This window comes from Kitasatospora sp. NPDC101447 (assembly GCF_044767225.1).
GTDB lineage: Bacteria > Actinomycetota > Actinomycetes > Streptomycetales > Streptomycetaceae > Kitasatospora.
On sequence record NZ_JBIWNL010000019.1, the window covers coordinates 2,275 to 57,703 of the forward strand.

Here is a 55,429-nt window from a genome sequence, read left to right on the forward strand (position 1 = left end):
GTAAGCCGATGACGGTGGCGGCGGCGCCGGTGAGCAGGGCTCGCCTGGACAGGGGTGGGCGGTTCATGGGTGTGGGTGTCTCCTGACGGGTTGTGTGGGTCGGTTCCGGGCGGGGTGTGCTCTGTTGTGGCCGGTGGTGGTGCGTGCCCGGTGGTGTGGTGGTGGTCAAAGGGTGGTGCTGCCCGGGCGGGGCCTGCGGTTCCCGGCTGGTGTTGAAGTCCGGGTTGGTGCGGGCCGTTGTCACCGGTGCCATGTGGTGCGGTGGTGGTCAATAGGGGTGCTGTCCGGGGAGGGCTGCGGCGTCCGGTCTGGTGTTGAAGTGCCGGGCTGGTGTGGGCTGTTGTAAGCGGTGCCTTGTGGTGGTCAAGGGGTGATGCTTTGTGGGTGCTGCCTGCGGTGCTGGTGGGCTGGGTTGTCCTCGGCTGTCGGTGCTGGTGCCGGCGGTCGGTGGTGGTGTGTGCCCGGTGGTGTGGTGGTGGTCAATAGGGGTGGTGCTCGGGTAGGGCGTGCGGTTCCCGGCTGGTGTTGAAGTCCGGGTTGGTGCGGGCCGTTGTCACCGGTGCCTGGTGGTGTGGTGGCTGCTGGTGGTCAATAGGGGGTGCTGCCCCGGGTGGGGCTCGCGGTTTCCCGGTCCCGGTGTTGAAATGCAGCTCCGGTGTGGGCCGTTGTGGCCGGTGCCTGGTGGTGTGGTGGCTGCTGGTGGTCAATAGGGGGTGCTGCCCCGGGTGGGGCCCGCGGTTTCCCGGCCTGGTGTTGAAGTGTGGCTCTGGTGCGGGCTGTTGCGGCCAGTGGTGAGTGGTGGTGCCCCGGTGGCCGTTGTAGCCGGTGCCTGGTGGTGTGGTGGTGGTCAAAGGGTGGTGCTGCCCGGGTGGGGCCTGGGGCTCCCGGTCTGGTGTTGACGTTCCGGGTTGGTGCGGGCGTTGTAGCGGGTGAAGGATGGTGCTGTGTGGGTGTTGCCTGCGGTGCTGGTGGGTTGGGTTGTCCTCGGCTGTCGGTGCTGGTGCCGGCGGTCGGTGGTGGTGTGTGCCCGGTGGTGTGGTGGTGGTCAATAGGGGTGGTGCTCGGGTAGGGCGTGCGGTTCCCGGCTGGTGTTGAAGTGCCGGGTTGGTGCGGGCCGTTGTCACCGGTGCCTGGTGGTGCGGTGGCTGCTGGTGGTCAATAGGGGGTGCTGCCCCGGGTGGGGCTCGCGGTTTCCCGGTCCCGGTGTCGAAATGCCGCTCCGGTGCGGGCCGTTGTGGCCGGTGCCTGGTGGTGCGGTGGTGGTCAAAGGGTGGTGCTGCCCCGGGTGGGGCCTGGGGCTCCCGGTCTGGTGTTGACGTTCCGGGTTGGTGCGGGCGTTGTAGCGGGTGAAGGATGGTGCTGTGTGGGTGTTGCCTGCGGTGCTGGTGGGCTGGGTTGTCCTCGGCTGTCGGTGCTGGTGCCGGCGGCCGGTGGTGGTGTGTGCCCGGTGGTGTGGTGGTGGTCAATAGGGGTGCTGCCCGGGTGGGGCTTGAGGCCTTCCGTATGGGTGCTGAAGTGCCGGTCTGGTGTGGGCTGCTGTGGTCGGCGCCTGGTGCTGGGGTGGGTGGTGCCCCGGTGGGGTGCTGGGTGGTGCGGTGTTGGTCAGTAGGGGGCTGTCCGGGTGGGGCCTGGGGCTCTCGGTTTGGTGTTGAGGTTCCGGGTTGGTGCGGGCGTTGTAGCGGGTGCCTGGTGCTGTGGCGGTCAAGAGGGGTGTTGCTCGGGGATGGCCTGCGGCCTTCCGCCTGGGCGTTGAAGTGCCGCTCTGGTGTGGGCTGTTGTGGTCGGCGCCTGGTGGTGGTCGTGGGTGGTGTCCCGGGTCGTGCTGGGGTGGGTGGTGTTGGTGGGTTGTGTGTGGTTGTGCGGGGGTGTGGGGGTGGCCCGCGGTCCCCGGTGTGGTGGGGGCGGGCGTGGTTGGGGGTGTTCGGCCGGGGTGGTGGCGGGTGGTGGGTCCGGCCGGCGGGTGAACGGGTGTGAAGTTGTGTGGTCTGGTCTGTGGTTGGTGTTCGGGTGGTGCGGTGGGTCGGGTTGACCGGTGGTGGTGTGGGGTGTCCGGTCTTCGGTTGTCCGGGCGGGGGCTGGGCTGGGTAGATGTGCCGGGGTGCCGGGGTGCCGGGGTGCCGGGGTGCCGGGGTGGTGCGGTGGCCGGGTGTCTGGCGGGTTCGTGGTCCTGGCCGGGTTGGTCGTCTGGCGTGGTGCTGGCTGGTGGCCTGGTGGCCGGGTTGTGCGGGTGGTTGTGGTGCTTGGTGTGCGTTGTCCGGCGGGTGGCCGGGGCTTTGTGGTCCCGGTCAGGTTCTGTTGCTGGGTGCCGGTGCCGGTGCCGGTGCCGGTGCCCGGTGGGTGGTGCCCGGTGGGTGGTGCCTGGCTTTGTTCCCGTGTCCGGCAGTGGGTCTGTGGTCCTGGGGGTGTTCGGCTGGGCTGAGGTGGTGCTGGATGCCGGGCATGTAGGCCTGGTGGTGCGGGGCTGTTGGTCGGGTGCGTGGGCCTGGTGGTGCGGGGCTGTCGGTCGTTTGTGGTGCTTGGTGTTCTGTGGGTGGTCGCGCGGGGCTGGGCTGTGGTGCGGGGTGCTCTGGTGCGCGGTGCGGGGGGTGCCCGGTGTGTGGTGCCTGGCTCTTGTTCCCGTGTCCGGCCGTGGGTTTGTGGTCCCGGGGGTGGGTTGTTCGGCGGGGCCGTGGTGGTGCCGGGGTGCCGGGGTGCCGGGGTGGGTGGTGTGGTGGCCGGTGTGTGGTTGCCCGTTCGGGTTGTCGTGCGGGGTGGCCCAGGGGCGGTGTTTCGCCTGTTCTGGCTTTGGCGGGTGCTGGTTTGGTGGGGTGGCCGGCCTGCCGCCCGGGTGGGTCGGGCGGCGGGCCGTGGTGGTGCCTGTTGTGGTGCGTGGTGGTGTTTGCCTCTTTTGTTGCTTGGTGTGGCTGTCCCCTGTACCCCGGTGGCTGCCCCCTGTACCCCGGTGGCTGCGGGTGTGCCCTTGTGGTGCCCCGTGTCCTGGCACTTTGTGTTCCGTGTCCTGTGCCCGGTGTTCTGGCGTTGGGTGGTGTGTGGTGTCCCGGTGTGCTGATGTCCCCGGGTGTGGGTGCGGTGTGCCCCTGTGGTGCCCGCCAGTGTTCTGATGCCCGGTGATGTCCCGGGTCTTGGTACGGGGTGGTGCCCTGTATCCCGTGCCTTGGCGCCTGGTGTCCCGTGCGGCCCGTGTCTTGGGGCCGCGTGTGCCGTGCGGCGCCGGGTGTTGGTGGCGGGTGGTGCCTTGTGTCCCGTGTCCCGTGTCTTGGCATCTCGTGTGCCGTGCGGCGCCGGGTGGTGCTTTGTGTCCCGTGTTCTGGTGCCCGGTGTTCTGTTGTCCGGTGCTGTCCGCGGGTGTTGGTGCCGGCTGTCCGGTGCCTGGTGTGGCGTGGCCGGGCGGTCTGGCCGGGGCTGGCCGGGCGGGGCTGGGGTGTCCGGGGCGGGGTGTGGCCGGGCGGGCGTGGCCGGGTGGTCTGGCCTGGCCTGGTTGGGGCTGGGGTGTCCGGGGCGGGGTGTGGCCGGGCTGGCCTGGCTGGCTGGCGGGGCGGGCCGGCGGGCGGGGGGCTGGGGCCCTGGGGTTAGGGGTTGGTGTGGTTGGTGTGGGTGGTGGTCTGGTAGTTGCTGATGTCGAGGTGGCGGGTCTGTTTCCGGAATCGCCAGGTGTAGGTCGGCCAGATCGAGGGGTTGTTCCCGCGGGTGTCGGTGTACCAGCTGGTGCAGCCGCCGTTGTTCCAGACGGTGTTCTTCAGGCGTGTCTGGACGTTGTGGTTGTACGCGTTCTGGGCGTCTTCGTGGACGTCGATGCTGGTGATGTGGTGGGTGTCGAGGGTTTTCAGGGCGTCGAGGATGTAGGTGATCTGGGCTTCGATCATGACGGTCTGGGAGGAGTGGCCGAGGGTGGTGTTGGGTCCCAGGATCATGAAGAGGTTGGGGAAGCCGTGGATGGTGGTGCCGCGGTGGGCGGTCATGCCGTGGGTGTTCCACGTGTCGGCGAGGGTGGTGTTGTCGCGGCCGTGGATGCGGTGGGCGATGGGGCGGTTGGTGGCGGTGAAGCCGGTGGCGAGGATGATGGTGTCGATGTCGCGTCGGGTGCCGTCGGCGGTGGTGATGTGGGTGGGGCCGATACGGGTGATGGTGTCGGAGACGATGTCGACGTTGGGTTGCTGGATGGCGGGGTACCAGGTGTTGGAGAACAGGAGGCGTTTGCAGCCGACGGTGTAGTCGGGGGTCAGGCGCTGGCGCAGGGCGGGGTCTTTGACGCTCTTCTTGAGGTGGCCGGCGGCCATGTTCTTCATGCCGGTGGTGCGGGAGGGGCTGGACATGAAGAACGCGACGATTTCACGGCCGTGTTGGTTGAAGGCGCGGCGGAAGCGCTGGTAGCCGGGCAGGTGGCGCAGCATCCAGGTGTGGCGGGTGGTGTTGGGCTTGTCGGGTTTGGCGGCGACCCAGGGGGGTGTGCGCTGGTAGAGGTCGAGGCGGGCGACCTGGGGCTGGATCTTGGGGACGAACTGGATGGCGGAGGCGCCGGTGCCGATGACGGCGATGTTGCGGCCGGTGAGGTCGTGGTCGTGGTTCCACTGGGAGGAGTGGAAGACGGTGCCGGTGAAGGTGTCGAGGCCGGGCAGGTCGGGGGTGGCGGGGTTGGAGAGGTAGCCGGTGCCGGTGACGAGGATGCGGGCGGTGTAGCGGCCGTGGGTGGTGCGCAGGTTCCAGTGCTGGTGGGTGTCGTCCCAGCGGGCGTCGAGGAGTTCGTGGCCGTAGCGCAGGTGGGGGTCGACGCCGTAGCGGGTGGCGCAGGCTGTGAGGTAGGCGTGGACTTCGGCCTGGGTGGCGAAGGTGGATTTCCACTCGGGGTTGCGGGCGAAGGAGAAGGAGTAGAGGTGGGCCTGGACGTCGCAGGCGCAGCCGGGGTAGGTGTTGTCGCGCCAGGTGCCGCCGAGGTCGTCGGCGCGTTCGAAGACGAGGAAGTCGTCTTCTCCGCGGCGTAGGAGGCCGATGGCGGTGCCGAGGCCGGAGATGCCGGCGCCGATGACGGCGACTTTGAGGTGGCGCACGGCGAGGTCGCCGCTGTCCGCGGCGGCGGGCGCGGCGGCGGGTGTGGTGTCCGCGGTGGCGCCGGCGGTGGTGCCGGCGGCCGGGCCCTGGGCGGTGGTGGTGGTGGGGGTGGCCCCCGCCGCCGGGGCGGGGGCTGCGGCGGTGGTGCCGGTGGCCGCGGGGGTGGTGGTGCGGTCGGGGGCGGGGGTGGTGGTCATGGCGTCGGTGTCCCTTTGTCGCGGTTGGCTTGAGGGTGCCGTTCGGTGGCCCGGCAGAGGGGCGGGGTCAGGCGCGGCGGGTGAGGGTGACGCGGAAGTTGTTGAAGATGTGGTCTTCGAGGGTGTAGGCGAAGATGTCGAGGTAGCGCTCGAAGCGGGCGACGGTGGTCTCGTCGGTCATGGCGACGGCTTCGTCGCGGCGGGCGGCGAGGAGCTTGAGCCAGGCGCGGCAGGCGCGGGCGAAGGACTCGGGCTCGTTGCGGATCTCGGTGACCTCGAAGAGGCCGTCGAGGCCGGAGGCGAGTTCGGGCAGGCGCGGGATGTGGCAGCCCTCGAACTCCTCGCGCTGGAGGAACTTGAGGTCGTCCAGGAGCTGGCGGCGCAGCGGGGGGTTCTCGACGGTCATGGTGTGCAGGACGAAACGGGCGCCGGGCTTGAGGAGGGAGTGGATCTGCTTGAAGAAGACGCGGTAGCGCTGGGTGCGCTCCTTGGGGGTGAGGGAGGAGAGCACGAAGTGTTCGAGGGCGTTGATGCAGAACGCGGCGTCGTAGGCCTGCTCGCCGTCGGCGAGGCGGTGCTCCTCCCAGCTCTCGACGCGGGCTTCGATGGCGGGGTTGCCCAGGGCGTGGACGAAGTCGGCCTGGGTGCGGGAGAGGGTGACGCCGACGGCGCGCTGGACGCCGTGGACGGTGGTGAGGCGGTTGAGCATGGTGCCCCAGCCGCAGCCGACGTCCAGGACCTTGGCGCTGCCGGCGGCGCGGGCGAGGTCGGTGAAGGCGTCGAGCTTGCGTTCCTGGGCCTCGTCCAGGACGGCGACGAGGTCCTCGCCGTCCTCCCAGTAGCCGCCGGAGTACATCATGGTCGGGCCCAGGATGAGGCGGTACAGCTCGTTGGGGACCTCGTAGTGGTGGCGGATGGCCTCGACGTCGGGGTTGATGGAGCGGGCTTCGACGGTGGTCATGGGATGGGGCCCCTCGAATGTGGTTGGCGGGTTGGGGGGAACGGGGTGCGGGCGCCGGCACACGCGGGGTGTGCGGCGCGGGCACGGGGTGCGGGTGCGGGCGGCCGGCGCCGGGGCCGGCACCTGCGCGCTCCCGGACACCGGGCACGTACGGGACGGTGCGAGGTCGTACAGGGTGGTGCTGTGCCGTAACGGCTTTGCGGGCCGGCCCTGTTGGCGTGTGATGCCGGGGGCCGTGGACCGTGCGGGCCGTGCGGGCCGTGCGGGCCGTGCGGGTGGTGCGGGGTGGTGTGGGGTGGTGCTGTGCCGTAACGGCTTTGCGGGTCGGGCCTGTCGGCGTGTGACGCCGGAGGCCGTGGACCGTGCGGGCCGTACGGGCTGTGCGGGTCGTGCGGGGTGGTGCTGTGCCGTAACGGCTTTGCGGGTCGGGCCTGTCGGCGTGTGACGCCGCGGCCGTGGACCGTGCGGGCCGTGCGGGTGGTGCGGGGTGGTGCGGGGTGGTGCTGTGCCGTAACGGCTTTGCGGGTCGGGCCTGTCGGCGTGTGATGCCGGGGGCCGTGGACCGTGCGGGCTGTGCGGGGTGGTGCGGGGTGGTGCGGTGTCCGACTGGCCCTGTGGGTGCGGCCGGTCGGCGGGTGGCGCTGTGATGCCGTGACGCGGGTGGGCTGTGGTGCCGTGGGCCGTGTGGAACCGGCTTGTGGGCCTGGCCTGTGGTGCGGCCGGGGCCGGTTGCCGTTCCGGTGGCCGGTCTTGAGACCCGGTCAGGTCGGGTCCGGCCTGGCCTTGAGGGCCCGGCCCGGCCCGGTCTTGAGGCCCGGCCTGGTCTGGCCCGGTCGTGCGGCCCGGTCGGGTTCGGCCTGGTCTTGCGACCTGGCCCCGGTCTTGAGGCCCGGCCTGGTCCGGCCGGTTCGGCTTGGTTGGTCGGGGTGTGCCGGTGGGCGTGCGGGTGCGGTGTGTTGTGGGTCAGGTAAGCGTGTGTCTCGCAAGCGGTGCGCAAGGGCGGCGGGGTGTGGGGGGTTGCGGGGCGTTTGCGCGGGCGCGGGTTTCATGCGGTTTCGACAAGACACGCGGCCCCCACGGCCGGGTCGCTTTCCTTCTGCCTGTTCCTTGCGGGCCGGGGAGGGTGCTTGTCCGGGCCTTGTGCCGGCTCCCCGTGTGTTCGTCCCGCTTCCGGGCGGGGCGGGGCGGGGGGCCGGTGTGCCGGTCCCGTCCTGTGGGTGTTCCGTCTTCCTGGTTCCTGCCCCTTGTTCTCGTGGTTGCCGGTTTCCGGTTCGTCGTTGTCCGTCGTCGTCCTGTTCTCGTGGTGCCTGTGCCGGGCTCGCGGGTGTGCGGACGGGACGGTCGGACAACGGCCGGACAGCGGCCGGCGGCCGCGGGCGAAGGGGCCGGCGGGGGGGCGGGGCGCCGGCGGGGCGGGGTAGCCGGCCCGCAGGGTGCGGGCGGGTACCGCACCCCCCGGGCCTCCCGCACACAACGAGGGGCGGGCCGCGGGGTTGCGGTCCTCGGGTGTTGTCCCGGCCGGCGGTGCCTTCGGGTACCGGCGGGCCGGTCTGTGCGCTCCGTTCCCGACAAGGGGGCCGGTCGCGTGCACTTCGTTCCCCACATTCGACGCGTTGACAGCCGTCTGCCCTCCCCCCTGGTGTGCCGTGATACGGCCCCCGGGGGGGCGGGGCCGGCGAGGAGAGGAAACGATCACCAATGTCGCAGATCCCCACCATCGAGGACCTGGCCCAGCAGCTGCAGGCGGTGTCCGGTGCGCACGAGATCGACGCCGACGCGGCGTTGCAGCACATCGCGGACGTCGACTCGCTGGACCTGATGGAGTGGCTGTACGGCTTCCAGAACCAGTACCCGCACATCCCGGCGGACGAGTCGCTGTTCGCGGACATCGACGACACCACGACGCTGCGGGTGGTCCACGAGCGGATCCTGGCGCTCGTCCCGGCCGAGAGCAACTGAGGCCCCGGAGCGGGGAGAGAGGGGTCGGGTGATGAGCGGTTTCGACGTCACCGGCTGGGGGATGTTCGTGCCCGAGCGGGTGGTGACCAGTGCGGAGCTCGCGCAGCGTTTCGGTGTGGACGAGCACTGGATCGTCTCGCGGTGCGGGATCCGGGAGCGCCGTGCGGTGGGGCCCGGGCAGACCACGGCGTCGATGGCCGTGGAGGCCGGGCGCCGGGCGCTTGAGCGGGCGGGGCTGACGGGTGCGGACATCGCGCACCTGATCGTGGCGACGGCCACCCCGGAGCAGCCCTCGCCGGCGACGTCGGCGTTCGTCCACGACGAGCTGGGGATCGCGGGCAGCGCACACGACGTGAACTCCGAGTGCGCGGGGTTCGTGTACGCGCTGGTGACGGCGGCGGGCCTGATGCGCATGGACCCGCGCCCGATCCTGGTGATCGGCTCGGACACCCACACCCAGACCGCGAACCCGGCCGACCGGGACCTGTCGATCCTGGTCGGTGACGGGGCCGGCGCGGTGGTGCTGACCCCCGGGCCGGTGGACCGCATCCGGGCGTGGAACCTGGGCGCGGACGGCTCCTGCAAGAACAGCCTGAAGGTCCTGGCCGGCGGCTCGCGGATGCCCACCACCGCCGAGACGGTCGCCCAGGGCCTGCACTACGCGCAGATCAACGGCAACGAGATCTACCTCAACGCCGTGCGCTACACGGTGCGCACGATCCGCGAGACGCTGGAACAGGCGAAGATCACCGCGGCCGAGGTGGACCACGTCGTGCCGCACCAGGCGAACATCCGCATCATCAACTCGGTGCTGTCCCACACCGGGATCCCCACCGACAAGCTGGTGACGAACCTGGAACGCTACGGCAACACCGCCTCCGGGTCGATCCCGATCGCGCTGGCGGAGGCCCTGGACGCCGGGCGCATCGCGGACGGCGACACCGTCCTTTTGGCCGGGTTCGGCGCGGGCATGACGTGGGGTTCGGTCCTGATGACGTGGGGAGGCGTGCGATGAGCGGCAAGGACGCCTTCGGCGCGCGGCCCGTGTCGCCGGTGGCGCTGGTCACCGGCGCCTCGGGCGGCCTGGGCAGCGAGCTGGCGCTGGCCCTGGACGCGGCGGGCTGCCGCGTCGCGGTCCACTACAACTCCTCGCGCGACGGCGCCGAGAAGACCGCGGCGCAGCTGACCAACGCGCACGTCCTGGTCACCGGCGACGTGGCCGACTACGGCGCGGTCACCGCGATGTACGAGGAGATCTCGGCGGCGCTGGGCCCGGTGGACGTGCTCGTCAACAACGGCGCGATCCGCAAGGACTCGCTGATGGCGATGCAGGACCCGGCGCAGTGGCGCCAGGTCATCGACACCAACCTGGTCGGCTCCTTCCACACCGCCCGGGTGTGCGTGCCGGCGATGCTGCGCGCCCGGTGGGGGCGGATCGTCAACATCGTCTCCCCGTCGGCGCTGATCGCCACGGCCGGGCAGACCGCCTACTCCGCGTCCAAGGCGGGGCTGATCGGCCTGACCCGGACGCTGGCGGCGGAGTGCGGGCGCCGGGGGGTGACGGTCAACGCCCTGTCACCCGGCTTCATGATCACCGGGATGACGGACACCCTGCCCGAGCACGTCATCGCCGGCATGCGCGACAAGGTCCCGGTGCCGCGGTTCGTCACCCCGCGGGAGGTCGCCCGCTCGATCACCCTGTTCCTGGACCAGGACTGCATGACCGGGCAGGTCATCAGCATCGACTCCGGCGCCTCCATCACCTGATCACCTGAGCGGCACACCCGCCCCGCCCCGCCCGTGCGGTGCGGTCGTCGCCCCGTACGGCGCGGCGCCCGCACCACCGCACGGCGGGGCGCCGGGGCGGGCCGGTCCTCACCGCCCGGCCGTCCCCGCACCGCCCGCACCGCCCGCACTGCCCGCACCGTCCGATGTCCGTCCTCACCACCGTTTGCGGTCCCTGACCGTCTACCGCGGCCCGGCCGGGTCCCCCCGGTCACCGCGGCCGGCCGCAACCGCGGCCGGTACGGCAGCCGGTACGGTGCCACCCGCACCGCCCAGCCCCTGTCCCACCCCGCCCCTCCCGGTCCCCTCCGGCCCGGCCCCCCGGCCGGACGGGACCACCCCGGCGCCCCCGTTCCCCGGTTCCCACCCGGGCAACGGGGGCGCACCCGTTGCCCGCGGGACGCACCGCCGCCTGCGCGCCTGCCGACCCCGGGCCCCGCCCCTGCACAACCCCGGCGCCCCGGCGCCCGTTGCTCCGCCGCCCCGTTGCTCCGGTATCCAGGGCGGCGGGTGCACGGACGGCCGGCGGGAGCCCACCTGCCCGCCCCCGGCTCCCCGGCATCCCGGCGCCGGACGGCCGGCAGACGGCGCGTCGAGGGCTCCGGGACCCCGGCGCCCGGACACCCGGCCCCGGCACCACTGCGCCCCGAACCCCGTTGGCCCGACGCCCCGTTGCTCCGCTGTTCCGGCCGCCCGCCACCATGGGCACCGGGGTCTCCCCGGCGCCGGACGGTCGGCGGGCGGCCGCTCCTTCGCGTTGCTGGTTCCGGGGTTCCTGCTCCCTGGATGCCCAAGCCGGCCCCGGCGCCGCTTCGCCGTGAATCCCGGTGCCCCGGCGCCCCGTTGCCCCGGTGCCCCGTTGGTCCGGTACCCGCCCGGTAGCCCGGCGTCTCGACGTTGCTGCGCCCCGAATCCCGTTGGCCCGGAGTCCCGTTGCTCCGCTGTTCCGGCTGCCCGGCACTGTGGGTTCCGGGGTGTCCTGGCGCCGGGCGGTTGGTGCGCGACCGCCTCTTCGTCTCCCGGGCGTCCCGTCGTTCCCGGCGCCGGTCGGCCGGCGCTCGGCGGGGGCTGCTTCTTCGCCTTCCCGGCTTCGGGCTTCGGGCTCCGGGCCTGTGGTGCCGGTTGCGGGGCGGCCGGCACCCTGGTGCGCCCCGGCCCGGGTGTCTCTCGGCTGGTGCGGCGTTCCGGCCCCGGCCCGTTGTCCGGGTGCCCTGTTGTCCCGCGTTGACGAGGGTGGTCGGAAGTGGCCGGGGCTGCTGGTCGCTCCGGTTCATTCGATGCCCGGCGGAGCGGGGATGGCGGGGGCGGCATGCTGAGTGGTCATGGGTGTCCGGGCGACTGGACCGGGGACGGTCGGCTCGTCGGTTCGGCCTCGCCGCCCCGGGCGTGGAAGGACTCGACGCCGCGCCACGGCGACGGACCGCCGAGAGCGCGTACAAGGCGTTCCTGGGAGCCGTCGAGTGAGCGTCGGGCCGCGTTGACGAATCTCAAGTGTCCCTCGTGCAGGGCGGTGTGGAATGGACGGAGCTCTTCGAGATCCGTCGGCTGGCGACCGTGGAAGAGGATGGTGAAGTCCTCGATGACCTCGCAGAGCCGCTCGGCCTCCGCGGCGGCCTCGCGGCCGGCCACCAGGCTCAGCGACTGGATCGCCGCATTGAACGGCGCCCACTGGGCCGCAGGCCGGCGCTGTTCGAGGAACGCCTCACGGTGCTCCGTCTCGATGGCGCCGAACGCTTGCAGGAATCGCTCGTAGGCAGCGGTCCGACTCTCCTGGAGCCACTTCCGGTTCTGGCTGCGCCTTCCGACGACACCGCCCGCGACGACGCCCACGATGGTGGCGGTGACGCCGCCCGCGGTGGATATCAAGAGGTCCCATGGGACAGGCACGTCATGTCTCCCTCACGGTGGGCTGCCCCGGGCCGGGCGGCTTCGAACGGATGCCTGGGATTGTCCACCGATCCCGGTCCGGTCGTGCAGTGACTTTCGTGATGGGGGTGTCAGGCCGGGTTCGCCCGGTCGTCGCCTTGCTGTCGGACCCGCTCGACAGGGCTCTGTCCTGCTCGGCGGGTGACAGGTGTTCACACACGTGCCGCCATGCCATGCCACGCCATGCCATGGCGGCGGCCCGGCAGCCTGCAGGCCGCCGGGCCGGGGTGATGGGTGAGGTCGGCTGGAGTCGGTGGCGTCGGTGCGCGGGACCGGATCGGTCGCGGGGTTCTGCGCGGCGGGACGGTGTCGGCGAGGCGTCGGCGGCAGTGGTCCGGGAACGGCGCGAACGCCTGCGGGGCCCGGCGGTGCCGGTGCGGGGCGCGCTCGCCGCTCGGGGGGCGCGGATCGTCTTGCGGTCGTGCCCGGGATGCCGGGTGATCGCCGAGATCGGCCGGCCCTGGCGGCGCAGCGCGTGCACGTCGGGGTCTTCCTCCACGGTGAGGACCCGTGCCTGCGGCGGGGCCCGGCCGTTGCTCACGCGGGCTTGCCGCAGCCCACCCCGGCCGTCCGGACGCGCCGGACGGGTTCTTCCGGAGGGTGGGGGCCGGGTCCCGCGTGTGTGGCCCGAACTCCGGTGGCACCCGGGGGATTCGGGTAGCGCCGTCAGGGTGTCCCGGTGCTCCGGTGTCCCGGTGCTCCGGTGTTCCGGGCTTCGCGGTCGCGGCGGCGGTCGCGGTCGCGGGCGCGAGTGCGGTTGCGGCGGGTGCGGGACGGGTCAGGGGGTGGTGGTGTGGGGGAGGGTGGTGTCGAGCCAGTCGAAGACGCTCTGGTGGAGGCGGGCCATGGCGCCCATGTGGCAGTGTTCGCCGGCGCCTTCGGCTTCGGTGAGGGTCAGGAGGGTGTGGGGGCAGGTGAGGGCGGCCCGGACCTGCTGGGGCTGGCCTTGGAAGAACTGGTCGTTCTCGGCGTCCAGGACGAGGGTGGGGCAGGTGATGAGGGGGGCGTGGCCCTCCAGGGTGTAGGGGGCGGTGCGGCGCAGGTAGTCCGCGGGGCCGGTGGCGCCGAACGTCCACACGCCGTTGCGCAGGGCCCAGCGCAGCTGGGTGCTGTGTTCCATGAGCAGGCCCAGGACGGCGTCGGCGAGGTCGTCGTGGCCGCCGTGGACCAGGTCGCGCAGGAACGGCGGAAGGAAGCGGTCGTGGGCCTGGCCGTAGCTGTAGAGGCCGTCGTCCAGGACGAGGGCGGCCGGGCGGTGGTCGTGGGCGCCGGCGCGGGCGGCGAGGTAGCCGCCGAGGCTGTAGCCGAACAGGACCAGGCGCTCGGGGTCGACCTCGGGGCGGGTCAGGGCGTGGTCGATCACCGGGGTGGCCACCGCTTCCCAGTCGGGGCGGAAGACGAGGTGCTGTTCGCGCAGGGCGGCGCCCTGGCCGGGGCCGTCGTAGGCCAGGACGTGGTAGCCGCGGCGCACGGCGGCGGCGGCGAGGGCGAAGTAGGACTCTTCGAGGGTGGAGTCGAAGCCGCTGGTGAACACGATGGTGGGGCGGGGGGCGGCGCTGTCGTCGGCGAGGAAGAGGTACCCGGGCAGGGTGGTGTCCCGGTAGGGGATGCGCAGGGCCTGGACGGGGGTGTCCATCAGGGCGGCGGCCGCCGCGAAGCTCTCGCGCGAGAGCGCGGACAGGCGACGGGCCTCGGGGTCGTTCGCGGGGTCGTCGCGGCGGTAGAACTCGGCGGTGCGGTAGTAGTTGGAGGCGCGCAGCAGGCCCTCGCGGGCGCTGACGCGGTGGCCGGCGGCCAGGGAACGTTCGGCGGCGGCGTGGACGCGTTCGGCGGTGGCCGTCCATTCGCGCAGCCAGGCCGCCTCGTCGCCCTCGCCGATGCGCGAGGCGGTGGCCACCACCTCGCCCAGGTCGGCGCCGCCGTCGTTCGCGAACCCGGCCGCGCGCAAGGTCTCGAAGGAGAACGACTCGTCCTCGAAGAGGAACCGCATGGTGCACTCCCAACCAAAGCCGAGACGGAACCGTTCCGTCTCGACTTTGACGTTAGCCCTCTCCCAGTCGAGACGCAAGCGTTCCGTCCGGTGGTAGGTTCGGGCCATGCCCGCCACCCCCGCCCCCGCGGACCCCGGCCCCGCGTCCCTCCCCACGGACCCGGCCGCCGCGGACCCTGCCGCACCCGCGGACCCGGCCGCCGCCCCCGCCGCCCCGGCGGGGCCCGGGCGCCGTGCGCCCGGCGGGCCGGTCCTCCAGGACTCCGTCACCCGGGCCATCGCCGACGCGTTCTTCGAGGAACTCGCCGCCGTCGGCTACGCCCGCCTCTCCCTGGAGAACGTCGCCCGCCGCGCCGGCGCGGGCAAGGCCGCGATCTACCGCCGCTGGTCCTCCAAACTCGACATGACCCTCGCCCTGGTGCGCGCCGTCGCCGTCGACGACTCCGAGATCAAGGACACCGGCACCCTGCGCGGCGACGTCCTCGCCTTCCTCACCGACAATGCCCGCGCGCTGCGCCACCCGCTGCCCTCGCGGATCATCCCCGACCTGCTCGCCGAAGCCGGCCGCAACCCCGAACTCGCCCAGGTCCTGCTCACCGCCGTACGCGACACCCGCCGCGGCAACGCCTCCCGCCTGCTGGAACGGGCCGTCGAACGCGGTGAACTGCCCCCCGGCACCGACCTCGAACTCGCCCTCGACCTCCTCGCCGGCCCCCTGTACTGGCGCCTGGCCGTGGTCCACACCCCCACCGCCCCCGACTACCTGGAGCGCCTCACCGACAAGCTCCTCGCCGCCTTCGCAGCCTGACCCCGAGACGGGCCGCCCCGAGAGGGGCCGGGGTCGCGGCGGGCCCGGGGCCGTAAGGGGTGGCCGCCCCCGGGGGAGGGGAGGGGGCGGCGGTGCCCTCACCCGCGCGTCGGTGTGCCGGGGTGTCAGCGCGGCGCTGCGCCGCCGGTGCCCCGGAACGGCCCGGGTGGGCACCGGCCCGTTCGCGACGGACCGCCGGCAGCCCGCGGCGCCGCGGTGGCCGGGGGTCGGGGCCGTCCGGCAGGGCCCGGGAAACCCCGTGGCCGTCCCGCCGCCCGCCGTGACGACGACCCGGTGGGACACGTCCCCGACCCGCTGCTGCCCGTCGTCCTCGGCGTGACGACCTGCGTCCCCTTGCCCGGGCCGTGCGGGGCGCCCGCACCGGCCGCGAAGGCCTCCGGCTCCCGGAGGAGCACCGCGACGGCTGCATCGACGCGCTGCGGCCCGACCACGACCACGACCTCGACCACGACCTCGGCGGCGACGGCACCGTCACGCCGGTGGTCACGCTCATGGGAGCAGCCGCCTCGACCGGGCAGCCCTGTCGGTGCCGGAGCCGTCGTCAGGTCACCCGCCCGCCCGGGGCTGCCGCGTCCGCCCGGGGCTGCCGCGTCCGCCGGGGGCTGCCGCGTTCGGCGGGCGACCCCCCTGGCGGGAGCGGCCGCCTGCGCCTGCGCCTGCGCCGGCGGCACGCGGTGGGGCCGCGTTGCGGGGCCGGAACGGGCGCACCCCCGTCCCGGGGCGGGACGGGGGTGCGAGGTGCGCGCGGGAAGCGCGCGGGAAGGGCGCGGGGCGGCTCAGGCGAGGACGGCGAGCGCGGCCTCGTAGTTCGGCTCGTCCGCGATCTCGGCGACGAGTTCGGTGTGCAGGACGGTGTCGTTCTCGTCGAGGACGACGACGGCGCGGGCGGTCAGGCCCGTCAGCGGGCCGGAGTTGATGGCGACGCCGTAGCTGTCGTGGAAGTCGCGGCCGCGCAGGGTGGAGAGGGTCTTGACGTTGTCCAGGCCCTCGGCGCCGCAGAACCGGGCCTGCGCGAACGGCAGGTCGGCGGAGATGCACAGCACGACGGTGTTGGCCAGCGCGCCGGCCTGGGCGTTGAAGGTGCGCACCGACGTCGCGCAGGTGGGGGTGTCGATGCTGGGGAAGATGTTGAGGACCTTGCGGCTGCCGGCGAAGTCCTTCAGCGAGGCGTCCGCGAGGCCGGCACCGACCAGCGTGAACGCGGGGGCCTGGCTGCCGGCGGCGGGCAGCGCGCCGCCGACCTCGACCGGGTTCCCCTTCAGCGTGACCTGAGCCATGAAAAGCCTCCTACCAGCGGTGTGTCTACGGGTGTGCAACGGCGCCGATCCTACTGCCCGCCCCCGCCCCGCCCGCCGGCCGACCAGGGGCTGGACACCCGCCCCGCCCACCGCCCGGACACCCCGCCCGACCCGCCCGCCGGCCAGGGGCCGGACATGCCGCCCGCCTGCTGACTGACTGCCGGCCGGACTTCCCGCCCCTCACACCGGCCGGGCAGGGCTGGATATCCGGCCCGCCCCGACCCGCGGGCCGGCTGCCCGTCGAGCACCCCGTGCATCGGCCGCCCATCGGGCGGACGCCCTGGCCCGCCTGCCGGCCGCCCATCGAACGGACTCCCCGTCCCGACCCGCCGGCTGACCGGGGGCCGGACGCTGTGGCCCGTCCGCCGGGCGGCCGCCGGCCGGACGCTGTGCCCGACCCGCCGGCTGACCGGAGGCCCCGCTGCGCCCGCCGGCCGGTTGCCGGCCGGACATCCTGTTGGACCGTTCGGCCGGTCAGGGTGCCGACACCCGCGAGGCGCGTCGTACGTCGTACGTCGTACGTCGTACTTCGTGCTCCGCGTCGCAGGTTCGCCGCCCGGCCGTGAAGGGGCCGGCACGCCGGGCAGGGCCGCCCGACAGGCGGGGGCCGGACACCCCACCGCGTGAGCCGGCCCGGGGAGTCCCGCGGGACGCCGTCAGGGGCCGGACGGCGGGATCCGTGTCCGGCCGCGCCCCGCGGCGGCCCCGGGGATGTCCGTGTCCGGCCGCGGGCCGGGCGGGCGGCGCCGGGCGTCACCGAAGCGGCGCGGTCCCGGCCTGGGGGCCCGTCGGGCTGGACGGCCGGCCGTGAACCGTCCGCGATCTGCGGCCCCCCGGAGGCGGAAGACTCGGCTGCGGCCATGACGGCTCCCCTCGCGCCGGGAGAGCCCCCACGGGCTCTCCGTGCACGATGAGTGCCTGTCAGTGTGCGCAGCGCCACAATCACTCGTGCGGGTGAACCACCGGCGCGCCTGCACCCCGGCCCCCGTCCAGGCCCCTGCCTCCGCCCGCCCTCCGGTCCCCTGCCTCCGCCCGCCCTCCGGCCCTGCCCCGGCCCCGGCCCTGCCCGGTTCGTCCGCACCCCCGGGGCGCCCGTCGGGCAGGCAAGCCGCGGCTTGCCTATGGTGGGGTGGTGACGGACGACGCCCTGTGGAAGGCGCTGGCGGACCCCACCCGCCGCCTCATCCTCGACGAGCTCGCGCAGCGCGAGGGCCAGTCCCTGTTCGAGATCTGCGCACGGCTGGCCTCCCGCCACGCCCTGGGCATCTCCCGCCAGGCGGTCAGCCAGCACCTGGCCGTCCTGGAGGACGCCGGCCTCGTGCGCACCCGCCGCGAGGGCCGCTACAAGTTCCACGACCTGGACACCGGACCGCTGCGGCGCATCACCGCCCGGTGGCTCACGCCCCGCACACCCGAGGAGGCCCCGTGAGGATCAACCTGGCCAGCGTCTTCGTCGACGACCAGGACAAGGCCCTGCGCTTCTACACCGAAGTGCTCGGATTCGTGAAGAAGACCGAGGTCCCCCTCGGCGGCCACAGCTGGCTCACCGTCGTCTCCCCCGAACAGCCCGACGGCACCGAACTCGTCCTGGAACCCGACCAGCACCCCGCCGCCAAGGCCTACGTGGCCGCACTCGCCGCCGACGGCATCCCCGCGACCTCCTTCGCCGTCGACAACGTCCACGCCGAGTACGAGCGGCTGCGCGCCCTGGGCGTGCGCTTCACCCAGGCCCCGCTGGCCCTGGGCCCGGTGACCACCGCCGTCCTCGACGACACCTGCGGCAACCTCATCCAGATCGCCCAGTACCACTGACGACCCCCGCCCGCCGGCCCCGCCCGTCCACGCCGCCCGTGCCCACGCCTCCCGTGCCCGCCCGCGTCAGCGGCCCTGCCCGCCCGAGCCCGAGCCCGAGCCGGACCCGGAGTCGGTGCCGGTGCCGGTGCCGGGGATCCGGCAGCGCCCGTCGGGGCAGGGCGGGTGTGCCCGGCCCAGGGTCAGGACGCGCAGCAGCGTGGCCGTCCAGCACAGCGGGCAGCCGCGCAGCGCGTACAGGCCGGCCGGGGCCAGCAGCAGGCCCGCCGGTCCGAGGACGGGCCACAGGGCCACGGAGGCGGCCAGTGCGCCGAACCCGGCCGCGCCGCGCGCCAGGTGACGGGGCAGCGAGGGGACGCCGGCGCCCGCGCGGGCGCCGGTCTTCACCGTCCGGTTCACCGCGCCCGCCCGCCCGCCGCCACCGGCACCGCCGAGGCCGGCACCGCCGCGGCCACTGGGGCTGTCACCGGCGCGAGTACGGGCGCGGGTACCGGCGCGGGTACGGGTAGGGGCGCGGGTTCAGGTACGGGCGGGGGCGTGGTGGTCAGGGTGTGGCGCAGGGCGGCGCGGGCGCGGTGCAGACGGGACTTCATCGCGCTCTGCCCGATGCCGAGTTCCTCGGCGACGGCCCGACCGCTGCGGCCCTGCACGTCGCGCAGGACCAGCACGCGGCGCTGGTCGCCCGGCAGCGCGGCGATCGCCTGCGCGATCCGGTGCGCCTCCAGACGCCGCAGCGCCTCCTCCTCCGCCGAGGCCCACCCCGCCTGCCCGCCGCCCCCGTTCTGCCCGCCGCCCGCGCCGGCCCCGCCCTCCCGGCCGGCCCCGTCCTGCCCGCCGGCCGCGCCGGCCGTGTGCCCCGGCGGGTGGTCGCGCAGCACCGCGCGGGCACGGCGCAGGCACTCGTTGCGCACGATGCGGAACATCCACGACGCCAGCGCCGTGGAGGCCCGCAGCATGCCGATCCGCCGGTACAGCACGATCAGCGCCTCCTGCGCCGCGTCCTCGGCGTCCTCCCGGCCCGCGCACAGCGAGTGCGCGAAGCGCCGCACATGGGGGTGCGCGGCCGTCACCAGCGCGGCCAGCGCCTGGGCGTCACCGCCCTGCGCGGCGACGACCAGCCCCTCACCCGGCCACACACCACCCCCACCCCCGGCCGTCTCCCGGGCCGCCCCGCCGTCCACGCCCCGGGCCGCACCGCCGTCCACGCGCTCAGCCACGCCCGCCGCCCCGCCTGCGCCCGAACACGAACACGCAGGCGCACACCAGCACCGCGCCCACAGCCACACCCACACCGACGACCACAACGACCTCCCACACAGGCGCTCCCGCCCACCGGGCACCACACCCGGGGGCCCACACACGGACCCGGCAACGCACCGGGCCCGCCCATAAGAGGCACCCCGGCCCCGAAAGGATTCACAAGGATTCACCCCGCCTGTGAGAGCATCACCCGGTGAGCCGACTCACCGTCCTGGGAACCAGCGCCGCCCACCCCGAAGCCGGCCGGGCCGCCAGCGGCTTCCTCCTCGAACACGACGGCTACCGCCTCGCCCTCGACCTCGGCTACGCCACCTTCCCCCGCCTGCTCCGGCACACCGCCGCCACCGGCCTGGACGCCGTCGTCATCACCCACGAACACCCCGACCACTGCGCCGACCTCAGCGCCCTGTGCCGCGCCCGCTACTTCACCACCCCCCGCCCGCCCCGCCTGCCCCTGTACTGCACCCCCGGCGTCGTCACCCGCGTCCAGGCCATGGAACCCACCGAAGACCTCAACGACGTCTTCGACATCCACCCCCTGCCCACCGCCGCCACCGCCACCCACCTCCTGGGCCCGCTGCGCCTGGACACCGCGCCGCTGCCCCACCACGTCCCGCACGCGGGCGTGCGCCTGAGCGCCCCGGGCCTGACCCTCGCCTACAGCGGCGACGCGGGCCCCGGCCCGGCCCTGGCCGAACTCGCCGCCGGCGCCGACCTGTTCATCGCCGGCGCCACCACCTGCGGCTGCGACCCCGACGACCCGTACCTGCTCAGCGCCGCCCAGGCCGGGCAGTGGGCCGAACGCGCCGGCGCCGCCCGGCTCCTGCTCACCCACTTCTGGCCCGGCACCGACCGCGCCCAGGCGCTCGCCGAGGCCCGCCGCACCTTCACCGGCGACCTCACCGCCGCCGAGGAGGACCTCCAGCTGCACCTGTGAGCGGCCCGAGCGCCCCGGCCGGCCCCGGCCCGGCCGAAGGCGCCCACCGTACGGGCGGCCCGCCCGCGCTCCGGCCCCCGGGCCCGGGGGTGCGCGCCGGGCCACAGCGGCGGAGCGCAGCGCGTCTGCCGCTGCGGGGGTCCGGTGCACGGGAAGTCGGCCCCGCCGACTTCTCACGCCGGGGGGCGGCCGTCGGCATCACAGGTCTGGTCCGGCAGGACGGGAGCGATGCCTGCGGCGTGCGGTGAGGGGCGGCCGAGTGCCCGGGCTTCCGGTTCCGGGACACCGCACGCGAGCGCTGTCATGCCCGGCCGCTTCGGGGGTTCGGTGCATGGGAAGTCGGCTCTGCCGACTTCCCGTGCCGCAGGGGGGAGGGGTGCGGCCGGCCGCCGTCGCCTTGGTCCAGCTGGCCTGGGGCGCCGGGCCGTTGACGGCGTCGTGCCACAGCGGTGCGCGGGAAGTCGGCTCCGCCGACTTCCCATGCCGGAGGTGGAAGCAGAGCGCTTCCCTCACACGCCGCTGCCGGTGCCCGTGTTCGGTGCCCGGTCCTGCGGGCCGTGGTGGTGCGCTGCCCGTGGGCGTCCGCCTCGCGCCCACCGGGTCAGTCCCCGGTGACGCCCCAGAAGCACAGCCCCACCGCTCGGCCGCCGTCCTCGTGGACCGCGGTGCAGCAGCCCGAGCCGCGCCCGAACGGCGGGAACCACCCGTCCCCGGCCCGCGCCAGGGCCGACTCCACCGCCTCCCGCGAGGGCTGTGGCGTCCCGAACAGCTCCACCGCCTCCGCCTCCTCGACCACCCGCACCTCACCGACCCCCTCGGTGTCCGCCTCGCAGCGCACCACCCACCGGACGTCGAGCACCGAATGCGCGCCGCCCTCCTCCTCCAGCACCCCGCCCGCGTCCAGCTCGGCCAGCGACGCCACCCCCAGCTCCCGCCAGTACCCGGCGCCCCGCGCGAACACCTCCTCGCGCAGGGCCTCCAGCGCCCGCTGCTCCTGCGCCTGCCACGGCGTGACGTACGACCAGCTGCTCGCTCCCATGACGGGCGACCCTAACCGTTCCTACTGACTGTGCATGAGTTGCACGGCCGGACGCCCCGAACGGTCTTGGGTGTCCTGGTCTCCCGCGTTCGCTGCCACGGTCGGCGGCGCGCATCGTGTGCGCGGTCCGGGTAGGGGAGGGCGGGTTCCCTCACGCTCCCGGTCGCCGGTTCGGGCCTGGGCGGTCCGATGCCCACCGCGATCGCTCTGGTCGTGGTGGGGCGGTGCCGTCCGACGCCTGATCCGGTGTCCGAGGGCGCGTCGTCCGATCGCCACGGCCGCCGCCTGGTGACGGGTGACGGGGCGGTTCGGTGCGGTGAGGGGCTTTTGCCAGTGCTCGGCCCCCCACATCGAGGTGTAGGCGGGGTCCACGGCGATGACGCCGATGCCGCGCTCGGCGCTCATCGCGAGGAGCCGGGCGCGCAGCTTGCCGGTGGGGACGCCGGAGATCAGCTGCCGGAACCGCTTGCGGCGGCCGTGCTTCTCGCGGGTCCTGGAGTCGGTGAAGTCCAGATCCTCGATGACGACGGCCCGGCATCCGGTGTCCTTGGCCCAGTGGAGGAGGCGGATGAGGGCGTGCCGGATCTGGGCGTCCCGGTGAGTGGCGGTACCGGTGAGCCGGTAGTCGAAGGTGCGGGGCTTGCCGATCGGGTTGCCGTGGGTGTCCAGGCGCCAGGCGGCGAGGTGGTCGGCGTTCATGTCCACCCCGATCACTTCTCCCGAACGCAACGACTCCAGAGGGACGATGGGGAGGTCTTTGCGCTGCCAGCTCGCGTCGAGGTACCAGCGGCTGCGATCCACGTCCACGTGGATGCGGTAGGCCACCGCCCGGTTCGTCTCGATGCGGTCGCGCCACTCTGCGCCCCGGTGCGGGAACGAGGCCTTTGCGGTGAGGACGTACCGGCCGTGCTTGCCGTTGGCCAGGTGCGCCAGTGGCAGGGGCAGCTTGATGCTGACCTCGCCGTCCGGCGTGACACGGATCGTTTCATTGCCGAACCGCTTGCCGGACTCACCGTCGGCGGACAGGAACCAGCGCTCCGCGTCCCAGCGTTCCCGCCACTGATCCTCGGTCAGGTCTGCGGCGTCGAGGTTGTGACGGGTCTTGAGCAAGCGCCGGCCACCTCGGACGACGCAGACCGTTGCGGCCTCACGCTCGGCCTTGACACGCTCGAACTCGGCTTCAAGGTGCGCCAGGCGGCGGGACTTGACGAACCACTCACGCTTGGACCGGTATCCGCCCGGAGCGCGCTTGGTGCCCTTCTCGCCGATCGGTAGGGACAGGCGGTGGCGGATCGTTGCGATACCGGCCCGCAACGAGTCGAGGTGCTGCCACTGGGCGCGGCGGGACAGCCCCCACTGGTCATGTGTGGTCTTCGTGATCGAACCGGCCCAGCGCGCCGATGACTCCGGCGTCAGGTCACGCTTGCGGGCCGCCCACGTCTTGGAGGAGTGCTCCGGGCCGTCCCGGACACGCCGGGCCAGATCCCGGGACGCGAGCGAACCGAGGTGCTCGCCGACCAGCCGCAGGACCTTGCCGTCCTCGGCTGTCAGGCCCTTGAGCCGGTCGCGCACGCACACACCCGAAGCGGGATCGGCGACGAACGGGCGGGCGATGTCACGCAGGTCAGCCACGCTCGGCGGCCTCCAGCGCGGCCTTCGCCCGATCCGTCGCCGAGCGACGCCCGTACAAGCGGGCACAGAACGAGGTCAGTATCTCGACCGTGTCCCGCACCAGATCGTCTTCGACCTCACCCTCGTCCAGGACGACCAGGCGGCGGCCCGACGCGGCGAGCGGCTTCCACGAGTTCGACGTTCATCCGGCCGAGGCGGTCCTTGTGCTCGACAACGACCGTTGTCACAGCCGGATCGGCCAGCAGACGACGGGCCTTCGACCGGCCGCCGTCCATCCCGGAACCGATCTCCGATTCGACCCGGACGACACGGTGACCACCCTTGGCCGCCCATCCGGCGAGCCGGGCCGTCTGCCGCTCAAGGTCCGACTTCCGGTCATGTGAGGAGACCCGGGCATACAGGCCGACGCCGCCGGTCGGGTCGTCGGATGCGGTGTTGGCCCCGATGTTCACCAGGATCGTGCGCGGCCCCACCCGCTCGGCCGGAACCGGCACAGTGCCCTGACGGAACCAGCGGTAAGCGGTATGGGGACTGATCCCCTGCGCTCGCGCCCACTCCGTCAGATTCACGAACGCGATCATAAGCAACTGGATTACGCCCATGCGCACTTACGCACAGTCAGGCGTTTCAACAGTTCGCCACCCCTTCGGCACCGCCCGCCTGGGGACACGGCCCCCGGCCGGTCGCGGCCGAAGAACCGGCGCAGAGCCGGTGCGCGAGGACCGTGCCCGCTGTGTCCGCCGTGCCCGGCACCTGCCCGGACCAGGACACCCCTCCGGCGAGCGCAGCCCGCACCCGCCTCGCGCGCTGCGCCGGCGGCCCGCTGCCGTGCGGGGGTGTGTGCGGGCTGCAGCGGTGGGGTGCAGCGCGTCCGTCGCTTCGGGGGTTCGGTGCGCGGGAAGTCGGCTCCGCCGACTTTTCACGCGCGGGGGAGGGGGTGCGGCCGTCGGCATCACGGGCCTGGTCCGGTAGGACGGGAGCGATGCGTGCGGTGTGCGGCGAGGGGCGGCCGAGTACCGGGCTTCCGGTCCGGGACACCGCACGCGAGCGCTGTCACGCCCGGCCCGCCGCCGCAGGTGCGGGGCTGCAGCGGTGGGGTGTCCAGCGCGTCCGTCGCTTCGGGGGTCCGGTGCGTGGGAAGTCGGCCCCGCCGACTTCCCACGCACCGGCGGTGTGGCCGGCGGGCCCGGCACACGGTGGAGTCCACCGCCGCAGCCGACACGGCGGCACTGCCGCGAAGACCCGTTGCCACGCGCCGTCGACGGCCCCGGCACCGCCCGGGTGCCGGGGGCGTGTGGCGCTGCCCGCCGTGCCTTCGTGGGGCGGTGGGGTGTCAGGCGTAGTGGTCGAACAGGGCCTGCAGGTAGTCCTCCAGGCGGGCGGTCAGCAGGGCCGGGGTCAGGTCGGTGCGGCCCAGTTCGCGCCAGGGGACGGCGACCTTCTCGGCGTCGGGGGCGAAGGCGAGGGCGTCCAGCAGGCGCCAGTACAGGTGGTCGCTCCCCTCGGCGAGGGGGGTGCCGCCGGCCGCGCGGTAGCGGTCGGCGAAGGCCAGGCCGGCGGCCGGGCCGTGGAGCAGGGCCAGGGCGGTGGAGCAGTGGGCGACGTCCAGGTCGGCCGGGCCCCAGGAGGTCTCCACCCAGTCGACGACCCCGCTGACCGCGAGGGTGTCACCGGCGCCGGTGAACAGCACGTTGCCCGGGTGGAAGTCGCGGTGCAGGAAGCACCCCCGGAACGCGGGCGCCTCGCGGCCGATCGCCTCCACCGCCCGCGCCCACAGCCCGCGGCGCCCGGTGCCCTCGGGCACGCGCACCAGGTCGGGGGCCGTCCACGCCTGCCAGGTGCGCGGGCGCTGCCCGCGGGGCACCGGCAGGGCGTGGACGGCGGCGAGCTGGGCGGCCAGCAGGTCCGCGCGCCGCGGGGCGTCCGCGTCCTGGGCGACCCGCACGCTGCCGGGCAGGCGGGTCATCACCAGCGACGGGTGGTCGCACGCCCGGCCGTCCTCGTCGAGGGCGACCAGGCGCGCGGCCGGCACACCCGCGCCCTCCAGCAGGCGCAGCACGCCCGCCTCGCGGGCCAGCAGCGCCGGGGCGTGGCGGCGGTAGAACGGCGTGACGAAGGACCGCAGCACCAGCGCGTACGGCGCCCGGCCGCCCGGGCGTTCGACGTCCAGGCGGCGCATCCGGGAGGTCCACCCGCCCTTGAGCGGTGTCACCGCCGTGATCCGCTCGCCGGGTGCCAGCGCCTGCCCGGCCCAGCGCAGGGTCGCGGCCCAGCCCGGGCCGCCGTCGGTGTCTGCGCCGGTGCTGCCGTCGGTGCCGCCGTCGTTTTCGATCACGGGCCAGAGCCTACGCCCCGGCCCCGCAGCCCCCGGTCGCGGGCCGGGCAGCCCGCAGCCCCCGGGCGCCGGCGCGGACAAGCAGGAGTTGCAGCGGCCCAACTCCCGTGCAACCGGTGGAAGCTGACCGTTATTCCGATGGCCGTCGACGTTTGACAGGGCGGTGCCGGCACGGCTTGGGTGGGGGAGCGGACGCGACGCCGGCGCCGCACCGCAGGACCACCACGAGCAGGGGAGGGGCGCCATGCCCAGGACCGTCGTCTTCGAGACCACCGGCGGACCGGAGGTCCTGTCCGTGCGGGAGTGCCCGCTGCCCGAACCCGGGCCCGGCGAACTGCGCCTGCGCGTCGCCGCGATCGGCCTCAACCGCGCCGAGGCGCTCTTCCGTGCCGGCACCTACCTCGAACACCCCGCCCTGCCCGCCACCCTCGGCTACGAGGCCTCCGGCACCGTGGAGGCCCTCGGCGACGGCGTCACCGGCTTCGCCGTCGGCGACCAGGTCGACACCGTGCCCGCCTTCGACCTCAACGACTACGGCGTCCACGGCACCCACGTCCTCGTGCCCGCCCGCGCCGCCGTCCACCGCCCCCGCGGCCTCACCCCCCTCCAGGGCGCCGCCGTGTGGATGTCCTACCTCACCGCCTACGGCGCCCTCGCCGAGGACGGCCACCTGCGCCCCGGCGACCACGTCCTGCTCACCGCCGCCGCCTCCGGCGTCGGCCTCGCCGCGATCCGCACCGCCCGGCGCCTGGGCGCGATCCCCATCGCCACCACCCGCACCCGCGCCAAGGTCCCCCGCCTCCTGCAGGCCGGCGCCGCCGACGTCGTCGTCACCGGCGAACAGGACCTCCTCGCACGCGTCGGCGCCGCTACCGGCGGACACGGCGTGCGCACCGTCTTCGACCCCGTCGCCGGACCCGGCGTCCTCACCCTCGCCCGCACCCTCGCCCCCGGCGGGCGCCTGATCGTCTACGGCCGCCTCGACCCGCGCGACACCCCCCTGCCCGGCCAGGACACCTTCGCCCCCGTCACCAGCCGCTTCTACTCCATGCACGAGGTCACCCGCGACGACGAACGCCTGCGCCGCGCCCGCGCGTTCGTCACCGCGGGCCTGGCCGACGGCACCTTCACCCCCGCCGTCGACCGCGTCTTCGAAGGCCTCGACACCATCGCCGAGGCCCACCGCTACCTGGAAGCCGGCACCCAGACGGGCAAGATCGTCATCACCGTGGACGACAGCACGGACGACACCGCGCACGGCACGCCGGCGGACGACACCGCACACGGCACGCCGGCGGGCGGTGGCGCGGCGGGCTGACCCCGCCTCACCGCACGGCCGAACGCGCCCGGGCCCACGGCACGAACCGTGCCGCGGGCCCGGGAACGCGAACCGGTGCCGGCAGGGCCCGGTGCCGGGAGGGAGCGCTGTCAGGACGGCGCGGTGTCCAGCACCTCCGCGTCCGCGGCGGCCACCACCGCCGACAGCAGACCCGGGAAACGCCGCTCCAGCTCCTCGCTGCGCAGCGCGTTCATCTTGGTCGTGCCCACGTAGTACTGGCGCAGCAGCCCCGCCTCGCGCAGCACGCCGAAGTGGTGGCTGGAGGTCGAACGCCCGACCGGCAGGTCGAAGGAACCGCAACTCAAGTCCGCCCGGGAGTGCGCGAGCGTGCGTACCACCGACCTGCGGGCCGGATCAGCGAGCGCCTCCAGCACCTGCTGGACGCTCACGTCCTCCACACCAGGGTGCACGATCACCCGCGCCGCCACGCGTGCCCGTCCCACACCCACCACCCCTTCCCAACGCTCGACCCCCGTCCGTCCGATGGCCAAAGACCGCGCCGTGCGCGCGACTTCACGCCCCGACGCTACTACGGCAAGGCCGTCTGCCACGCCCACCGCAACACCTCCGCAACACGCCCCGGCGCAGGACGGGCAAGGCCGCACCCGCCCGCACACCCCGCCCGCACACCCCACCGGCCGGGCGCGCCCGGCGGCTCACCGCACCCGGGAGCGCCGCCCGGCCCCACCGCGCGCCCGCCGGCGCGCCGGGCAGGCCCCGCGCAGGAAGCACAGCCGCACCGGAGCCGGCCCGCGGCACCGACGGGGCTTCCGGGGCAGCGGAGGAAGGGACAGGGAAAAGCGGACAGAGCGTGGGGGAGAAGGGGGCAGGGGGCGCCGTACGCCGGTGTGCCGCGCGGGAAGTGGAGCCGCGTAGGCGGGGCGGACGGGGCAGCGGACAAGGGGCGGGGAGAAGCGGAGAGGGGGGGCGCGGGAGCAGACGGGCGGCGCCGCGCGGCCCCCGGCGTCCCGTGGCCGGGGCACGGGGAGAGGGGAGGGGAGCCGGCGGCCGGGCCGCAGGGCCGCGGGGCCGTCCGCCCCTCCCGGGGTGGGGGTGGGGGTCGGGGGCGGACGGCCCGCGGGTCAGGCGGCGCGCACCGGGGTGGGGGCCGGGCGCGGCAGGCGGATCAGCGCGAGGGGCTCGAAGATGCCCATCAGCACCGGGTCCACCGGGCGCACCGCCGCCGGGGCGGGCGGCGCCGGGGTCGGGGTGCGCAGCAGCGCGAGGTAGAGCTCCTGGGTCTCGGCGGCCGGGTCGATGCCCAGCTCCTCGGCCAGCACCTGGCGCAGCTGCTGGTAGCAGCGCAGCGCCTCGGCGCGGTTGCCGGAGGCGGCCAGCGCCTCCATGCGGCAGCGGTAGGCGCTCTCGCGGAACGGGGCGCGGCGCACCGCCTCGTCGGCCCAGCGCAGCGCGTGGTGCTCCTCGCCGAGCGCGGAGGCCGCCAGGCTCGCGGTCTCCAGCGCGCTGATCCGCAGCTCGTCCACGTGCTCGCGCACCCCCTGGGCCCACTCGCCCTCGTGGTCGGGCAGGAACGCCCCGCGCAGGTTCGCCAGCGCCCCGGCGGCCAGCTGCTGCGCCACCGCGTGGCTGCCCGCGGCCAGCGCCTCCCCGGCCTCGCCGACCGCGGACGCGGCGGCTTCCAGGTCCACGGCCGCGTCCGCCGGCAGGCGCAGCACGTAGCGCCCGCCCTGGGCGATCAGCGGGGTCGCGCCCGGGCCCTGGCCCGGGTCGGTGACGAAGGCCCGCACCCGGCTCACCACGCTGCGCAGCGCCGAGGCCCAGGTGTCGGGCAGCCCGTCGGGCCAGATGGTGTCGGCCAGTTGGTCGCGGCTGGTGCCGCCGGAGCGCTCCAGCACCAGGCGGGCGAACGCCACCTGGGCCTGGGCGCTGGACAGGTGCTGCGGGGCACCGTCCTCGTGCTCGATCGCGACCAGACCGGTGAGGCGGATCAGCATCGCCGCGCCCCCGATCTGCCGGACGGACTGTCTTCCCTGAAGCCGTTCAACGTAGCTCCAACCCCCTTGAGCCAAAGCGGAAGTGACGGCCCGTGCCGGGCCGTCGGCATGGGAAACCCGGAACAGAGCAAATAGCCGCCGACCAGCCGTTCGGTTTCGGCGGATTTTGACCATACATTCGCCGCGAGGCGCGGTGTCAACACCGGCCGCGAAAACATACCCGCCGGCCGGTCGATGCGTCGTGGACGCAAGGTTTCCGCACGTCAGAGCGGAACCGCAGGCCGGCGAAGCGCCTATTGCGGATGCCTTGCGCATCCTGCCGTAGAAATGTAGCCATCCTTGAGCACCCCGCGTGAACGCTTCGAGAAAGCCCGCCCGAAGTCGCCCCGGACCCCGAACACCCCGGCCCCGGCCGGAAAGCAACCGGAAGCAGCCGGAAACAAACCGGACCGAAACCGGAAGCGAACCCGGAAACCGGCAGGCCCGGAAACGGGAACCGGGAAACCGGGAAACCGGGAATCCGTGAAATCCGCGAAAGCCGTCCAGCCCCGCACCCCCCGCACCCCGCCAAGCCCCGCCGTCCAGCCCCGCACCCCGCCAAGCCCCACCACGCAGCCCCGCAAACCGCGACAGCCGCGACAGCCGTGAAGCCGTGAAGGAGAAACGCCCGTGAACGCCACCGGAGCATGGGACCGCCTGGAGCCGAAGCTCGCCGCAACGAACGCCCGGGTGGCCGCACTGGAGTCCGACCCCTCCCGGCGCAACAGCTTCGTCGCCTACACCATGGAACGCGACAGCGCCTACTGCGACCTCGACGGCGAGCGCCTGCTCATGATGTCCGGCTACAGCTACCTCGGCCTGGCCGGCGACGAGCGCGTGGTGGCCGCCGCCAAGGCCGCCGTCGACGTCTACGGCACCGGCAACCACGGCGTGCGCGCCCTGGCCGGCACCATCCCCCTGCACGAGGAACTCGAAGCCGAGGTCGCCCGCTTCGCCCGCCGCGAACGCGCCCTGGTCTTCGGCTCCGGCTACGCCGCCAACGTCGGCACCGTCGGCGCCCTCGTCGGCCAGGGCGACACCGTCCTGATCGACAAGTACGACCACGCCTCCATCGTCGACGGCTGCCGCCTCTCGGGTGCCACCGTCACCCGCTTCCGCCACAACGACGTCGAGCACCTGGAGCGCCGCCTCAAGGCCGCCTCCCCCACCGGCGTGCGCCTGGTCATCGTCGACAGCGTCTACTCCATGGACGGCGACATCGCCCCGCTGCCCGAACTGCGCGAGGTCTGCGACCGCTACGACGCCCTCCTCATGGTCGACGAGGCCCACGCCCTGGGCGTCATCGGCAAGACCGGCGGCGGCATCGAGGAGCACTTCGACCACAAGGTCCGCGTCGACGTCAAGCTCGGCACCCTCTCCAAGGCCATCCCCTCCATGGGCGGCTGGATCGCCGGCAGCCACGACCTCATCGGCCACCTGCGCTACGCCGCCCGCCCGTTCCTGTTCTCCGCCGCCCTCGGCCCCGCCCAGACCGGCGCCGCCCTGGAGTCCCTGCGCATCCTGCGCCGCGAACCCGAGCGCGTCACCCACACCCAGGTCCAGGCCCAGCGCCTGCGCGAGCGCCTGAACGCCGCCGGCATCTCCACCATGGACTCCACCACCGCCGTGCTGCCCGTCATCGCCGGCTCCGACGACGCCGCCTACGACTACGCCACCGCCTGCCGCAAGGCCGGCGTCATCGGCCTGCCCGTCGTCACCCCCGCCGTGCCCAACGACCTCGCCCGGCTGCGCATCGCCGTCACCGCCCGCCACACCGCCGCCGACATCGACTTCGCCGCCGACGCGTTCCTGACCGCCGCCGCCCAGACCGGTCTGATCTGAGCCCCCGCCACCACCCGGCCCGCAGAGGAGAGGACGCCATGGCCCCGCACACCCGCCCCCCGATCGCCGTCACCGGCCTCGGCGTGGTCAGCCCCGCCGGCCACACCGTCCAGGAGTTCTGGCACACCGTCGCCTCCGGACGCTCCACCGCCACCGCCCTGACCGACCCGGCCCTGGCCCGCCACCGGGTACGCCTGGGCTGCCGCGTGAGCGCCCTGCCCGCCGACGGGCCCGTGCCCGCCAAGGACGCCCGCCGCCTGGACCCCTTCGCCCACTACGGCACCCTGGCCGCCCTGGCCGCCCACGCCGACGCCGGAAGCCCCCGGCCCGAACCCGGGCGCAGCGCCATCGTCGTCGGCAACGCGGTCGGCGGGCGCACCACCAGCGACCGCGAGTCCGCCCTCTACACCGAGCACGGGCCGCTGCGCGTCTCGCCGCTGATGCCGCTGGTCACCATGCCCAACGCGGCCGCAGCCCAGATCGCCATGCGCCTGGCGTGGAGCGGCCCGGCGCTGACCATCGCCACCACCTGCGCCTCCAGCGCGGACGCGATCGGCCACGCCGCCCTGCTCCTGGAGACCCACCGCGCGGACGTCGTCATCGCCGGCGGCTGCGAGGCCACCCTCACCCCGGTCACCCTCGCCGCGTTCGGCAACCTCGGCGCGCACTCCCAGCGCAACGACGACCCCGCCCGCGCCTCACGGCCCTTCGACACCGAACGCGACGGCTTCGTGATGGGCGAAGGCGCCGGCTTCCTCGTCCTGGAACGCCTGGACGACGCCCGCGCCCGCGGCCGCACCCCCTACGCGCTGCTCGCCGGGTACGGCTCCAGCTCCGACGCCTACCACCTGTCCAACCCGCGTCCCGACGGCGCCGGCGCGGTCACCGCGATGCGCGCCGCCCTCGCCGACGCCGGCCTGAGCCCGGCCGACATCGCCCACGTCAACGCCCACGGCACCTCCACCGTGCACAACGACCGGGCCGAAGCCGCCGCCCTGCGCACCGTGTTCGGCCCGCACGCCGTGCCGGTCACCTCCACCAAGGGCGCCATCGGCCACCTGATCGGCGCCGCCGGGGCCGTCGAGCTGATCGCCGCCGTCCAGGCCATGAACACCCGCACCGTCCCTCCCACCGCCAACCACGAGAAGACCGAAGAGGGCCTGGACCTCGACGTCGTCCACACCGCACCCCGCCCCATCCGAAGCGGCGCGGCGCTGTCCAACTCGTTCGGCTTCGGCGGCCACAACTCGACCCTGGTGGTGACCCCGCTATGACCACGCCCGCCCCGGCCCCCGCGACCGCGACCACGCCGGCGACCACGCCCGCCCCCGCGCCCGCGACCACGCCCCCCGCGCCCGCGGCGCGCACCCGCCTGACCGTCACCGCCGGCGACCTGGCCGCCTACCGCGCCGCCGCCCGCACCGCCCTGCCCACCCCCGACGGCGCCGGCGCGGCGAGCCCCGCCCACCCCTTCGTCGCCGCCCACGCCCTGGCCCAGCACACCGTCACCGCCCTGACCGCCGGCGACGACGGCTTCACCGGCGTGGTCCACCTCGCCCAGGAGATCCGCACCCACACCCCCCTGGCCCCGGGCGAGGTGGACGTCAGCGTCGAACTCACCGCGGTACGCCGCGAAGCCCGCGGCACCCGCCTGGCCCTGACCACCCGCATCACCGACGCCGCCACCGCCACCCCCATCGCCGACCTCGACACCTCCGCCCTGCTGGTCGGCGCCACCCGCACCGAGGCCCGCGGCACCCTCACCCCCGCCGCCCACCCCGGCACCACCCCCGACGGCGAACCCCTCACCCTCACCCACACCCTCACCGCCGCCGACACCACCGCCTACGCCAACGCCTCCGGCGACCTCAACCCCATCCACCTCGACGACTCCGCCGCCCGGGCAGCCGGCTTCCCCGCCGCCATCGCCCACGGCATGCACCTCGTCGCCCTGGCCGCCGAGGAGATCACCGACCGCCACGCCGGCGGCGACCCCTCCCGCGTCACCGCCCTCGGCGCCCGCTTCGCCGCCCCCACCCTCCACGCCACCGAGCTGCGCCTGACGCTGCAGCCCTACGACGGCGCCACGGTGGTGCGCTTCACGATCGCCACCGACGCGGGCACCGCGGTCAAGGCCGGCTGGGCGCGGATCGCGCCGGCGGGGGAGTGACCCCGATGACCACCCACGCCACCGGCACAGCCACCACCGCCGCCGCCACCGGCACAGCCGCCGCCGGGGCCGCCACCGCGACCACCGCCGCCGACGGTGATGCCGCGACCGCCGCCGCCGAGGCCGCGCTGGCCCCGCTGCCGCTGCCCGACGCGTTCACCGCCCACGCCCGCACCCGGCCCCACGCCCCGGCCCTGCTGTGGCACGAGCGCACCGTCTCCTACGGCGAACTCGCCGCCCTCGCCGACGCCGAACGCGAGCGCCTGGCCGCCCTCGACCTGGCACCCGGGGAACCGGTGGGCCTGCTCGCCGTCAAGTCACCCGAGGCCGTCGCCCTGGTCCTGGCCTGCCTGATGGAGCGCCGCCCCTTCCTGCTGCCCTCCCCGCAGCTCGCCCCGGCGCTGCTGGCCGCCCTGTTCGCCCAGGCCGGCGCCCGCCGCCTGCTCACCCCCCGCGGCCAGGACACCCCCGCCCTGCCCGCCCTCGCCCACACCGCCCCGCGGCCCACCCTCGCCGCCGGCACCTCGTTCATGCTCACCACCTCCGGCTCCACCGACCTGCCCAAGATCGTCCCCCTCGCGCAGGGCGCCGTCGACCGCTTCACCGCCTGGGCCCACGACACCTTCGACCTCGGCCCCGGCCGCGTCGTCGCCAACTACGCCCCGCTGAACTTCGACCTCGCCCTGCTCGACGTGTGGGCCACCCTCGCCGCCGGCGGCACCTGCCTGCTCATCGACCCCGCCCACGCGCTCAACGCCCGCCACCTGCTCGCCGAGCTCACCCGCCACCGCCCGCACGTCATGCAGGCCGTCCCCCTGGCCTGGGCCCTGCTCCTGCAGGCCGCCGGCACCACCGCCCTGGACAGCGTCGAACACGCCGCGTTCACCGGCGACGCCATCGACGCCCGCACCCTCGCAGCCCTGCCCGCCCTGCTGCCCGCCGCCCGCCTCTACAACATCTACGGCTGCACCGAGACCAACGACAGCTTCCTGCACCACCTGGACCGCCTGGACGCCGCCGCCGCCCTGCCCGTGCCCATCGGCCGCCCGCTGCCCGGCGTGCGCACCCTCATCGCCACCCCCGACGGCACCCCCCTCGACGGCCCCGGCAGCGGCGAACTGTACGTCTCCACCCCCTTCCAGGCCGCCGGCTACCTCGACCGCTCCCGTGACACCGGCCGCTTCACCACCCAGCCCGAAGGCGCCGGGGCCGGACGGCGCTGGTTCCGCACCGGCGACCTCGTCACCCGCGACGAACACGGCCGCGTCCACCTCACCGGTCGCTCCGACTTCCAGGTCAAGGTCCGCGGCGTCGCCGTCAACACCGCCGAGATCGAACGCGTCCTGCTCACCCACCCCGAGGTCCTGGAAGCCGCCGTCGCCGCCGCGAGCGACCCGCTGACCGGCAAACGCCTGCACGCCGCCGTCCAGCGCACCCCCGGCTCCACCCTCAACACCCTCACCCTGCGCGAGCACCTGGCCCGCAACCTGCCGCGCGCCGCCGTCCCCGAGAAGCTCGCCATCCACGACGAGCCCCTGCCCAAGACGGCCACCGGCAAGATCGACCGCAAGGCCGTCCTGCCCACCCCCTGAACCACCCATCCCTTTCCCAATTCATCAACCACACAAGGGAGTTGCCACCATGAGCAACATCACCCAGATCAAGCGGTTCCTCATCGAGGAGTTCCTGCCCGACGTCACCCCCGAGCAGCTCGCCGACGACCACGACCTGCTCTCCGACGGCGTCATCGACAGCCTCGGCGTCCTCAAGCTCATCGCCTGGGTCGAGGACCACTTCTCCCTGCCCGTCGACGACACCGACCTCGACCCGAACAACTTCCGCTCGGTCGCCGCCATCGACGCCTTCATCACCGAACGCCGCGCCGCGGCCAGCGCCACGGTGGGCGGCTGATCCCATGCACCCGGCCCTCACCGCACTCCTCGCCGGCCGCCCGGTACCCCTGGAAGCCTGGCGCTCGTGGTGGGACCAGCTGGAGCAACGCACCCTGGGCCCGGCCCGCGACAGCGACCGGGCCCAGGCGGCGGCCCTGCTGGCCAGCCTCACCACCCGCCTGCCCGAGCCCGCGACCCTCGCCGCCCTCACCACCTCCCTCACCGAACGCGCCCCCGACCCCGGCCCCGCCCACCCGGCCAGCGTCAACATCGTCGGCACCGGCGGCGGACCCGCCACCTTCAACCTCTCCACCGCCGCCGCCCTGACCGCCGCCGCCATGGGCATCCCCGTCGTCAAAACCGGCTCCCGCGCCTACACCAGCGCCGCCGGCTCCGTCGACCTCCTCGAACGCCTGGGCATCACCCTCACCTCCGGCCACGCCGCCACCGCCGACCACCTCGCCCGCCACGGCATCGCCTTCGCCGGCCCCCACGTCTACCCGCCGGCCCTCACCCGCCTGGCCCGCATCCTCTACCCCCTCACCCTCAAACCCTTCGGCGCCTTCCTCAACACCCTCGGCCCGCTGCTCGCCACCGTCCCCGTCACCGCCCAGCTCACCGGCGCCTGCGCCGCCGCCCCGCTGGACGCCCTGCGCGCCCTCGCCGCCCGCACCGCCACCCGCACCGTGTGGCTGGCCCACAACAGCGCCGGCGCCGACGAGCTCCTGCCGTTCGCCGACAACACCCTCCACACCCCCGACGGCGCCATCCACCTGCCCGCCGGATCCGTCGCCCCCGACACCGGCACCCTCGCCGACCTCGCGCCGCACCCCGACGACCTCACCGGCCACTTCCTGCGCGCCCTCAGCGCCCAGGCCGGCGACACCGCCACCCACACCATCGCGCTCAACGCCGCCGCCCTCGCCCTCGCCAGCGGCCGCCACACCCGCTGGCACACCGCCTACACCACCGCCCTGGACGCCCTCGCCGACGGCGCCCCCCGCGCGCTCGCCGAACGCCTTGGCGCCCGCCCCCGGGAGGCAGCCGGTGTCTGAACCCCTCTTCCCCGACGGCGACCTGGGTCTCGCGGTCTTCCTCAACGCCGGCGACCCCGCCGGGCGCCTCGCCGACCTCGCCCACATGCTCGACGCCCACGGCACGGACGTCCTCGAACTCGCCGTCCCCTTCCCCAACTCGCCCACCGACGGCCCCGTCATCCGCCGCTCCGCCACCCGCGCCCTCGACGCCGGCACCACCCTGGACACCGTCCTCGCCGAACTCGCCGACCTCACCCCGAAACTCACCCGCCTCAAGGTCGTCCTGCTCGCCGACTGGAGCCACAGCCTGCGCCACCGCGACCCCGCCGCCACCGCCCGCGCCGTCACCCGCGCCGGAGCCGCCGCCCTCCTCGTCCACGCCCTGCCCCCACGCGTACGCCCCGCCTGGCAGCAGGCCCTGCACGACGAAGGCCTCCCGCAGGTCACCACCTGCTACCCCGCCTCCACCCCCGAGGTCCTCACCGCCGCCGCCCACGGCGCCGCCGGCGCCTACGTCTACCTCGTCGCCCACTACGGCCGCTCCGGCACCACCCCCGCCCACGGCCACCGCGCCCTCGCCGACACCGTCACCGCCCTGCGCACCGCCGCCCCCACCACCCCCGTCGCCGTCGGCTTCGGCGTCAAGACCCCCGCCGACCTCACGGCCGTCGCCGACAGCGGCGCCCACGCCGCCATCGTCGGCTCCGCCGCCGTCGCCCGCATCGAACACGCCCACACCGAAGGCCTCGACCCCGTCGAGGAGTTGCGCGCCTTCCTCACCGACCTCCGCCCCACCCGTCCCCCACAGCCGGACGCACCCGGCGGACGCACCACCGCCCACAGCACCACCAGCACCACCAGCACCGGCACCACCACCCTCACCCCCGCCAGCACCACCACCCGAGAGGAACAACCGGCATGCTGATCCGCGACATCGCCGACGTGAAGACCGTCGAGTGGGGCAACGGCCTGTCCCGCCGCTTCCTGGTGGCCAGCGACGGCCTCGGCTACAGCCTCACCGACACCATCGTCAACGCCGGCACCAAGTCCCGCCTGGAGTACCGCAACCACCTGGAAGCCTGCTACTGCATCGCCGGCTCCGGCGAGGTCATCGACATGGACGGCAACTCCCACCCCATCACCCCCGGCCGCCTGTACGCCCTCGACGAGCACGACGCCCACTACCTGGTCGCCAGCCCCCACGAGGACCTGCGCCTGGTCTGCGTCTTCTCCCCGGCCCTGCGCGGCGACGAGGTCCACCAGCTCGACGCCCACAACTCCTCCGCCTACTAACGGGCGCAGCTCCCGGGGAGCCCGGGGAGCCCGGCGCCCCCGGCGCGACACCTTCCGCCCGGCGGGCCGCAGCGCCCGCAGCGCCCCGGCCCCGAGCGCGAGACCTTCTGTTCAGACGAACGCCGGCGACCCGTGCGCCGGCCTGCCACCCCGGGCCCCCGAAAGGCGGGCCCGGGAGGAAGGCGGCAACACCGTGATCCGCTGGAACGCCGACCAGAAGGCCCTGCGCGAGGGCCTGGCCCGCTTCGGCGACGACCTGAGCGCCGGCCACATCGAAGGCGACGAACAGGCCGCCTTCTCCCACGACAAGTGGCGCCTGATCCAGAAGACCGGCATCCTCTCCCTGCCCTTCGACGAACAGTACGGCGGCCTGGGCCAGTCCCTGCTCACCACCATGTACGTCCTCGAAGGCCTCGGCCAGACCTGCCGCGACGGCGGCCTCAACTTCTCCGTCACCACCTCCATCGCCTCCACCGGCGTCCCCCTGCAGGCCTTCGGCTCACCCGCCCTCAAAGAGGCCTACCTGCCCCGCATCGCCTCCGGCGAGGCCATCGGCGCCCACGCCATCACCGAGTCCGACAGCGGCTCCGACGCCATGCAGATGCGCACCCGCGCCGTACGCGACGGCGACGACTTCGTCCTCACCGGCGCCAAGACCTTCGTCTCCAACGGCCCCGTCGCCGACGTCATCGTCGTCTACGCCCGCACCCACCCCCAGGGCGGCGCACTCGGCGTCACCGCCTTCCTCCTGGACGCCGACATGCCCGGCCTCAGCTGCGGCAGCCCCATCAAGAAGATGGGCCTGCGCACCTCCCCGCTGTCCGAACTCTTCCTCGACGGCGTCCGCGTCCCCAAGGACCGCGTACTGGGCCGCGTCGGCGGCGGCTTCATGGTCCTCGACCACGTCATGAAACGCGAGATCCTCTACTCCTTCATCGTCAACACCGGCGAGATGCAGCACCGCCTGGACCGCTGCCTGGACTACGCCAAGACCCGCATGTCCTTCGGCAAGCCCATCGGCTCCTACCAGTCCGTCGCCAACAAGATCGTCGACACCAAGATCCGCCTGGAAACCGCCCGCAAGTGGCTCTACGACACCGCCCAGCGCCTCGAAGCCGGTGACAACGTCACCGTCGACATGGCCATCGCCAAACTCCTCACCAGCGAGTCCAACCTCGCCACCTCCCTCGCCGCCGTCCAGGTCTTCGGCGGCAACGGCTACATGTCCGAATACGGACTGGAGAAGGACGTGCGCAACGCCGTCGCCGGCACCATCTACTCCGGCAGCAACGAGATCCAGTACAACCGCATCGCCGCCATGCTGGGACTGGGCAAATGACCGCCCCCGCCCTCGCCCCCGCCCGCGCCCTGCGCCCCGGCCACCTCAAGGTCTGCGGCGCCCGCACCCGCGCCGACCTCGCCCTGCTCGCCGACACCGGCCCCACCCTCGTCGGCCTGTGGCACGGCGTCCCCGACGGCCCCGCCGACCTCGAACCCGAACGCCTCGCCGACCTCGCCGCCACCGCCATCCGCCTGGGCCTGGAACCCGTCCTCGTCACCTTCCTCGACGACGCCGACCAACTCGCCCGCCTCGCCCGCGCCACCGGCATCCGCTGGATCCAGCTCCACGCCTACCAGAACCCCGCCCTCGTCGCCGACCTGCGCGAGAAACTGCCCTACGCCGTCCTCGTCAAAGTCCTCCACCTCTCCCGCGGACGCTGCCTCGAACGCGCCTTCACCGGCGCCTTCGAACGCGCCGGATGCGACCTCTTCCTCCTGGACACCGTCACCGACGACGGCCGCGTCGGCTCCACCGGCCAGAGCCTGGACCCCGACCACGTCCACGCCCTGCTGCCCCGCCTCACCATCCCCTTCCTCCTCGCCGGCGGCCTCAACACCGCCAACCGCGACACCTACCGCACCGTCACCGACCACCCCCTGTACGCCGGCGCCGACATCGACACCGCCGCCCGCGACCGCACCGGCCGCCTCACCCGCGACGCCGTCACCGCCCTCACCCGCGCCTGGCACCCGCGCCTCCAGGAGGCCGCCGTATGACCTTCATCGACACCCTGCTGGCCGCCCGGCGCCCCCTCATCATGGAAGTCAAACTCCGCGACCCCCACGGCAACGACCTCCTGGGCGAACGCACCGTCACCGACCTCGTCACCCGCTACGAACAGGCCGGCGCCCCCTGCCTGTCCGTCGTCACCGGCCGCTGGTTCGGCGGCACCACCCGCCTGCTGCGCGAGGTCACCGCCACCACCACCCTGCCCGTCCTGCAGAAGGACTTCCTCACCCGCCCCGCCCAACTCGAAGCCGCCCACGCCATGGGCGCCTCCGCCGTCCTGCTCACCGCAGCCCTGCTCCCCGCCACCTCCCTCAACCGCCTGGTCACCTGCGCCCTCACCCTGGGCCTGACCCCCTTCGTCGAGATCACCGACGAACACGAACTCGACCACCTGCCCGACATCGACCGCTGCGTCGTCGCCGTCAACAACAAGGACATCCGCACCCGCGAACGCGACCCCGGCGACCTCCAACGCAGCCTGCGCCTGCTGCCCGCCGTCCGCGCCGCCGGCTGCCGCGCCCCCGTCTCCGCCTCCGCCATCACCGACCCCCACACCGCCGCCCGCCTCCTGGACGCCGGCTACGCCGCCCTCCTCGTCGGCACCGCCCTCATGCGCACCGACGACCTCGACACCTGGCTCACCACCCTCGACACCGCCCGCACCGGGGCCCTGGCATGAGAAACGACCCGCTGCGCACCCGCTCCCTGGTCCTGGACGCCGCCGGCATCCCGCTCTCCGCCCTGGTCGCCGAACCCGAACACGGCGAACCCAAGGCCGTCATCCTCGCCATCCACGGCCGCGGCATGCGCGCCGCCTACTTCGCCGGCCCCGCCCACCCCGACACCAGCCTGCTCACCCTGGCCGCCGACCTCGGCTACACCGTCCTCGCCATCGACCGCCCCGGCCACGGCGCCTCCGCCCACCGCCTGCCCGCCGGCCAGCTCATCGCCGACCAGGCCGCCACCCTCCACGCCGCCCTCACCGACTACGCCCGCGCCCACCCCACCGGCGCCGGCGTCCAGCTCCTCGCCCACTCCTTCGGCGGCAAGATCGCCCTCCACCTCGCCGCCCACTGGCCCCACCACCCGCGCCTGCCCCTGCTCGGCGCCGACATCAACGGCCTCGCCCAGCACTACGCCCCCGGCGCCTGGGACCGCCCCGACGACCTCGCCGGCGGCGGCCGCCTCAACTGGGGCCCCCTCGGCCTCTACCCGCCCGGCACCTTCCACGCCGCCCGCACCCTGCTCACCCCCGTCCCCGCCCTCGAATCCCGCGAACTCGCCGACTGGCCCGCCCGCTACGCCGCCCTCGCCGCCCGCGTCCGCGTGCCCGTGCGCCTGACCCTCGCCGAACACGAGCACTGGTGGCGCCTGGACACCGCCCACCGCACCGCCCTGACCGCCGCCTTCCCCCCGGGCCTGGCCCACCTGGTCACCGCCCACGGCGCCGGCCACAACCTCTCCCTGGGCCACGCCGCCCGCCCCTACCACCTGCGCGCCCTCGCCTTCACCGACGACTGCCGCACCGCCGCGCCCGCCACCACCACGGCCCCCGCACCCGCCCCGGCCACCACCCCGGCCGCCCCGGCCGCGCGGCCCGTCCTGGCCGCGGTCCGCTGACCGCAGCCCGCACACCACCTGGCGCAGGGTGGGAAGAAGGGCCCCGCCGCCCCCTCGGGCAGGGACGGCGGGGCCCCGCCCCACCCACGCCCCCCGGGCCGCCCCCCGCACCCCGCGGGCGCGGGCCGGCACGCCCCCTGACACCCTGGGATCATGACCCCCTCCGACGACCGGGAACAGGCCGCAGCGCTGCGCGACGCCGACGCGCCCTCCTGGGCCGTGCGCGCCGCCGCCGGGCGCCGCCTCGCGGCATCGGAGGGGATCGGCGAGGTGGCCCACGTCCTCCACCGCCTCCTCCTGGACGACCGGGACACCGCCGTCACCCAGGAAACGGCCCAGGCCCTCCTCGCCCGCGCGGACACCGCAGGCCTGCGCTGCGTGCTCCTGGCCGTCAGCCGCGCGGCCGAGACCTGGACCGCGGACGAACTCCACGCCGCCCTGAACGCCGACCCCCACTGGACGACGACCGAAGGCAGCGACGCACTCGTCGAGCGGCTGAACGAACTGACGGCGGACGACGACGCCGGCGTACGCGACCAAGCCCGCAGGATCCTCGCCGGACTGCGCCCGCGCGAGCAGTGGGCGCAGGAGACGGACGCCGCCGCCCCCTGACCGGGCGCCCCGCCGCCCCGGCCGGCCGGGAGCAGCGGGGCGCCGGGGGACGCGATGGAGCGCGGCCGGCCCCGGCCTCACGCCCCGATCTCGAACACCGGCGGCTGCAGGCCCGCCAGGCAGCCCGTGTCCGGGGCACCCGGCGTGTCGAAGAACGACCGGGTGATCGACTGCGCGCACGCCGAGTCGGCGAACACCACGTGGGCGACGTAGGGCACCGTCACCTCGGTCGAACGGCTCAGCGTCCGCGCGGCGTAGGGGCCGTTGCTCGGGGCGGTCTGGGAGTCGAACCCGCCGGACAGCACGAGCGAGGGGATCGCACTGCGCGTCACCTCCCGCACCGAGTCGGGCGCGGCCGGCACGTCCCAGGCCCGGCAGTCCTCGTGCAGCCAGGCCAGCCCCGGCGCGTTGACCAGCACCGACTCGGGGAACGACGGGAAGGCGCGCCGCCCCGCCTCGGTCACCTGCGCCTCGCTCTCGAACGGCGTCCACTCGCCGCAGAACACCCCGTAGGCCAGGCCGTGGGAGAGCCGCCCGATCGCCTGCGGGCCGAGCTTGCCGCCCGCCCACTGCTCGGCCACCCGCTGCGGATTCCCGTGCGCCAGCTCGTCGATCGAACGGGGCACGCCCGGCGCCAGATGGCTCGCGAAGGTCAGCCAGCTCACCAGCACCCCGCCGTCCAGGGTCACCGCCACCGGCTCCGCACGGCCCGGCACGCTGACCGTGGTCGTCACCGGGCGGGCCTCCAGCTCCCCGACCAGGTGCTCGAAGGTGCCCTTCAGGTCCGGATAGCGCTCGTTGCAGGCACTCTGCCGCGCGCACGCCTCGAAGATGCCGTCGAAGCCCTCCCGGGCGGCCTGCCAGGTCGCGGCGCCGCCGGCCAGGGACGGCGGCAGGATGCCGTCGATGCCGACCGAACGGATCCCCCGGGGGTGTTCGCGCATGTAGAGCAGCGCCAGGTCGGAGCCGTAGGAGATGCCGAAGACGTTCCACTCCTCCAGGCACAGCGCTTCGCGCAGGTCGGCGTAGTCGGCGGCGCTCTCGGTGCTGTCGTACGCGCCGAGGTCGCCGGTGCGGTCGGCCAGGTCGTCGCGGCAGACGCGGGTCTGCTCGACGTGCAGGTCCCGGGTGGACGGCGCGCCGTAGACCAGGTCGAGGGTGTCCGCGGTGAACCGGTCGATGTTCGGGCAGGTGAGGGCCGGGCGGGCCGAGTAGGTGCCGCGCTGGGACATGAAGATGACGTCCCGGTCGCGGTTGAGGCCGCCGTTCAGGGCCAGCTGGATCTCGGAGACGGCGTCGTCGCCGGGCCCGCCGGCCAGCCACACGATCGGGTCGGGTGCCGGCCGGCCGGTGGCGGCGGGCACGATCTCCACGCCCAGGGTGATGGTGCGCCCGTCGTGGCGGGAGCGGTTCTCGGGGACGGTGAGGGTGCCGCAGCGGGCGCCCTCGATGGGGGGCGCGGGGTCGGCGGTCCGCGGGCAGGGGCCCGGCTCGAAGCGGGCCCGGCCCGCGCTGTGGGCGACCGTGCCCAGCGGCATCCGCACCCCGGTCACGCCCGGCGGGCCGAGGGGCGCGGCGCGGGGCGCGGCGTGGGCGGGCAGCGCGCCGGGGCCGGCCAGCAGGCACACGGCGGCGCCCGCCGCGAGCGCGGCCCGCAGCCGCCGTACGGTGCGCCGGCGCCGGGGCACGGCGGCGGGCATCACGGGGCTTCCGTTCCGGGGGTGACGGTGACCGGGGGCTGCTGGCGAAGGGTGCTCGGACCGGTGTCCTGTTCCACGTCGTGTTCCCGTCTCTCACGCCCCCGGCCGCCCCGGTCGGGACGGCCCCGCGCGGCACCGCCCGCCACCGCAGGGTCCGGACGGGCAGCACCGGGGCCCAGCCTGTGTTCGCGTGCGCCCGGTCACCAGCCGTGGGCTCCACTCGGCGCACACCGGCCCACTCCTGCGGGGCCCGAGGGGGGAGGGAGAGGGGGCGGGGGGGCGGCGCCCCGGCGCCGACGGGGGCACCGCGCCCTTCGACGTCCGCGCTGCGCCGCGCAGGCCGCAGTGACCTCGCCCGCCGGCGATGTCACTGCGGCAGGGCCCCGCGGCGCCTCACGGGCCCGGGGCGGTGGTGCGGCGGCTGCCGGGTCAGGCCTTGCGGATGTTGTAGGCGACGCCGCTGCCGTAGCAGTTGTTGCTGGGGTAGTAGTTGCTGACGACCCAGCCGGCGGGCAGCGGGGAGAAGGAGCACACGACGGCGTAGGTCTCCGTGGTGATCTTGACGAGGGTGTAGCCGACGCCGGTGCCGGCGCAGTTGTTGGTGCTGTAGGAGCTGGTGACGACCCAGCCGGTGGGGATCGGGGTCATCGAGCACGTGCCGACGCGGGTGTCGTTGGCGGTGTTGTGGAGCGAGTAGCCGACGCCGGTGCCCGCGCAGTTGTTGCTGCTGTAGGAGCTGGTGATGACCCAGCCGGTGGGTATCGGGGTCATCGAGCAGGCGCTGGCGTTGGTGTCGTTGGCGACGTTGCGGAAGCCGTAGGCGACGCCGCTGCCCGCGCAGATGTTGCTGCTGTAGGAGCTGGTCACCACCCACCCGGCCGGCTTGGGGGAGAAGGAGCAGATGGCGAGGTTGGTCTGCCCGGCCGTGTCGGTGATCGTGTACGAGACGCCGGAGCCGGGACAGCCCCAGCTGCTGTACGAGCTGGTGACGACCCACCCGTCGGGGATGGGGGAGAAGGAGCAGATGGTCGTGGAGCCGGCGACCCGCTGCGGGGCCGCCTGGGCCTGCGCGGACGCGGCGGTCATCATGCCCAGGAGCAGCAGCACGACCGTCAGCAGGTGTGAGGTGTGGGTCCGTAGGGTCTTCATGGCAGGCCTCAGATCTTCTCGGTGACGCGCTACGACTGTTGTGCAGGCTGAGTGAACGATTGGCACACGGTTCGTTCACGTAGGCTGAGATGGTGTCAGAGATCGTCCGGCGGCGCCAGAGTGGAACCGGCAGTACCTCCGGGCCCCGTGCGCCCCTTTCGCCCCCACGCACCCGCGCGCCCCACCGGTCGTGAACGGAAGCCGTATGGGCCGCGTACGGGTTGCGTCAACGCAGGCCGGACGTGCACGGACCCCCGGTTAGCCTCTCGCCGAAACAGTGATCAACACACGGGGGTTGTTCCATGGCGGACTTCACGGTCAGCCCGCAGTTCGTTGCCCAGCTCTGCCGGGACCTCAAGGGCTGCGGCGACGAACTCGACCAGGGACTGCAGGCGTTGAAGGGCGCGGGCCGCGCCGGGCTGGGCTACGACTTCCTGGAGGACGCCGGCAGGCACTTCCAGGACACCTGGGACTACGGGCTCGGCAAGGTCCGCGAATCCGTCAAGGTGCTCGTCGAAGGACTGGAGAGGATCCAGCGGGAGTACGACGGCACCGAGCAGAGCATCGTCAAGGCCTTTACCCCGCAGGCCGCCTGATGGACGGTCAGCAGCCCGCCGCCTGGTCCGGCCTCGGCTTCGACCCCGCACCCGGCGACCAGGGCGCCGTCACCGCCCTGAGCGCCACCCTGCGCCGGGTCGCGGGCCACCTGGGCGGCATCCACACCACGCTCGCGCAGCTCTCCCGCCACGAGGGCCAGTGGACCGGCGCCGCCGCCGACGCGTTCGCCGAGAAGTTCGGCGAGCTCCCCGACTACCTCAAGGACGCCTCCGACTCGATCACCACCGCCTACGGCGCCCTCGACACCTGGTACAAGGCCCTGGCCGAACACCAGCCCAGAGCGGCGGAGTTGGAGCGCGCCGCGCTCGCCGCCCGGCAGCACAAGACGGAGGCCGAACAGGCCCGCGCCGCGGCCGCCGCCCACCCCGACCTCGAACTGGCCGGGCAGACCTTCCCCGACGACGCCTCCCTCGCCGACGCCACCGCCCGCTACGACGCGGCCAAGAAGCACCTGGACGAGGCCGCCGCCACCGTCCGCAGCGCGGGCGACGAACTGGGCCACCTGCAGAGCCAGGGCGCCACCCTGCACACCACCCACACCGGCGACGCGCGCAGGACCGCCGACGCCATCCGCAAGGCCGCCGACAGCAAGGCCCCGCCGGAACCCGGCTGGCTCGACAAGGTCGGCGACTGGTTCGGCAAGCACGGCGCCGACCTGCTGACGGTCGCCGCGGGCGTCGCCGGCGTCGCGGCGATCTTCTTCCCGCCCCTGGCCCTGGCCGCCGTCGCCCTGAGCCTCGCCGCGGCCGGCGCGCACGCCACGCAGTACGGCGCCAAGGGACTGTGGCCCCCGACCTGGGACAAGGTCGGCAACTACCTGACCCTGTCCGGGGACCTCCTGGGCGCCGTGCCGCTGCTCGGGGCGGCGGCCAAGGGAGGGGCCGCCGCGGTGAAGGCGGGCTTCGAGGCGGGCGCCGCCGCGGGCGCCAGGGCCGGGGCCGCCGCGGGCGCCAGGGCCGGGGCCTCGGAGGTGGCCTCCGGGGTCCGCGGGGTCACGTACCTCGACCCGCAGAACCCGCTGTTCCGGGTCGCGGTCGAGAAACCGGCCCTGAAACTCGGCGTCCCCCTGGAGCGCGCCCAGGACCTCTCCGACGGCGTCCAGGGCGCCACCTCGCTCGCCCTGGCCGTACCGACCGCCGCCACCCTGTTCACGGACACGCCCGGCGACGGCCTCAACAGCGCGGTGAACAACACCACCGGCGCCGCCAACGTCATGGGCGCCGCCGGCATGGCCTGGGGCGGCAGTGGGCCGGCCAAGGTCGCCGGCGGGGTCCTCGCGGTCGGCAACGCCTTCGGACTGTACGGATGGATGAGGGGCCATGGCCGCTGACACACCCCCGCTCCGGCTCGCCCCGCTCTGGCTCGCCCCGCCCGACGGCTTCACCGCCGTCGACCTCACCGAGGACCCGGGCGAGCGGATGGCACGCACCGCCGCCGCCCTGGACACCGTCTTCGCCGACGCCGGCCCCGAGCAGCGGCTCAGCCTCACCGTCGCCACCGAGAGCGCCCTGCAGAACCAGCTGCGCGAAGGCGCCGTCCACCTGTCCGCCCGCCTGGCACGGGCCTCGGACGGCGCCCCGGTCGTCGGCGTGTTCACCGTCTTCGTCCGCCCCGAGAACACCGGCCCCCCGGGCAGCTACCCGCAGCGCATCGCAGACCGGCTGGCCGCCACCTGGCCGCACGCCGACGTCGGCGTGCTCGAACTGCCCCCCGGACGTGCCGCGGTGGCCGTGCGCGACGTGCCGGTGACGGTGCCCGGCGCGCTCTACGGCGTGCCGCAGCCGGCCGCCACCACCGTGCGGCAGGTGGAGTTCCTGATCCCGCACCCGTGGAGCCCCCACGTCGTCGCGGCCGTCTTCACCACCGAGCAGGCCGAGTACTGGCAGGAATGGCTGCCGGCGATCGCCGGCGCGATCAGCTCCATCTCCTTCCACCCGCCGCGCGACGAGACACGCGACGACCTGCCGCCCGAGCAGTGGGACAACATCCGCAAGGCGTTCGGTTGACGACCGCCCGCCGCGGCCGGGCCGTGCGCGAGGGGCGCCGCCGCCGGCTCGGCCACGCGCTCGGCGTCATCGCCGTCTCGACCGGCATCATCCTCGGCGTCATCGCCGCGGACGTGTACGCCGGTACGCTCCCCGCCGTCCTCCTCGGGCTCCTCCACCCCGTGGCCGTCGGTGCCGCGCTCGCGGCGGGGCGCGACACCGACGGGAGGCGCGGGCTCGGGAAGGACGAGGGCACCCTGATCGCGGCCACGGCCGTCGCGGCCCTGTTCGCCTGCCTGGCCGGTACCGGCGCCTGGCACAACCTGGTGCTGCGCTCGGGCGAGGACGTGAGCGCCGTGGTGCTGCAGGAGAAGGTCGAGAGGACCGGCCGGGGCGTGGTGCGGTCCTACACCCTCCTCCCGAGGGACGGCGGGGCCGTTCCCGGCGGGGACCTCGTACCGGACTCGCAGCGCTTCAAGCCCGGGGACACCGTCACCGTCCGGGTGGACCCGGCCGGGCGGGTCGTGCCCGAACTTCCCGGCGAAGCCGACTCCCCGGCCCCGCTCCTGGGCTTCCTCGGCCTCAATGCGGCGATCGGTGTGGCCGTGCTGTGGACGGCCCGCAAGCCCCGGCCACCACACCCGCCCGGCCCGGCCCGCCGACACCTCACCGAGCGCGCCAGGCACGCCCGGGAGCGGCTGCGCGGAGTGACGGGGTGGCCGTTCGCCGCGGCCGCGGGGGCGCTCTCGGCGGCGTGGCTGGGCCTGTTGCAGGTCGCCCGGACCGACCCGACCCTGACGGTCATGGCCGCGGTGGCGTACTTCCTTGTGATGGGGGGCTTCTTCGGCATGTTCGACGACGACAAGGCCAGGAACGCCTACCGCGCCCGCGTAGTCCTGCTGACGGTGCTCGTCACCGCCGCCCTCGGAGCGCTCCTCCTGGCGACCACCTGACACCGGGCCGCCGGGGGCGAACGGAGTGGGAAGTCGGCGGGACCGACTTCCCACACTCCGGTGGAAGGCGCGACTACTGGCCGTCGAACTCGCCGGTGCGGACGGCGGTGACGAAGGACTGCCAGGCGGAGGAGGAGAAGGCGAGCGCCGGGCCGCTCGGGTCCTTGGAGTCACGGACAGGCATGAGGCCAGGGATGCCGTCTGCCACCTCGACGCACTGGCCGCCTTGGCCGCTGTGGGTGCTCTTGCGCCAGGTGGTGAGGTGAGCGGGGTCCATGGCGGTTCCCTCCAGGTCGGGTTGTGCGAACGGAGTGGGAAGTCGATTCGGTCGACTTCCCACTCCGTTGCGAAGTAGGCCTGTCAGGCGTCGAATTCGCCGGTGCGGACGGCGGTGACGAAGGACCGCCAGGCGGAGGAGGAGAAGACGAGGGCCGGGCCGGAGGGGTCCTTGGAGTCACGCACGGGCATGACGCCGGTGAAGCCGTCGGCGACCTCGATGCAGCCGTTTGACCCGCCGCTGTAGGTGCTCTTGCGCCAGGTAGTGAGGTGAGCGGGGTCCATGGCGGGTTCCTCCAGGTCGGGTTGTGCGAGCGGAGTGGGAAGTCGATGGGGACGACTTCCCACTCCGTTGTGAAGTAGGCCTGTCAGGCGTCGAATTCGCCGGTGCGGACGGCGGTGACGAAGGATTGCCAGGCGGCGGAGGAGAAATCGAGGCGGGGGCCGTCGGGGTCCTTGCTGTCCCGAACGCGGCCTGGGTGCGCGTCATCTACTTCGATGCAGGCGCCACCATCGTTGTTGCTGTGGCTGCTCTTACGCCAGCTCTCGTGATGGTTCGCTTGCACGACCGTACTCCTTTGAGATGTGCCTGATCATCGCCCGGGACTCCCTGGGTGACAGGGCCATGGCCCTGAGCAGATCGTATGACCTCCGGCGGGCGGCGACACCCTCGGAGTCTTCGATGAGTTCGCCGCTGCGAGCACCTTCCTCCCAAGCCACCATCGGACGGCCCGGCATCGAATAGAGAAAGAGCGATCCACCCATCTCGGCATGAACTCCTGCTGCGAACGGCAGGACCTGCACGGTGATGTGTGATCTGTGATCCGACGTGATGGCATCGAGTTGCTGCCTCATCACCGCGATGTCCCCGATGGGTCGGCGGAGGGTCGACTCGTCGAGGATGAACCAGCAATGCGGGGGAGCAGGCGAGACCAACCGCTTCTGACGGTCGAGGCGTGTTGACACCAGTGCATCGAGCTCGCGGGGGGTCGCATGCGGATGCCCCGCGAGCAGCGAGAACCGTGCGACCTCCGGGGTCTGTAGGAGTCCTGGAATGGTGGCTGCAGAGAACTCCTCGATGGCTTCTGCTTTGGCCTCGACCTCTGACCATTGGCGGTACTTGCCGGGAAACTTCTCGTTCTTGGCGAGCAGGTAGATGCGGCCGAAGCGGCCATCGGTCCCGAACGCGACATCGAGCTTGGCCGGAAGGTCTGGCGGGGGCATCGACTCGGCCCGCTCGATCCTGGCGAGATGGCCCTTCGAGAAGCAGCCGAGGATCTCAGTTAGTTGATCAAGCGACATGTTGTCGGCGAGTTGCCGGTGGTTGCGCATCTCCCAGCCGAACAGGTCACGGGCCGAGCGGCCCGGGTCCAGCTTGTTGGGCTTGAAGGCCATGGAGCCCCTCCAGTGTGTCCAACCTCGATGTGGCACACGTCCACGCTGGTCAGCCTAGCTGCGGTGCGCGACGCTTGAGGCACGGAAAGTGAAGTCGGTCGTGAATCGGCTCGTGTGACCGCAGATTCGCGTGGAAGGCGATCAGGCATGACCAAGGAATCACCTCAGCCCGCCAGACTCCATGGCTACGGGGTGCGGTTCGACCCCGACGTGCAGCGTTACCGGGTGCGTAACGAGATCACGGGGGAGTGGCTGCGCTGCGACGTGACCGGCGAGTTGGCCTCGTTCACGTTCTTCGGGGACGCCTACACCGCGTGGCGCCAGTTCGAGGTGCACCCGAGGCCGGGGGAGCGGTGATGGGATCGATGCTTTCCCGTGCCACCGCCGAGCAGCGCCGGCAGGCGGCCTCGCTCCTGGACGACCTCACGACCGTCCTCGCGCTCGGTGGGGTCACGTTGCCCTCGATCGAAGTGGACTGGGAGTACGGCCGGATCACCGGCAACTACCTGGTCGACCTCGGCTCGGCCCGCCCGCTCGATCTGCTGCGCCTGCTCGACCTGCTGCGCAAGGGGCTGCGATACGAGCGCCTGACGTATGACGACTGATCACCTCGCCCGCCTGCTGTGGTGGGCCTGCTTCGCCCTCCTTCTCTCCCGCACGCTTCGAAAGTGAACCGCCCGATGCGCGACCCCCGCCTTCTCGCCAAGCCGCCGGTGTGCCGGCTCGGCTGTCTCGTCCTCGTGCGCAACCGGCGCGGCGACGTCCTGCTCGTCGACCCGGACTACCTGGACGGCATGCTCCTGCCCGGCGGCTCCGCCAAACCCAACGAGCCCCCGCACCTGGCCGCCGCCCGTCACCTGCACGCCGAGACCGGCCTGCACCTGCGCCTGAACGACGTGGTCGCCGTCGACTTCACCCCCGCCGACCGCCACCTGGAACGCCTCAACCTCGTCTTCGACGGCGGCACCGTCCCCGACGACGTCTCCCTCACCGTCCCCGCGCAGCAGCGCAGCGGACTGCTCGGCGCCCGCTTCGTCCCCGTCCGCGAGCTGCCCGCGCGCATGGCTCCCGCCCAGGCCGCCCGCGTCACCGAAGCCCTCACCGGCCGCGCCCTGCCCGTCCTCCTCCACGGACAGCGACCCACCTGAAGCACCTGAAATACCTCTCACTGAGAGCTAAAATTGGGCCATGGCCGTCACGGAGCCCGCACCACCGTCCACGACGCCGGCCGACGAGTTCTCCGCCCTCCTCGTCGGCATCCAGCGCCTGGTCCGCCGCCGTCTGCGCAAGACGGCCGACCGGCCCCGGCTGCGCGGCGCGCAGGTCGAGCTGCTGCGCCTGGCCACGGAGAGCCCGGGCCTGCGGGTCTCGCAGGCCGCCGAGGAGCTGTGCCTGGCCGGGAACTCGGTGTCCACCCTCGTCAACCAGCTCGCCGCGCAGGGCCTGCTGCGCCGCGAGACCGACCCCGCCGACCGCCGTGCCGCCCTGCTGTTCGCCACCGACGCGGCCGTGGAGCGGATCGAGGCGTGGCGCCGGCGCCGCCGCGCGCTGATGGAGGACCTGGTCGCCGGCCTGCCCGCCGACCAGCAGCAGGCCCTGACCGCCGCCCTGCCCGCGCTGCGCTCCCTCGCCCGGGGCCTGCGCGACCTGCCCGAGGAGCCGTGATGAGCGAAGCGCAGGCCGTGGTGTGCGAGGGCCTGGAGTACACCTTCGGCGGCGGCCGTCGGGGCCGGGGCCGGGGGACGAGGGCCGTGGACGGCATCGACCTCACCGTGCGCACCGGCGAGGTGTTCGGCCTCCTCGGGCCGAACGGCGCGGGCAAGACCACCACGATCCGCGCGATCACCACCCTGCTGCCGGTGGGCGTCGGCATGGTGCGCGTCTTCGGGAACGACGCCGCCCGGCGCCCCATGCAGGTGCGCCGCCTGCTCGGCTACGTGCCCCAGCAGCTGTCCGCGGACTCCGGGCTGACCGGGCGCGAGAACGTCGCCCTGTTCGCCCGGGTCTTCGACGTGCCGCGCGCCGAGCGCGCCGAACGCGTCGCCCAGGCCCTGGCCGCGGTCGACCTCACCGACGCCGCCGACCGGATGGCCGCCACCTACTCCGGCGGCATGGTTCGCCGCCTCGAACTCGCCCAGGCCCTGGTCAGCGCCCCGCGCCTGCTGGTGATGGACGAACCGACCATCGGCCTGGACCCGATCGCCCGTACCGGCGTGTGGGAGCGGGTGGACGCCGTGCGCCGGGCCACCGGCATGACCGTCCTGGTCACCACCCACTACATGGACGAGGCCGACCGCCACTGCGACCGCATCGCCCTCATGGACCGCGGCCGCATCCGTGCGCTGGGCACCCCCGCCGAGCTCAAGGACCGCATCCGCGGGGCGGACCCGCACCGCGACGACCCGCACCACGGCGACCCCACCCACGACGGCTCCTCCCACGACGACCCCACCCTCGACGACGTGTTCCGCCACTACGCCGGCCGCGACCTGGCCGACGCCACGGAAGGAGACTTCGGCGATGTCCGCCGTACCCGCCGCACCGCAGGCCGCGTCGGCTGAACCCCCAGGACACGGCCCCGGACCCGGCCCCGCCGACGGGCCCGACCTGGGCCTGCTGCTGGTGCCCCCGCGCGCCCGCACCGGCTGGCGCCTGGTGCCCGCCCGCATCAGCGCGATGTGCGCGGTCGAGCTGCAGAAGCTGCGCCACGACCGCACCGAGCTCTACACCCGCGCGATCCAGCCCGCCCTGTGGCTGCTGATCTTCGGCCAGACCTTCACCCGCCTCAAGGCCATCCCCACCGGCGGCATCCCCTACCTCGACTACCTCGCACCCGGCATCATCGCCCAGTCCGCGATGTTCATCGCGATCTTCTACGGCATCATGATCATCTGGGAGCGGGACTCCGGCGTCCTCACCAAACTGCTGGTCACCCCCACCCCCCGCGCCGCCCTGGTGACCGGCAAGGCCTTCGCCGCCGGCGTCAAGGCCGTCCTGCAGGCCGCCGTCGTCGTCCTGATCGCCGCCCTCCTCGGCGTCGCCATGACCTGGAACCCGCTGCGCCTGCTCGGCGTGGTGGTGGCGGTGCTGCTCGGCTCGGCGTTCTTCTCCTGCCTGTCGATGGCCATCGCCGGGATCGTCCTGACCCGCGACCGCCTGATGGGCATCGGCCAGGCCATCACCATGCCGCTGTTCTTCGCCTCCAACGCCCTCTACCCGGTGGAGCTGATGCCGGGCTGGCTGCAGGCCGTCAGCAAGGCCAACCCGCTCAGCTACCAGGTCGACGCGCTGCGCGGCCTGCTCATCGGCACCCCCGCCCACCTGCCGCTGGACTTCGCCGTCCTCACCGCCGCCGCCCTGGCCGGCATCGCCGCCGCCTCCGCCCTCCTGGGCCGCCTGGCCCGCTGACACCCGGCGGGTACGTGCGGCCCGGCGTCCCTGAGGGTTCAACCGCCCCTTCCGCAGAGCCCGTTCCGCAGCGCCCGTTCCCCGGGAGGAACGCGGGCCGAACCGGGTCTAGCGTGGAGAACGGAGAGAACCCGCGCGGACACCGCGCGTCACGACCCGATGGTGCAGGAGGCCCGGCCATGACGGCACAGCACGACGGCGACGGCACCGACGTCACCGACTTCACCACGTTCACGCACTCCCTCGCCTCCGCCCGCTACGAGGACTTCGCGCGCAGCCCGGCGGCGGCCGCCACCAGCGCCGAGGACTTCGCCGCGATGACGGAGTACCTCGGGAACCTCTACCGGGGCATCGAGGTCACCCGCAGCTTCGCCGACGACAACGGGCAGGTCTTCGACTGCGTCCCCGTCGGCAGCCAGCCGGCCCTGCGGGGGAACTCCCCCCTGCCCCCCGAGGCCCCCGACCCCCCACCGGTGGCGCCCGGGCGCCACGGCAGCGCCCAGAGCGTGCCGGTGCGGCCGCAACTGCACTCCGAGCGGCTGGACCGGTACGGCCACCCGATGTCCTGTCCGCCCGGCACGATCGCCATGCGCCGCATCACCCTGGAGGAGATCGCGGGCCGGGGCGGCGTGCGCGACTTCCACCACAAGCACCCGCGGGGCGCGGGCCGGCGCGGTCCGGGTGCACCGGCGGCGGGGCTGCGCCAGCACACCACGGGCGTCCAGGAGGTCGCCAACCTCGGCGGCCACAGCTACGTCAACATCTGGGACCCGCAGGTGACGGGGGCGGCCTTCACGGTCTCCCAGCAGTGGTTCGGCACCGTCGACTCGACACCCGTGCAGACCGTCGAGTGCGGCTACCAGGTGTACCCGGGCAAGTACGGCACCGCCCAGCCCGTCCTCTTCATCTACTGGACGGCCGACGGCTACCAGAACACCGGCTGCTACAACCTCGAATGCACGGCGTTCGTCCAGACGAACAGCGCCTGGCTGCTGGGCGGCACGCTCGGGCAGGCGAGCGTCACGGGCGGCGTGCAGATCGAGCTGGAGGTGGCCTGGTACCTCGCGGGCGGGAACTGGTGGCTCTACCTGGGCGGCGTCCCGGTGGGCTACTACCCGGCCTCGCTGTTCGGCGGCGGGCCGCTCGCCACCGGCGCCGGGCGGATCATCTGCGGCGGCGAGGTCTACAACGTCGCGGGGTGGCCGCCGATGGGCAGCGGCGCGTTCGCCGCGGGCGGCTGGCAGTACGCCGCCTACCACCGCGACGTCCAGTACGTCGCGACCGACAACACCCCCCAGTTCGCGAAGCTGACCGCCTACCAGCCGGCGCCGGACTGCTACACCTCGCTCGTCAACAGCGGCCCCACCCCGTGGTACGAGTACGTCTTCTTCGGCGGCCCCGGCGGCAGCTCCTGCTCCTGAACCCCGCCGCCCACACGCGAGCGCGCGCAGCCGGGCATCGGCCGGCTCCGCGCGCCGGAACGTTCGCAGGCGATGAACCAGGCCGGGGCGCAGGCCCGTTGGGGCGAAAGGGGGGGACGTTCACGTCCCCGATCACCATCAGGGCCCCGCTACCGGAGGTTTCTTGCATGACGATCAACCGTAGGACCCTGCTCAGGGGCGCGGCACTCGCGGCCACCACCGGCGCCCTGGGCATCGCCGGCTCGGGCGTGGCCTCCGCCGCACCGGACCGCCTCGTCCACCGCCCCACCAACAAGTGGATGTCGCTGCTGGGCGACAACGTGAAGCTGTCGCAGCTGACGATCCCCGGGACCCACGAGACCTGCGCGCTCTACGACAGCGGCTCCTTCGGCTACGCCCAGTGCCAGGAGTGGCGCATCCCCCAGCAGCTCCAGGCGGGGGTGCGCTTCCTCGACATCCGGTGCCGGATCGCGGGCGACGTCTTCACCATCCACCACGACAAGGTCTACCAGAAGATCAACTTCGGCGACGTGCTGAACCTGTGCATCGACTTCCTGAAGTCGAACCCCGGCGAGACGATCATCATGCGGATCCGCAAGGAGTACACCGAGGGGCAGGACTACCGGTTCAGCGAGATCTTCAACTACTACATGGACGGCTATGACGGGAAGGGCAACTACCGGCCCTGGTTCTGGCTCCCCAAGACCGGCTCGCTCCCCACGGGACTGCCCTCGCTGGGCCAGGTCCGCGGCAAGATCATCCCCATCATGTCGGACTTCACCTGGGGCGACGGCCGCTACGACCCCCTGCGCTGGGGCGACGGCTCCCGGATCTGGCTGCAGGACTACTTCGGCGACAGCTCCAGCCAGAAGGTCCAGCGCGTCAAGTGGGGCCTGGACCAGGCGTTCTACGGCCAGGACGACAAGAGGCTCTACATCCACTTCGCCAGCGCCAGCGCCTTCCCCGAGGACCCGTACAAGATCGCCAAGGTCGTCAACCCCTCCATCCAGGAGTACCTGACGCCGCGCATCTCCCAGCGCGCGCACTACGGCGTGATCGCGATGGACTTCGTCGACGAGCGCAAGGACCTGCTGCAGATGATCGTCGACTGGAACTTCGGCCTCTGACCGCACGGCCCCCTCGAACCCGACGGCGCCGCCCACACGCGAGCGCGCGCGGAACCGGGCGTCGGCCGGCTCCGCGCGCGCAGCGCAGGCAAAGGGCGGGTCAGGAGGAGACGGCGCCCTGGTGGGCCCGCACACTGGACACCAGCTGGTCACGGATCCGCGCCGGCACCTCGGGCGCGAAACGCGCCAGGTAGTGGTTCAGATGGGTCTCGTCACCCGTCAGGAACGGCAGATCGAACACCAGCAGCTTGCGCACCGCCAGCAGCGGCACCGGCGCCCGCAACGGCCGGAACGTCCGGTTCCACAGACCCGGCTCCTCACACACCGGATGGAACTGCCCGATCATCAGGCCCTGCTCGACGAACTCGTCCTTCGCCTTGCGCTGCGCCTCGTCCAGCGCCGTCGAATCGCCGCGGTCCAGCGCGGGCAGCACCAACAGCACCGTCAGCAGCTCACGGTCCGACTCCTCCGTCAGCCCGGCCAGCAACTCGTCGTAACGGGCCCGCAGTTCACCCACCAGC

The 55,429-nt window shown here is 73.9% G+C and carries 50 protein-coding genes and 4 pseudogenes (1 of these 54 cut by a window edge); 33 read left to right on the forward strand and 21 right to left on the reverse strand.

The annotated features are described in order from the left end of the window. The 3 genes and pseudogenes from ACIRST_RS25095 to ACIRST_RS25105 all read right to left on the reverse strand — a co-directional run. Positions 1-253 (reverse strand): annotated as a pseudogene (locus tag ACIRST_RS25095) (hypothetical protein); the annotation flags it as partial. Positions 254-3,569: 3,316 nt separating this feature from the next. Beyond that, positions 3,570-5,243, reverse strand: a complete 1,674-nt coding sequence (locus tag ACIRST_RS25100; RefSeq protein WP_402804438.1) for a flavin-containing monooxygenase — start codon at positions 5,241-5,243, stop codon at positions 3,570-3,572. 67 nt (positions 5,244-5,310) lie between these two features. Further along, a complete protein-coding gene (locus ACIRST_RS25105; RefSeq protein ID WP_350519291.1) occupies positions 5,311-6,204 on the reverse strand; it encodes a class I SAM-dependent methyltransferase in 894 nt (297 codons plus the stop codon). Positions 6,205-7,902: 1,698 nt separating this feature from the next. Here ACIRST_RS25105 and ACIRST_RS25110 point away from each other — a divergent pair. Genes ACIRST_RS25110 through ACIRST_RS25120 form a run of 3 tightly spaced genes read left to right on the forward strand, consistent with a single transcriptional unit; the run spans position 7,903 to position 9,930 of the window. Next, positions 7,903-8,163 carry a hypothetical protein gene (locus ACIRST_RS25110; protein ID WP_402804440.1) on the forward strand — a complete coding sequence of 87 codons (261 nt, stop codon included), beginning with the start codon at positions 7,903-7,905 and terminating at the stop codon, positions 8,161-8,163. A 31-nt stretch (positions 8,164-8,194) separates the two neighbouring features. Then, positions 8,195-9,178, forward strand: coding sequence for a beta-ketoacyl-ACP synthase 3 (locus ACIRST_RS25115; protein ID WP_350519293.1), 984 nt, complete (start codon positions 8,195-8,197; stop codon positions 9,176-9,178). Then, the gene (locus ACIRST_RS25120; protein ID WP_350519294.1) at positions 9,175-9,930 is read left to right on the forward strand and encodes an SDR family NAD(P)-dependent oxidoreductase; all 756 of its coding nucleotides are present in this window, start codon (positions 9,175-9,177) and stop codon (positions 9,928-9,930) included. The genes ACIRST_RS25115 and ACIRST_RS25120 overlap by 4 nt, the downstream gene beginning before the upstream one ends. Before the next feature lie 1,338 nt (positions 9,931-11,268). Here ACIRST_RS25120 and ACIRST_RS25125 read toward each other — a convergent pair. Both ACIRST_RS25125 and ACIRST_RS25130 read right to left on the reverse strand, forming a co-directional pair. After that, positions 11,269-11,835 carry a hypothetical protein gene (locus tag ACIRST_RS25125; RefSeq protein WP_402804442.1) on the reverse strand — a complete coding sequence of 189 codons (567 nt, stop codon included), beginning with the start codon at positions 11,833-11,835 and terminating at the stop codon, positions 11,269-11,271. Positions 11,836-12,652: 817 nt separating this feature from the next. After that, positions 12,653-13,864 (reverse strand): alpha/beta hydrolase family protein, encoded by a 1,212-nt coding sequence (locus ACIRST_RS25130; RefSeq protein ID WP_402804443.1) that lies wholly within the window; start codon positions 13,862-13,864, stop codon positions 12,653-12,655. A gap of 106 nt (positions 13,865-13,970) precedes the next feature. Here ACIRST_RS25130 and ACIRST_RS25135 point away from each other — a divergent pair, with 106 nt between their 5' ends. After that, on the forward strand, positions 13,971-14,672 hold the full coding sequence (locus tag ACIRST_RS25135; protein WP_350519297.1) for a TetR-like C-terminal domain-containing protein: 702 nt from the start codon (positions 13,971-13,973) through the stop codon (positions 14,670-14,672). A 797-nt stretch (positions 14,673-15,469) separates the two neighbouring features. On the opposite strand, the gene tpx is transcribed toward ACIRST_RS25135, so the two are convergent. Next, entirely contained in the window at positions 15,470-15,970 is a 501-nt protein-coding gene (tpx, locus tag ACIRST_RS25140) for a thiol peroxidase (protein ID WP_350519300.1), read from the reverse strand. A gap of 1,150 nt (positions 15,971-17,120) precedes the next feature. Between tpx and ACIRST_RS25145 the strand changes: the two genes are divergently transcribed. Continuing rightward, positions 17,121-17,420, forward strand: a complete 300-nt coding sequence (locus ACIRST_RS25145; protein ID WP_396553112.1) for an ArsR/SmtB family transcription factor — start codon at positions 17,121-17,123, stop codon at positions 17,418-17,420. Beyond that, positions 17,417-17,803: a VOC family protein gene (locus tag ACIRST_RS25150; protein ID WP_350519302.1), complete on the forward strand. Its 387-nt coding sequence runs from the start codon at positions 17,417-17,419 to the stop codon at positions 17,801-17,803. The genes ACIRST_RS25145 and ACIRST_RS25150 overlap by 4 nt, the downstream gene beginning before the upstream one ends. A 66-nt stretch (positions 17,804-17,869) precedes the next feature. On the opposite strand, the gene ACIRST_RS25155 is transcribed toward ACIRST_RS25150, so the two are convergent. Together ACIRST_RS25155 and ACIRST_RS25160 are read right to left on the reverse strand one after the other, a co-directional pair. After that, entirely contained in the window at positions 17,870-18,202 is a 333-nt protein-coding gene (locus ACIRST_RS25155) for a hypothetical protein (RefSeq protein ID WP_402804446.1), read from the reverse strand. A 131-nt stretch (positions 18,203-18,333) separates the two neighbouring features. Continuing rightward, a pseudogene (locus ACIRST_RS25160) lies at positions 18,334-18,921 on the reverse strand (RNA polymerase sigma factor); the annotation flags it as partial. Positions 18,922-19,256: 335 nt separating this feature from the next. Here ACIRST_RS25160 and ACIRST_RS25165 point away from each other — a divergent pair. Continuing rightward, positions 19,257-20,000: an MBL fold metallo-hydrolase gene (locus tag ACIRST_RS25165; protein WP_402804448.1), complete on the forward strand. Its 744-nt coding sequence runs from the start codon at positions 19,257-19,259 to the stop codon at positions 19,998-20,000. A 601-nt stretch (positions 20,001-20,601) separates the two neighbouring features. On the opposite strand, the gene ACIRST_RS25170 is transcribed toward ACIRST_RS25165, so the two are convergent. The 4 genes and pseudogenes from ACIRST_RS25170 to ACIRST_RS25185 all read right to left on the reverse strand — a co-directional run bounded on the left by ACIRST_RS25170 (position 20,602) and on the right by ACIRST_RS25185 (position 25,003). Continuing rightward, positions 20,602-21,039, reverse strand: a complete 438-nt coding sequence (locus ACIRST_RS25170; protein WP_402804449.1) for a hypothetical protein — start codon at positions 21,037-21,039, stop codon at positions 20,602-20,604. Positions 21,040-21,050: 11 nt separating this feature from the next. Next, positions 21,051-22,671: pseudogene (locus tag ACIRST_RS25175) on the reverse strand (IS200/IS605 family accessory protein TnpB-related protein). After that, positions 22,664-23,240: pseudogene (locus ACIRST_RS25180) on the reverse strand (IS607 family transposase). The pseudogenes ACIRST_RS25175 and ACIRST_RS25180 overlap by 8 nt, the downstream one beginning before the upstream one ends. A gap of 764 nt (positions 23,241-24,004) precedes the next feature. Then, on the reverse strand, positions 24,005-25,003 hold the full coding sequence (locus ACIRST_RS25185) for a phosphotransferase family protein (RefSeq protein WP_402804639.1): 999 nt from the start codon (positions 25,001-25,003) through the stop codon (positions 24,005-24,007). A 247-nt stretch (positions 25,004-25,250) separates the two neighbouring features. Between ACIRST_RS25185 and ACIRST_RS25190 the strand changes: the two genes are divergently transcribed. Continuing rightward, positions 25,251-26,324: a zinc-dependent alcohol dehydrogenase family protein gene (locus tag ACIRST_RS25190; RefSeq protein ID WP_402804451.1), complete on the forward strand. Its 1,074-nt coding sequence runs from the start codon at positions 25,251-25,253 to the stop codon at positions 26,322-26,324. Positions 26,325-26,434: 110 nt separating this feature from the next. On the opposite strand, the gene ACIRST_RS25195 is transcribed toward ACIRST_RS25190, so the two are convergent. Both ACIRST_RS25195 and ACIRST_RS25200 read right to left on the reverse strand, forming a co-directional pair. Further along, positions 26,435-26,788, reverse strand: a complete 354-nt coding sequence (locus ACIRST_RS25195) for an ArsR family transcriptional regulator (protein WP_350519308.1) — start codon at positions 26,786-26,788, stop codon at positions 26,435-26,437. A gap of 639 nt (positions 26,789-27,427) precedes the next feature. After that, positions 27,428-28,300: a BTAD domain-containing putative transcriptional regulator gene (locus ACIRST_RS25200; protein WP_350519309.1), complete on the reverse strand. Its 873-nt coding sequence runs from the start codon at positions 28,298-28,300 to the stop codon at positions 27,428-27,430. A gap of 669 nt (positions 28,301-28,969) precedes the next feature. On the opposite strand from ACIRST_RS25200, the gene ACIRST_RS25205 reads away from it, so the two are divergent. The 13 genes from ACIRST_RS25205 to ACIRST_RS25265 all read left to right on the forward strand — a co-directional run bounded on the left by ACIRST_RS25205 (position 28,970) and on the right by ACIRST_RS25265 (position 40,876). After that, on the forward strand, positions 28,970-30,181 hold the full coding sequence (locus ACIRST_RS25205; RefSeq protein WP_350519310.1) for an aminotransferase class I/II-fold pyridoxal phosphate-dependent enzyme: 1,212 nt from the start codon (positions 28,970-28,972) through the stop codon (positions 30,179-30,181). A gap of 38 nt (positions 30,182-30,219) precedes the next feature. Beyond that, a complete protein-coding gene (locus ACIRST_RS25210) occupies positions 30,220-31,455 on the forward strand; it encodes a beta-ketoacyl-[acyl-carrier-protein] synthase family protein (RefSeq protein ID WP_402804454.1) in 1,236 nt (411 codons plus the stop codon). Next, positions 31,452-32,351, forward strand: a complete 900-nt coding sequence (locus ACIRST_RS25215) for a MaoC/PaaZ C-terminal domain-containing protein (RefSeq protein ID WP_402804456.1) — start codon at positions 31,452-31,454, stop codon at positions 32,349-32,351. Before ACIRST_RS25210 ends, ACIRST_RS25215 begins: the two co-directional genes overlap by 4 nt. A 5-nt stretch (positions 32,352-32,356) precedes the next feature. Further along, on the forward strand, positions 32,357-33,943 hold the full coding sequence (locus ACIRST_RS25220; RefSeq protein WP_402804458.1) for an AMP-binding protein: 1,587 nt from the start codon (positions 32,357-32,359) through the stop codon (positions 33,941-33,943). A gap of 49 nt (positions 33,944-33,992) precedes the next feature. After that, positions 33,993-34,262, forward strand: a complete 270-nt coding sequence (locus ACIRST_RS25225; protein ID WP_350519314.1) for an acyl carrier protein — start codon at positions 33,993-33,995, stop codon at positions 34,260-34,262. 4 nt (positions 34,263-34,266) lie between these two features. Then, positions 34,267-35,298: a hypothetical protein gene (locus ACIRST_RS25230; protein WP_402804460.1), complete on the forward strand. Its 1,032-nt coding sequence runs from the start codon at positions 34,267-34,269 to the stop codon at positions 35,296-35,298. Then, positions 35,291-36,205, forward strand: coding sequence for a tryptophan synthase subunit alpha (gene trpA, locus ACIRST_RS25235; RefSeq protein ID WP_402804462.1), 915 nt, complete (start codon positions 35,291-35,293; stop codon positions 36,203-36,205). Before ACIRST_RS25230 ends, trpA begins: the two co-directional genes overlap by 8 nt. Beyond that, positions 36,199-36,573, forward strand: a complete 375-nt coding sequence (locus ACIRST_RS25240) for an ectoine synthase (protein ID WP_350519317.1) — start codon at positions 36,199-36,201, stop codon at positions 36,571-36,573. The genes trpA and ACIRST_RS25240 overlap by 7 nt, the downstream gene beginning before the upstream one ends. A gap of 193 nt (positions 36,574-36,766) precedes the next feature. Further along, on the forward strand, positions 36,767-37,912 hold the full coding sequence (locus ACIRST_RS25245; protein WP_402804464.1) for an acyl-CoA dehydrogenase family protein: 1,146 nt from the start codon (positions 36,767-36,769) through the stop codon (positions 37,910-37,912). Then, positions 37,909-38,631: an N-(5'-phosphoribosyl)anthranilate isomerase gene (locus ACIRST_RS25250; protein WP_350519319.1), complete on the forward strand. Its 723-nt coding sequence runs from the start codon at positions 37,909-37,911 to the stop codon at positions 38,629-38,631. Before ACIRST_RS25245 ends, ACIRST_RS25250 begins: the two co-directional genes overlap by 4 nt. Beyond that, complete coding sequence (locus tag ACIRST_RS25255; RefSeq protein ID WP_402804466.1) at positions 38,628-39,323, forward strand: indole-3-glycerol-phosphate synthase; 696 nt, start codon at positions 38,628-38,630, stop codon at positions 39,321-39,323. Before ACIRST_RS25250 ends, ACIRST_RS25255 begins: the two co-directional genes overlap by 4 nt. After that, positions 39,320-40,264 (forward strand): alpha/beta hydrolase, encoded by a 945-nt coding sequence (locus ACIRST_RS25260; RefSeq protein ID WP_402804468.1) that lies wholly within the window; start codon positions 39,320-39,322, stop codon positions 40,262-40,264. The genes ACIRST_RS25255 and ACIRST_RS25260 overlap by 4 nt, the downstream gene beginning before the upstream one ends. Before the next feature lie 153 nt (positions 40,265-40,417). Continuing rightward, positions 40,418-40,876, forward strand: coding sequence for a hypothetical protein (locus tag ACIRST_RS25265; RefSeq protein ID WP_350519322.1), 459 nt, complete (start codon positions 40,418-40,420; stop codon positions 40,874-40,876). A gap of 77 nt (positions 40,877-40,953) precedes the next feature. Here ACIRST_RS25265 and ACIRST_RS25270 read toward each other — a convergent pair whose 3' ends face one another. Both ACIRST_RS25270 and ACIRST_RS25275 read right to left on the reverse strand, forming a co-directional pair. Further along, a complete protein-coding gene (locus tag ACIRST_RS25270; protein WP_402804470.1) occupies positions 40,954-42,576 on the reverse strand; it encodes an alpha/beta fold hydrolase in 1,623 nt (540 codons plus the stop codon). Between the two features lie 429 nt (positions 42,577-43,005). Then, the gene (locus ACIRST_RS25275; RefSeq protein WP_402804472.1) at positions 43,006-43,725 is read right to left on the reverse strand and encodes a hypothetical protein; all 720 of its coding nucleotides are present in this window, start codon (positions 43,723-43,725) and stop codon (positions 43,006-43,008) included. 302 nt (positions 43,726-44,027) lie between these two features. On the opposite strand from ACIRST_RS25275, the gene ACIRST_RS25280 reads away from it, so the two are divergent. Genes ACIRST_RS25280 through ACIRST_RS25295 form a run of 4 tightly spaced genes read left to right on the forward strand, consistent with a single transcriptional unit; the run spans position 44,028 to position 47,281 of the window. Beyond that, positions 44,028-44,321, forward strand: coding sequence for a hypothetical protein (locus ACIRST_RS25280; RefSeq protein WP_402804474.1), 294 nt, complete (start codon positions 44,028-44,030; stop codon positions 44,319-44,321). Further along, positions 44,321-45,673, forward strand: coding sequence for a WXG100 family type VII secretion target (locus ACIRST_RS25285; protein ID WP_402804475.1), 1,353 nt, complete (start codon positions 44,321-44,323; stop codon positions 45,671-45,673). The genes ACIRST_RS25280 and ACIRST_RS25285 overlap by 1 nt, the downstream gene beginning before the upstream one ends. Further along, positions 45,663-46,349: a hypothetical protein gene (locus ACIRST_RS25290; RefSeq protein ID WP_402804478.1), complete on the forward strand. Its 687-nt coding sequence runs from the start codon at positions 45,663-45,665 to the stop codon at positions 46,347-46,349. The genes ACIRST_RS25285 and ACIRST_RS25290 overlap by 11 nt, the downstream gene beginning before the upstream one ends. Further along, positions 46,346-47,281 (forward strand): hypothetical protein, encoded by a 936-nt coding sequence (locus tag ACIRST_RS25295; RefSeq protein ID WP_402804480.1) that lies wholly within the window; start codon positions 46,346-46,348, stop codon positions 47,279-47,281. The genes ACIRST_RS25290 and ACIRST_RS25295 overlap by 4 nt, the downstream gene beginning before the upstream one ends. Before the next feature lie 73 nt (positions 47,282-47,354). Here ACIRST_RS25295 and ACIRST_RS25300 read toward each other — a convergent pair whose 3' ends face one another. The 4 genes from ACIRST_RS25300 to ACIRST_RS25315 form a co-directional block, all read right to left on the reverse strand. Further along, the gene (locus ACIRST_RS25300; RefSeq protein ID WP_402804481.1) at positions 47,355-47,558 is read right to left on the reverse strand and encodes a DUF397 domain-containing protein; all 204 of its coding nucleotides are present in this window, start codon (positions 47,556-47,558) and stop codon (positions 47,355-47,357) included. An 83-nt stretch (positions 47,559-47,641) separates the two neighbouring features. Further along, positions 47,642-47,842: a DUF397 domain-containing protein gene (locus ACIRST_RS25305; RefSeq protein WP_402804483.1), complete on the reverse strand. Its 201-nt coding sequence runs from the start codon at positions 47,840-47,842 to the stop codon at positions 47,642-47,644. Between the two features lie 83 nt (positions 47,843-47,925). Beyond that, positions 47,926-48,123 carry a DUF397 domain-containing protein gene (locus ACIRST_RS25310; protein ID WP_402804485.1) on the reverse strand — a complete coding sequence of 66 codons (198 nt, stop codon included), beginning with the start codon at positions 48,121-48,123 and terminating at the stop codon, positions 47,926-47,928. After that, complete coding sequence (locus tag ACIRST_RS25315) at positions 48,092-48,952, reverse strand: DUF5753 domain-containing protein (protein WP_402804487.1); 861 nt, start codon at positions 48,950-48,952, stop codon at positions 48,092-48,094. Before ACIRST_RS25315 ends, ACIRST_RS25310 begins: the two co-directional genes overlap by 32 nt. A 147-nt stretch (positions 48,953-49,099) precedes the next feature. Between ACIRST_RS25315 and ACIRST_RS25320 the strand changes: the two genes are divergently transcribed. The 8 genes from ACIRST_RS25320 (at position 49,100) to ACIRST_RS25355 (ending at position 54,908) form a co-directional block, all read left to right on the forward strand. Further along, positions 49,100-49,309: a hypothetical protein gene (locus ACIRST_RS25320; protein ID WP_402804489.1), complete on the forward strand. Its 210-nt coding sequence runs from the start codon at positions 49,100-49,102 to the stop codon at positions 49,307-49,309. After that, positions 49,309-49,557 carry a hypothetical protein gene (locus ACIRST_RS25325; RefSeq protein WP_402804491.1) on the forward strand — a complete coding sequence of 83 codons (249 nt, stop codon included), beginning with the start codon at positions 49,309-49,311 and terminating at the stop codon, positions 49,555-49,557. Before ACIRST_RS25320 ends, ACIRST_RS25325 begins: the two co-directional genes overlap by 1 nt. A 63-nt stretch (positions 49,558-49,620) precedes the next feature. Next, the gene (locus tag ACIRST_RS25330) at positions 49,621-50,100 is read left to right on the forward strand and encodes an NUDIX domain-containing protein (RefSeq protein ID WP_402804493.1); all 480 of its coding nucleotides are present in this window, start codon (positions 49,621-49,623) and stop codon (positions 50,098-50,100) included. 40 nt (positions 50,101-50,140) lie between these two features. After that, positions 50,141-50,617, forward strand: a complete 477-nt coding sequence (locus ACIRST_RS25335) for a MarR family transcriptional regulator (RefSeq protein ID WP_350519336.1) — start codon at positions 50,141-50,143, stop codon at positions 50,615-50,617. Next, positions 50,617-51,513 carry an ATP-binding cassette domain-containing protein gene (locus tag ACIRST_RS25340; RefSeq protein ID WP_402804495.1) on the forward strand — a complete coding sequence of 299 codons (897 nt, stop codon included), beginning with the start codon at positions 50,617-50,619 and terminating at the stop codon, positions 51,511-51,513. The genes ACIRST_RS25335 and ACIRST_RS25340 overlap by 1 nt, the downstream gene beginning before the upstream one ends. Then, complete coding sequence (locus ACIRST_RS25345; RefSeq protein ID WP_402804496.1) at positions 51,473-52,360, forward strand: ABC transporter permease; 888 nt, start codon at positions 51,473-51,475, stop codon at positions 52,358-52,360. The genes ACIRST_RS25340 and ACIRST_RS25345 overlap by 41 nt, the downstream gene beginning before the upstream one ends. A gap of 179 nt (positions 52,361-52,539) precedes the next feature. Next, on the forward strand, positions 52,540-53,781 hold the full coding sequence (locus tag ACIRST_RS25350; RefSeq protein WP_402804498.1) for a neprosin family prolyl endopeptidase: 1,242 nt from the start codon (positions 52,540-52,542) through the stop codon (positions 53,779-53,781). A gap of 167 nt (positions 53,782-53,948) precedes the next feature. Further along, the gene (locus ACIRST_RS25355) at positions 53,949-54,908 is read left to right on the forward strand and encodes a phosphatidylinositol-specific phospholipase C (protein WP_350519339.1); all 960 of its coding nucleotides are present in this window, start codon (positions 53,949-53,951) and stop codon (positions 54,906-54,908) included. 100 nt (positions 54,909-55,008) lie between these two features. Here ACIRST_RS25355 and ACIRST_RS25360 read toward each other — a convergent pair whose 3' ends face one another. Then, positions 55,009-55,429: the 3' portion of a DUF6875 domain-containing protein gene (locus ACIRST_RS25360; protein ID WP_350519340.1), read on the reverse strand. The gene runs 248 nt beyond the window's last position; the window shows 421 of its 669 coding nt (coding positions 249-669); its start codon lies beyond the right edge, outside the window — the gene reads right to left on this strand; the stop codon is at positions 55,009-55,011.

Bases quoted from the DNA above. Each gene is read 5' to 3' on its own strand.
- ACIRST_RS25100 (WP_402804438.1), bottom strand. From the start codon at position 5,243: ATGACCACCACCCCCGCCCCCGACCGCACCACCACCCCCGCGGCCACC.
- ACIRST_RS25105 (WP_350519291.1), bottom strand. From the start codon at position 6,204: ATGACCACCGTCGAAGCCCGCTCCATCAACCCCGACGTCGAGGCCATC.
- ACIRST_RS25110 (WP_402804440.1), top strand. From the start codon at position 7,903: ATGTCGCAGATCCCCACCATCGAGGACCTGGCCCAGCAGCTGCAGGCG.
- ACIRST_RS25115 (WP_350519293.1), top strand. From the start codon at position 8,195: ATGAGCGGTTTCGACGTCACCGGCTGGGGGATGTTCGTGCCCGAGCGG.
- ACIRST_RS25120 (WP_350519294.1), top strand. From the start codon at position 9,175: ATGAGCGGCAAGGACGCCTTCGGCGCGCGGCCCGTGTCGCCGGTGGCG.
- ACIRST_RS25130 (WP_402804443.1), bottom strand. From the start codon at position 13,864: ATGCGGTTCCTCTTCGAGGACGAGTCGTTCTCCTTCGAGACCTTGCGC.
- ACIRST_RS25135 (WP_350519297.1), top strand. From the start codon at position 13,971: ATGCCCGCCACCCCCGCCCCCGCGGACCCCGGCCCCGCGTCCCTCCCC.
- tpx (WP_350519300.1), bottom strand. From the start codon at position 15,970: ATGGCTCAGGTCACGCTGAAGGGGAACCCGGTCGAGGTCGGCGGCGCG.
- ACIRST_RS25170 (WP_402804449.1), bottom strand. From the start codon at position 21,039: ATGGGAGCGAGCAGCTGGTCGTACGTCACGCCGTGGCAGGCGCAGGAG.
- ACIRST_RS25190 (WP_402804451.1), top strand. From the start codon at position 25,251: ATGCCCAGGACCGTCGTCTTCGAGACCACCGGCGGACCGGAGGTCCTG.
- ACIRST_RS25200 (WP_350519309.1), bottom strand. From the start codon at position 28,300: ATGCTGATCCGCCTCACCGGTCTGGTCGCGATCGAGCACGAGGACGGT.
- ACIRST_RS25210 (WP_402804454.1), top strand. From the start codon at position 30,220: ATGGCCCCGCACACCCGCCCCCCGATCGCCGTCACCGGCCTCGGCGTG.
- ACIRST_RS25215 (WP_402804456.1), top strand. From the start codon at position 31,452: ATGACCACGCCCGCCCCGGCCCCCGCGACCGCGACCACGCCGGCGACC.
- ACIRST_RS25220 (WP_402804458.1), top strand. From the start codon at position 32,357: ATGACCACCCACGCCACCGGCACAGCCACCACCGCCGCCGCCACCGGC.
- ACIRST_RS25225 (WP_350519314.1), top strand. From the start codon at position 33,993: ATGAGCAACATCACCCAGATCAAGCGGTTCCTCATCGAGGAGTTCCTG.
- ACIRST_RS25230 (WP_402804460.1), top strand. From the start codon at position 34,267: ATGCACCCGGCCCTCACCGCACTCCTCGCCGGCCGCCCGGTACCCCTG.
- ACIRST_RS25240 (WP_350519317.1), top strand. From the start codon at position 36,199: ATGCTGATCCGCGACATCGCCGACGTGAAGACCGTCGAGTGGGGCAAC.
- ACIRST_RS25250 (WP_350519319.1), top strand. From the start codon at position 37,909: ATGACCGCCCCCGCCCTCGCCCCCGCCCGCGCCCTGCGCCCCGGCCAC.
- ACIRST_RS25255 (WP_402804466.1), top strand. From the start codon at position 38,628: ATGACCTTCATCGACACCCTGCTGGCCGCCCGGCGCCCCCTCATCATG.
- ACIRST_RS25260 (WP_402804468.1), top strand. From the start codon at position 39,320: ATGAGAAACGACCCGCTGCGCACCCGCTCCCTGGTCCTGGACGCCGCC.
- ACIRST_RS25265 (WP_350519322.1), top strand. From the start codon at position 40,418: ATGACCCCCTCCGACGACCGGGAACAGGCCGCAGCGCTGCGCGACGCC.
- ACIRST_RS25270 (WP_402804470.1), bottom strand. From the start codon at position 42,576: ATGCCCGCCGCCGTGCCCCGGCGCCGGCGCACCGTACGGCGGCTGCGG.
- ACIRST_RS25275 (WP_402804472.1), bottom strand. From the start codon at position 43,725: ATGAAGACCCTACGGACCCACACCTCACACCTGCTGACGGTCGTGCTG.
- ACIRST_RS25280 (WP_402804474.1), top strand. From the start codon at position 44,028: ATGGCGGACTTCACGGTCAGCCCGCAGTTCGTTGCCCAGCTCTGCCGG.
- ACIRST_RS25285 (WP_402804475.1), top strand. From the start codon at position 44,321: ATGGACGGTCAGCAGCCCGCCGCCTGGTCCGGCCTCGGCTTCGACCCC.
- ACIRST_RS25290 (WP_402804478.1), top strand. From the start codon at position 45,663: ATGGCCGCTGACACACCCCCGCTCCGGCTCGCCCCGCTCTGGCTCGCC.
- ACIRST_RS25300 (WP_402804481.1), bottom strand. From the start codon at position 47,558: ATGGACCCCGCTCACCTCACCACCTGGCGCAAGAGCACCCACAGCGGC.
- ACIRST_RS25305 (WP_402804483.1), bottom strand. From the start codon at position 47,842: ATGGACCCCGCTCACCTCACTACCTGGCGCAAGAGCACCTACAGCGGC.
- ACIRST_RS25315 (WP_402804487.1), bottom strand. From the start codon at position 48,952: ATGGCCTTCAAGCCCAACAAGCTGGACCCGGGCCGCTCGGCCCGTGAC.
- ACIRST_RS25320 (WP_402804489.1), top strand. From the start codon at position 49,100: ATGACCAAGGAATCACCTCAGCCCGCCAGACTCCATGGCTACGGGGTG.
- ACIRST_RS25325 (WP_402804491.1), top strand. From the start codon at position 49,309: ATGGGATCGATGCTTTCCCGTGCCACCGCCGAGCAGCGCCGGCAGGCG.
- ACIRST_RS25335 (WP_350519336.1), top strand. From the start codon at position 50,141: ATGGCCGTCACGGAGCCCGCACCACCGTCCACGACGCCGGCCGACGAG.
- ACIRST_RS25340 (WP_402804495.1), top strand. From the start codon at position 50,617: ATGAGCGAAGCGCAGGCCGTGGTGTGCGAGGGCCTGGAGTACACCTTC.
- ACIRST_RS25345 (WP_402804496.1), top strand. From the start codon at position 51,473: ATGTCCGCCGTACCCGCCGCACCGCAGGCCGCGTCGGCTGAACCCCCA.
- ACIRST_RS25350 (WP_402804498.1), top strand. From the start codon at position 52,540: ATGACGGCACAGCACGACGGCGACGGCACCGACGTCACCGACTTCACC.
- ACIRST_RS25355 (WP_350519339.1), top strand. From the start codon at position 53,949: ATGACGATCAACCGTAGGACCCTGCTCAGGGGCGCGGCACTCGCGGCC.